This window comes from Acinetobacter rudis (assembly GCF_031157835.1).
Lineage (GTDB): Bacteria > Pseudomonadota > Gammaproteobacteria > Pseudomonadales > Moraxellaceae > Acinetobacter > Acinetobacter rudis_A.
This window is the reverse complement of record NZ_JAVIDR010000004.1, coordinates 173,014-230,684: the sequence shown is the minus strand read 5'-3', so window position 1 is coordinate 230,684 and position 57,671 is coordinate 173,014. Positions and strand designations below refer to the sequence as shown.

The window sequence follows — 57,671 nt, the reverse complement described above, 5'->3', positions numbered from 1 at the left end:
TAGACGCAAATAAAAGCATGTTGCACCCTAGAGTCTGCTGTTTTTTTTAGCTATGATCGATTGTTCAATTTTCAATATATGGAGTGTGACGTGAAACCAGTTCGCTTGGCGATCCTCGGTCTTGGCACCGTTGGTGGTGGGGCCCTTAAATTACTGCAAGAAAATGCAATTGAAATTCGTCGACGTACTGGCCGTGAAATTCAAATTACCTATGTAGGTACACGACGTCCACGTCCTGATCTTAATTTAGACCCAAGCATTAAACAAAGCTCAGACTTTTTAGACATTGTCCGTCAGGCTGATGTAGATGTTGTTGTTGAAGTCATGGGGGGTATTCACCCAGCTTACGAAATCATCATGGAGGCAATTAAACACGGTAAACAAGTTGTTACTGCCAATAAAGCCCTCCTTGCTGAACATGGTAATGAACTGTTTAAAGCAGCAGATGACCATCATGTACAAATTGCCTATGAAGCCGCTGTTGCAGGTGGTATTCCAATCATTAAAGTCATCCGTGAAGGCTTAGCTGCTAACAAAATCGAATGGTTGGCAGGCATTATCAATGGTACTGGTAACTTCATTCTGACTGAAATGCGCGAAAAAGGTCGTCCTTTTGCAGACGTATTAAAAGAAGCTCAAGAACTTGGCTATGCTGAAGCAGACCCAACTTTTGATGTTGAAGGTATTGATGCAGCACACAAACTGACTATATTAGCCTCTTGTGCATTTGGTATCCCATTACAGTTTGATAAAGTGTATACCGAAGGTATTAGCAAAATCACAGCACAAGACGTTTCTTATGCTGAAGACCTAGGTTATCGGATCAAGCATTTAGGTATTGCTCGTCGCAGTGCAAAAGGCATTGAATTACGTGTGCATCCGACATTAATTCCTGAAGAAGAACTCATTGCGAACGTTAATGGTGTTAAAAATGCAGTTTTGGTGCAATCCAATGCTGTTGGCCCAACATTGTATTATGGTGCAGGTGCAGGTGCAGGCCCTACAGCATCTGCAGTAGTTGCTGATGTTGTTGATATTGTTCGTGATATTATCTATACCGAAGATGGTTCAGGAACAATTCCACAGCTTGCATTCGAAGCTTTGGCAGATACACCTATCCTCACAAGTGAAGAAATGACCACTGGCTACTACATCCGCCTCAATGCAGATGACCAAACTGGTGTGCTCGCAGATGTCACTACGATTTTGAGCCGTGCAGGTATTGGTATTGATGCCATCATGCAACAACCGCGTTTAAAAGATCTTATCCCGATTGTGATCTTGACTGACCCTGTCGTTGAAGCAAAAATGAATGACGCGCTATCTCAAATTCAAGCATTACCTGCAATTCATGGCGAAATCGTCAGAATTCGTTTAGAATTGCTTGAGAACTAATCAGGTTGAGGGCATATGCCCTCACCAGCTTTACACTCCACTGGAATACCCATCATGTCGAATGCCAATCGTTATACTGGTCTTGTAGACCGCTATCGTGATCGCTTACCTGTTTCTGCAACTACACGTGCTATCTCTTTAAATGAAGGCAACACGCCACTCATCAAGCTGGATAATATCCCTGGCATTATCGGCAAAGATGTTGAAATTTATGTGAAGTATGAAGGTCTTAACCCTACAGGTTCATTTAAAGACCGTGGCATGACCATGGCTGTAACCAAAGCAGTTGAAGAAGGCTCTAAAGCAATCATCTGTGCATCTACAGGAAACACCTCAGCAGCAGCAGCGGCTTATGCAGCTCGTGCAGGAATTAAAGCATTTGTACTAATCCCTGAAGGCAAAATTGCGATGGGTAAAATGGCACAAGCCATGATGTATGGTGCAATCACAATGCAAATCCGCGGTAACTTTGATGACGGTATGCGCTTAGTTAAAGAAGTTGCTGATCAAGCACCTGTAACGATCGTAAACTCAATCAACCCTTACCGTTTGCAAGGTCAAAAAACCATTGCATACGAAATTGTTGAAGCACTTGGTCGTGCACCAGACTACCACTGCTTGCCTGTAGGAAATGCGGGTAACATCACTGCACACTGGATGGGTTATAGCGAAGCAACAGCAACTGACCCGACTGTACGCGTTGTTTACGATGCACAAACAGATGCTTTCACTGCTTCTGAAGCTGCTAGTCCACGTCCAATCATGGTTGGTTACCAAGCATCTGGAGCTGCACCTTTCTTACGTGGTGCGCCAGTTGAAAATCCTGAAACTGTTGCAACTGCAATTCGTATTGGTAACCCACAAAGCTGGAACCATGCTAAAGCTGTTGTACGTGATTCAAATGGTTGGTTTGATGAACTCACCGATGCTGAAATCTTAGAAGCTCAACGTATGCTCTCTATGTATGAAGGCGTATTCTGTGAACCGGCTTCAGCTGCAAGTCTTGGCGGTGCAATTCGTGATATCAAATCAGGGAAAATTCCTGAAGGTTCTATGATTGTATGTACATTGACTGGTAATGGCTTAAAAGACCCAGACACAGCAATCAAGCAATGTGAAGATGCAGTTATGCTCAGCATTGATGCAACAATGGAACAAGTTCGTAGCTCTATTCTTTCCAATATGGACAAGTAATCAGAGTCTGAAAACAAAAAACCTGCAATTTAAATTGCAGGTTTTTTTTGTCTTTTGCCCAGTATCTACCTGAGCAATCTAACGCTTAAAGACACCCATCTTAAATACGTTTTGGTAAACGACTTACCCAGTTTAAAAGATTAGTTGCATCATTGGTACGTGCTTGCGAAGTTGAAGCACCCATTAATACCACAACGGCTGGACGAGAATTCACTGTGGTATGCATAGCTACACAACGACCAGCTTCATTAATATAACCCGTTTTTGAAATATTAATATTCCAACCACCATTACGTACAAGCGCATTGGTATTATTAGATTTTAGTACACGGTAACCTAAGTCAAAGTCATATTGTGCTGTTGTTGAAAACTGACGAATAAGACCATATTGATAAGCCGAACTCACCAAAATACCTAAATCACGTGCAGAAGCAACATTACGAGGATCTAGACCTGTAGACTCAGTATAGTGGGTAGAGTTCATTCCGAGTTGACGTGCCTTCGCATTCATTGCCGAAACGAAAGCCGCACGACCACCTGGATAGGTTCGTGCTAAAGCTGCTGCTGCAGGGTTTTCCGATTTCATCAATGCTACGAGTAACATCTCAGCACGATTCATTGTATCGCCAACCTTTAAGGTTGAACTTGAGTTTTTACCACCAGCTCCTGCAAAATCAATTTGCTGTAGGGTAATGTTTTCAGACATATTTAAATGCGCATCAGCTGTCACAACAGCTGTCATCAATTTTGTAATTGATGCCATAGGCAATGCGGCATTAACGTTTTTACTATAAAGCACCTCACCTGTTTGAGCATCCATAACTAAAGCAGCACGTGCATCAACAGAAGGTTGGCTATTATAGTTACTTGTATCATAAACAGTGGTAGACGATGGCGCTACAGATGGACTTGGTGTTCCTGCTTGACGAAGAGTTGTGGTTACCGACGTAGAACCTTTTGGAGAAACGTCTCCATCTAAGAGGCGACTCGCATCTTCAGCAGACCAACTTTGGGCAGAGGATACGCTTTTCCCAGTAGAGTTCATCACAATATCAGCAAAACTTGCAGAACTCATACCGAGAAGCACGGAAATCCCCAGTGCATGTTTTAATAATTTTTTAGATTTTATCACGGCAACCTACTCATCTCATTGGGTTTTCATAAATCTTGCTTCTGAGCTCAAATATGACTTACATTAACACAACTAGGTGCAATAAGATGAACTCACGGGTTTAAGCATAATTGTTTCATATAGAAAGTGTAAGCATTGCTAATTTTGTTGTCTAATTGCAAGCCAATTTTTCGTTATGTAACAAAAATCATCAAATTATGGAAAAAAAGGAGGGGAAATGTGATTACAGTACTTGTTGTCGATGACCATGAGCTGGTACGTACTGGCATTTGCCGCATGTTAGAAGATCAAACTGATATTCAGGTGATCGGCCAGGCGGAATCTGGTGAAGATGCAATTGCAATGGTTAGAATACACCATCCTCATGTCGTGCTCCTTGATGTAAATATGCCAGGTATTGGTGGTGTAGAAACGACTCGCCGTTTATTACAAACAGCACCAGACACCAAAGTGCTTGCTGTCAGTGGTCTTGCGGAGGAACCCTACCCATCCTTACTTCTGAAAGCAGGTGCCAAAGGCTATATCACTAAAGGAGCACCAATCTCTGAAATGGTAAGAGCAATTAACAAAGTCATGCAAGGGGGTAAATACTTCAGTGCAGATATTGCTGAACAACTTGCTAGTTCATACTTATCAGACACACAGAACTCACCATTTGATGCTCTGTCAGAGCGTGAAATGCAAGTCGCAATGATGGTCGTCAACTGTATTAGTGCGCAAGAAATTTCAGATAAACTTTTTGTCAGTGTCAAAACAGTCAATACGTATCGCTACCGTATTTTTGAAAAATTAAATATTGATAGTGATGTAAAACTTACCCACTTAGCGATTCGTTTTGGTCTAATCAAACCCTAAGCGATCACTCATCGTGTTTTAAACTGTAAAATATAAAACATAAGTCCATAATTTCTAAAGAAATCATCATCATGGACTTATGTACATGGTGAAGCCATGCACCATCAACAAAATAAAAATTTTATGTATCGTAGCAAATACAGTTTTTTGCTAACGACGTTTGAGTAAAAGCTCTGCGACATTATTTAAATAAGTCTCTTCTTTCATCTCTACTGGCCAAACATACTCTTGATTAGGCTGAATACCTTTACCATCAATCATACTGCCATTTGGCGTAAAGTAATGTGAGACCGTCATTTGTAGAGCAGCACCATTGGCTAGAGGAAAAAGCTTTTGTACCACCCCTTTACCGTAGCTCTTCTCTCCCATTACCCATGCACGGTTGTGTTCTTTTAATGCAGCTGTAAAAACTTCCGCAGCGGAGGCAGAGCGACCATTAATTAAAATTCCCAGTTTAATCTTTGGAAAATCGCTCCCTGGCAGCGCCTGAAACTGTTGATTGCCTTCAGAACGACTTTTAGTCGAAACAATGACGCCCTGATCTAGAAATAAATCTGCTGTTTCAACAGCAGCAGAAAGAAGACCACCAGGGTTATTTCTTAAATCAATCAAAATAGCTTTTAAGCGAGAAGAAGGATATTCATCAATGAGGCGTTTGACTTCATTTGCAGTATCTTGTTGAAATACTTTTATTTTTAATACTAACACCTGATTATTCAACATCACAGGTTCAATATCTGCAACCTCAATTTTTTTAGTTCGTATGATATTGAGCACCGAACTTTTTGCACTCACCTGCAGCTGTAGTGAAGATCCCATCGCACCATGCAACAAGTCATCAACTTGCGCTGAATTTAAGTTTTTAAGCTCATGGTTGTCTATTTTATAAATGACCAATCCATTACTCAGTCCTAGCTTATCTGCATCGGAACCTGTTTTTAAATTCTTAATGCTCCATTGATGTGTATGCACATCCTGATTTAATTGAAAATCAACAGTGGCAATATCAGCCTCAGTATAATTCAATAAATCTTTGTATTCTTCTGCCATTAAATAGCGTGAATATCGATCGAGTCCGCCAACCAATCCCTTAATGGCTTGTAGAAATAGTGCATCATCTGATTTTTCAACCACATAATTTTCTTTCACCACACCAAAAATCTGTACAAACTGCTCAATAGATTCGATTGGAACCTCAGAGGTGATGGTCTCATCATGGCCCCAATCCGAAGCGTTTGCATCAGCACTCTGTGCCCAAACATGGCCACTACTTGCAAGCACACCTGCCAGTACAGCAATATATTTCCAAGTTTTAGCCATGTTTAGATCCATTGTTTTTAATATTAAATTATTGCTTCAATTGAATCAGATTGCGTCCTTTCATTTCAGCAGGTACATCAAGCTTCATCAAATTAAGTAATGTTGGTGCGACATCAGCCAAAACACCACCGTCAGCAATCGTTGCTTCCTTTGGCCCAACATAAATGAATGGTACAGCTTCGGTAGTATGTTGAGTATGTACCTGACCACTAATGTAGTCTTGCATTTGTTCAACATTACCATGATCGGCAGTAATCAGCATATGTCCTTGATTTGCTTGGATTGCCTCATATAAGCGTCCTAAGCAAGTATCTACAGCTTCAACTGCTTTAACAGCTGCATCAAAAACCCCAGTATGACCAACCATATCACCATTGGCATAGTTCACTACTAACAAATCATATTCACGTGAATTAATTGCATCAACCAAAGCATCTGTTACTTCATATGCACTCATTTCAGGTTTCATGTCATAAGTTGCAACATTTGGTGAAGGAATCAAAATACGCTTTTCACCAGGGTATTCATCTTCACGACCACCACTAAAGAAGAATGTGACATGTGCATATTTTTCTGTCTCAGCAATACGTAGCTGTGTTTTCCCAAGATCAGACAAATATTCACCTAAAGAATTTTTCAAAGGTTCAGGCATGTAAGCAACAGGTGCATCTAAACTTGCTTGATAACGCGTAAGCATAACAAACATAGATAATTTTGGTTGTTTCTTACGCTCGAAACCAGAAAAATCAGTTTCAATAAATGCACGACTTAATTCTCGTGCACGGTCAGCACGGAAATTCATAAACACAACGCTATCATTGTCTTCAATCGCTACAGCTTCACCAATTTGTGTTGCTTTTACAAATTCATCAGACTCATCTGCCGCATAAGCCATATTAAGGCCTTCAACAGCTGTTGCCGCTTGACGTACAGCAACACTCTCAGTAAGTAGGCGATAAGCTTGCTCTACGCGATCCCAACGATTATCTCGATCCATAGCAAAGTAGCGTCCAATCAGGCTCACAATACGACCTTGATTTGGATACTGCGCAAATAATGCATCTAATTTTTCTAAAGATGGTTCAGCGCTTTTCGGTGGTGTATCACGACCATCTAGAAAGGCATGCAAATAAACAGGTACGCCACGTTTTAATGCCAATTCACACATGGCAATAATATGATCTTGATGTGAATGCACACCACCTTCAGAAAGTAGTCCCATAACATGAACAGCTGCATTTTTTGCTTTTGCCTGTTCTACTGCGTTAATTAGAACTTGATGTTCAAAAAAAGCACCCGTGCGGATATCTTTGGTAATACGCGTGAAGTCTTGATACAACACACGGCCAGCACCAAGATTCATATGCCCCACTTCTGAGTTACCCATTTGCCCATCTGGCAAGCCCACATCTTCACCAGAACCAGAGATTAGACTATGCGGATGCTGATTTTTCATTGCTGTTAAGTTTGGTGTTTTTGCAGCAAGAAAAGCATTGTCCTCCGTTGCCTCACGATGGCCTACACCATCCATAATGACCAATAGATGAGGAGTTTTGCCTACAGATGCATCCGTCATAATTCATACTCTTTGTTTCAATATTTAAAGCTGTATCTTAGCGAATTTTCCACCAAGACTCTAATAGAGGATTACACATTGGGTAATCCGCTTTGCTACATCTATAAATGTCGCAAAGCAATATAGGATTTATCTAGCACGATAAAGTAAGTAACCACCAACGATATACATCACAACGATAGGTAGAAAAACAAACCAAGCTGGTGATGGGGAATAGACTAGACTTGCATAACTTGCGAAATCTTGTAAGTAATACACGCCTAGCCCCACAAATAAAGCAATCACCAAACGAAAGCCCATAGATTGTTGACGCAATGGTCCAAACACAAATGAACAGGCAATTAATGTAAGAGCAAGCAATGAAAATGGTGCACCCACTTTCTTCCAAAATGCCAACTGATATGTTTTAGGCACTTGACTGTACTCATGCATATAATTCATGAAACCAACCAACTCTGTTGGTGCTAAATCATCAGGATCTTGAGTGACCATATGAACAAATTTCGGCTGTAAAGCTAGATTAAACATATGCTGTGGAATTGCCTGTAATTGTGCTGCACCACTATCGAGGATAGAAAGCTGCTGATTACTATTGAGCTGCCATTGCCCCTCTTTTAGAAATTCGCCTTGTTGTGCTTTCATTAGGGATTTCAAACGATATTCATCATCAAAGTTAATGACTTTGACATGACTCAATTTTCCTGCTGAATTGGCATAATCAATATAGATAAATCGCTGTCCTTCACGAATCCAATAACCATGAACTTCACCTAATACGCTGGCTGCTTGGCGATCTTTCGTCAATCTGGCTTTTTCTTTAGTGTAAGGTAACACCCACTGTACAACCATAAGTGACAATAGTACTAAAACCAAAGCTGGACGCATGACCCAACCAACAATACGCCAGAGACTCACCCCAGCTGCACGCATAACCACTAACTCACTATTAGAGGCCATACTTCCTAAACCAAGTACAGCACCAATCAATGCTGAAATAGGTAAAATACGGTTAAAGTTATATGGTGCATCCCATAAAACAAATTTGAGTGCATCTAAAGCACCATAACCTTCTTTGAGATTGCTTAGCTCGCCTACATAGGAAAACAAAACAAATAAAAATGCCAATACTAAGGTTGTACCTAGCATGGTTAAAGATGTTGTCAGCGTCACATGGCGCGCTAAGATTTTAGTCGACTGCATTATGACCTCGCACGCTGTATACGTTTTTTAATCTTAGGAGCAAACTTTTGTTTTCGAGAGAATATTGCACCAAATATGGCATAGACGAATAATACTGCAGGATAAGCCCAAACACCGACCTGCCCCTTGCTCATTCGTGTTTTGATTGCAATCAAACAAACAACCATACTGGCAAAAATTAAAATAGCTGGGAATAATCGAATATAGCGACCTTGACGAGGCGTTACTTCTGAGAGCCCAACTGTAAGAATCAGGGCAACAAACATTGAAAATGGCATAAATATCCGCCAGCCCAATTCGCTCAGTACCACTGGGTTAGCTCGCCCTTCCCAAAGCGCACTCATTGTTAAACCTTCAACTTCATTACTGCTATAACTGGCTTCTTTATCACTTTGAATACGAATTCGATAAGTTTGAAATTCAGTTTTGGTATATTTTGCTGTATCAGGTTGAATCTCATAGCGACGGCCTTGAATCAGATCGACTACGCTAGCACCACTATCAGACGTTTCTATACGCGTAGCTTCTTTAGCCAAAATCATGGTATCTGGCCGATTCTCACGATCAGCGCGTTGATAAATAAATATATCTTTTAAATTCTTTCGATCTTGTGATAACGAACCCGCATAAATAGTGTAACTACCCGCTTGAATGAACTCTTGTGGCCGAACCAAATCAAATCCCGCACGTACTGACTGAGTCGAATACAACTGATGGAACTGACGCAGACCCCAAGGTGAAACCCACATGAGCAACAACATATGCGCAATTAAAAAGGCCGTTGCAGTGGGGATTAACAAGCGAGCTAAACCGTGTTTACTCACACCACTACCATTGAGTACAGCCATTTCATGGTCAACATATAAACGACCAAAAACCAGCATTAACGCAATAAAGAAACCTAGTGGAAGAATCAAGATCAGGAATTCAGGCAGACGGAATCCAATAATGCTAAACAAGATACTGACATCGAGGTTGCCTTGTGCCGCCAAACCAAAGTATTTGATTAAGCGAGCCCCCAATATGATTAAGGTTAACAAGCTCACCACCACTAATGTGGTTGCCATTACTTGTTTAAATAGGTAGCGCCTAATTATCAAATCAGATCTTCCAAAAAAATTAAAATGAAGTTTGTGATTGCTAGTTTACCCGAATGTTAAAATATAAAACCACATCGATATTCGATTAATGATAGTCTTTCAATGTTTAAATGATTCATAACGTTAATGCAGGTAACCATAGAGTTTATGAAAATCACCATAAATGCTGACCTTTCAGCACAGACCCAAAGCGAATATTTATCTATATTGGTTGATCAAAATGCCCTTGCAAAGATCCAAACCACTTATAAAATTAATGGATTAGACAACTTAATTCAGATTTCTCAGTATAAAGCGACTTTTGCTGAGCAACTTCCTCTACTCGATAAGATAGAACAACATTCCAATGCCGCACTGCTTGGACTTGATGATGCCAAACAAGTAAAACCTGCCAAACTCGCTAAACTTGCTCAAAGCATTTTAGACAACAGCCAAAAAAAGTTTAAGCAAATCAGCGTTGATATTTCAGCTTTACCCCAAGAACTTCATTATCTTTTTGCCCTAAGCTTAACTCAAACGGCTTATGGTTATGATGCTTATAAATCTAAAAAAAATGCTACAACACTCACTCAAATTAATTTGATTTCCAACACACCGAGTTTAGATCAAACTCAAATTAACCTGATTCAAGCAATTGCTCAAGGACAAAATTTTGCACGAGATCTAGGCAATTGCCCAGGTAATATTTGTTTCCCAGAATATCTAGCCGAACAGGCTTTAGCTTTAGCTCAGCAGTATCCTCAACTCCTTAAAGTCACTGTACTTGATGAAGCTGAGATCGCTAAGCTAGGTATGAATGCATTTTTGGCTGTAAGTAAAGGCTCTGACCGCCCTGGACGTATTATTAGCCTTGAATATCGCGCTGACTTAGATCAAGCACCGATTGTATTGGTAGGTAAAGGGATCACATTCGATACAGGTGGTATTTCATTAAAACCAGGCCCTGGTATGGATGAAATGAAATATGACATGTGTGGAGCTGCATCTGTATTGGGTACATTACGTGCACTTTGTGAAGCAGAGCTACCTGTTCATGTAGTTGGTACTATCGCTGCCGCTGAAAATATGCCATCGGGCCATGCAACACGCCCAGGTGATGTAGTCACCAGTATGAGTGGTCAAACGATTGAAATTTTAAATACTGATGCAGAAGGCCGCTTAGTACTTTGTGATGCACTCACTTATGTACAACGTTTCAATCCTGCGGTAGTAATTGATATTGCAACATTAACTGGTGCATGCGTTGTTGCACTAGGTAAAGTAGTCAGTGGTTTATTCTCACCAGATGATGCCTTAGCTGCAGAAATTAACCAAGCTGGCCTCGACAGTTTCGATCGTGTATGGCGTTTACCGATTTTAGATGACTACCAAGAGTTACTTAACTCAAGTATTGCAGATATCGGTAACATTGGTAATGCTGGTCCACAAGCTGGCTCAATTACAGCAGCATGCTTCTTAGAACGTTTTACTCGAGAATATCGCTGGGCACATCTTGATGTTGCAGGTACAGCTTGGGTTTCTGGCGCAAATAAAGGTGCAACTGGACGCCCGGTACCTCTTCTTGTTCAATTTATTGCGAACCGTATCCAGCATGACTAAGGTTAATTTCTACCTTTTTGAAAAAAGTAATGAACGGTTAGTGCATAGCACTAGCCGTTTGTGCAGAAAGATTTTAAGACAGCCAACTAAAATATGGTTATATTGTCCTGACTCAGAATTGCAGCAGCAATTAGATGATGAACTGTGGAATTTTGATGCTTGCAGCTTTTTGCCTCATGGTATAGATCAACAACAGGCACCAATTTGTATTTCGGCACAACTCCCAGAAGATAAGACTTGGATTGTATTCAATTTTGATCATGATGCGATTGATCCGACAATACAATTTGAACATATCATTGAAATCGTAGAAAATAATGAGCCTGCAAAAGTCGTTGGTAGAGAAAAATTTAAAACATATCGCCAACATGGAATTCAAGCAAAAACCTATAAGCTTTGATGTATGCATCAAAGCTTAAGTATGAGGAAAATATTGTGACTTTAAATGTCGGTCAAGACTTTAAAAAACGTTGGCTCAATGCACCTGAGATTGTACGTCAAACTTTACTTGAAGATTTAACACGTATAGGTGAGCTACTTAAAGTGGAGACCGATCTCACACATTGGCTCGATCATGATTTACGGTCTCAACAAATTTCTCAACTTAAAATTGAACAAGCTCATATTGCTCTAAAAGAGCAATTGATTGAAGCAGCAAGACAGCGCAAACAACATGCGCTTGAACAATCATTAATAAGCAAACGCACGGCGCAACAAGACTATATTCAACAACTACAACAAGATGAAATTGAACAATTCCAGCAACAACAACTCACTCTACAAACAATAAAAGAAAAAATTGATGCAGATATCATGCTTTACAGCAGTCGCTTTGATCAAATTCAGACACCAATGCTCGATCAAGGCAAGTCAAATGAACGTATTGCAACACGTCATAGTGAACAAGAAATTGCGAATGTTCGTCTACGTTTAGAACTTGAATCAGAGCAAATTATTCAACAAGCACTCAGTGCTTTAAAAATAAATTTACAACAAGCTGCTCAGGAAGAAATCAATTTTATATTGAAGCAACTAGGATAATCCCTAGTTAATAAGTTAAATAGATTATGAATTACCCTAGGTTGTCACAATATTGCAATAAAATTGTCACATTATAGACGCGTAGAAAATATGCTTTCTTCATTGTTAAAATGAGCTCACATGGATTATCGCGACTGTAAGGGGATGCAGAATGACTGAGTTAAATCAAATTTGGCGAAAAATTGCGCTACTCAGCTCTGGTGAAACTTGGACTGTATCTGCTCAAGACTTATTAATTAGTCGTGCGGACTTTTATTCAATTTCAACTTATTTATCACATGAGTCTGAAAAGGGAAAATTTACCATCGACATACCCAAACAAAGCAATGCTTGGTTTAACCAAACCACATTTACTATTACTAAGTCTTAGTTTACAAATTATTGCTTATTTTTGAATAAATCAGATCTAAATAATCATTAATATCATATTAGCTTCAAAGATATTCTGTTATTTAAATAGCAGAATATCATATTACTTTCTTTTATCTTATAACCAGCCTAAAACACTAGAGAATAAATTACCCAAACCATAACCCACGCCCAATAACAGACTAATCCAAATCCAGCCACCTAAAACGTTATACAACATAAAAGTGGTGTACTTCATATGACCAGAGCCTGCTGCAAATGGAGCAAAAGAACGTACAAATGGAATAAAACGTGCCATTAAGATGGTTTTACCACCATGCTTTTCAAAGTAATAATACGTCTTCTTGATATATTCAGGCTTAACCCAACGTGAATGTTGGCTAAAATATTTCACACCTAATATTCGGCCTGTATGATAATTTACAATATAACCCAAGGTCGAAGCGATAAATAATAAAATTCCCATATAATGCAGATGCACATTATCAGCCGTAGAACACATTGCCCCTATCGCGATCAATAAGCTATCGCCAGGTAGGAAGAACATAAAGACTGAGCCAGTTTCAGCAAAAATAATTAAGAATAAAATGGCATAAATCCATAAGCCATAATTTTCAAGCAAGATCGGGAGCATTTGTTCAACATGCAGCAATATATCCATCATTGCGATGACCCTGTTTCAAGTTGTTTCATGCATTTGATTCCCGCAGCAGAATAATTAAAAAGACAGCCCATTGTATATGAGACAGCCTATTTTACGTATATTTACTTTAAGAAGCCATTTTCCGCTAAAAACTGCATACTAATATTTGATTTTTCAGTTTGCACTGCGGCTCGGTCACCAAGCATTAAACGTTCAATATAACGGGCAAGGACATCGACCTCGATATTAACTTTTGTTCCCACTTTCCAAGTTGAAATATTGGTACGCTCAGCGGTGTGTGGTATGACGTTTAAGCTCAAAACACATCCACGCAAATAATTAATTGTTAAGCTAATACCATCAACTGTTACAGAGCCTTTCTCTGCCAAATATTTAGCTATTTCAGCTGGTGCAGTAACTTCAAAATAAATAGAACGAGCATCTTGTTGTAATAATGTTATTTCACCTACTGCATCTACATGGCCACTCACAATATGCCCACCAAAACGTGTTGTAGGCAACATCGCCTTTTCCACATTTACTCTAGTGCCTATTTGCCATAAACCAACTGTTGAACGGTGTATGCTTTCTTTTGATACATCAGCGGCATACCAGTTTTTACCCCAGTCCGTCACTGTCAAACAGATACCATTGCTTGCAATAGAATCGCCAAGATGTACATCTGAAAGATCAAGTTCAGTATAAATCTGTAAGCGTAGATCTCCTCCCATATTTTGGATTTGTTCCACACGTCCTAAACTTTCAACAATGCCTGTAAACATAAGTACAATCTCGTTTTAATTACCACAGCGCCAATTGAGTGCTAACACCTGAAGTATCAACCCCACCCAACTCTGCAAAATGATATAACTGCCCCAGTAACTGTCGTAATGGTGGCCCTGCCTTCGCATGTGTATCTGTAATCACAATAAATTCTAATACACGTGCACGATCAGACTGCCGTTGCTTACTTACTCGATAGCGAGGTACATCTTGTGTTAACAAAGTAACCTTTCCTCGCTGTAAGTTGGCTTTTAGCAAATCTTTAGCCTCAATATTACCGTCAGTAGAATAACTCGTTAGGATGTAACGTGCATTAATCGTTGACAATAATGTTTCATAAGCCTCTTGTGCATATTTTGAGGAGTTATAGGAACTCGGTCGCTCCTTACGCCATGCACGATCAATACCGCTCTTGAATCCCTTGGTATCTGGTGTAGGTAAATCAACCTGATCCCATAAGGTCAGTGAGTTTAACACATGATAATTGCTGCTATAAGCATGCTGGTTATAGGGCGGATCTAAATAGGCAACATCAACCTCAAAACCACTCATCTGATTAGCTAAATGCTGCGCATCAACACACCACATTTCGGCCATTGGACCTTGTGTTTTACTTGCACCAACATCACAAAACAAACTTGGTGTCAGCATTAACTGAGATTCAATGCGCTCCAGTGCTGTACGAGTACGCCCTCCCCAGCCTTGATGAAAGCTCTTGAATACTCCACTGGTGTTACTCACGAAACTGGCCGAATAAAGCAAAGGTGCTAATAATGCACTCATCTCTACATCATCAATAGCCCCTTGAGCCTGCCAAGTTGCAATTTGTTGACGAATTGCATCAATACGCATACCGTTACGACGTTTAAAGAATAAACGGTCACGACTTGGATCATAGATTTCATCATTCCGTGGACATAAATTATGAGTTACCCAACCCTTAACTTCTGGTAGACGATTTAAATAATCTATTGCTTTTTGATAGCCACCTAACTCTTTAAATGCAGGTGCCACAGGTGCCGACAAAATAGCATGGTTTAACGCATGACTATAAGGTTCCCAATCGTTGGCAATGACTCGATAACCATGTTGACGTGCCAAACGAGAAACAACACCGCTACCTGTAAAAAAGTCTGCAAAAATTGGTGCACGTTTTTTACCAGTATCTAATGTGCCCGTTAGTTCCAGTGCTTCTAAAATCAAATGTAATAAACGACGCTTATTGCCTAGATAAGGAACCAATTGATGAAATAGATATTCATCTGTCGTCCGTGCGGCATGACGGCGCTTGTGATATACCGAAGTCTCTTGGTTCATATTGTCTCTTGCGTAGGGATAAGTCTTAAACGTAAATCGTTGCCCACTTGGGCCACATCAATTAATTTAAAACGAAGTTGTTCTGACATAGAAGTAAATTGACCAGCAAACATGCTGCGTGCAGATTGTCCCAAAAAAGTTGGTGCTACGTAGCTAATCAGCTCATCAACTAAATTTTGCTGTAAAAAAGCAGTTGATAACGTTGCACCTGCTTCCACCATAAGGTCAAAAAATTGATAGTTTTGGCGTAAATACACTAATAAATCAGCTAATGTCATGATGGGTAATTGTAACACACCCAAATCCGCTAAATCTTGACGAAAAGGTCCCATAACCATCACAGTATCGGGCTGTAGCAACATTTTAGCAGTAAGTGGCATACGACCTTGTCGATCTAATACAATTCGTATTGGTTGTATTAACTCGGCCTGTGCCTGCACAACATAAGCTGGTATATCGCGTACATTCAGCTCACAATCATCAGCCAATACTGTATCTACACCTGTAATTACTGCTGCCGACATTGCACGCCAATGTTGTACATCTAAACGTGCTTCTGCGCCTGTGATCCACTTTGATTCACCAGAAGCCATCGCTGTACGGCCATCTAAGCTAGAAGCCATTTTTAAACGTACATAAGGCTTTGCACCAGCCATCGACTTTAAGAAGCCTCGATTTAATGCCGCAGCCTCTTCTTCACAAATACCATGTTCAACCTGAATACCAGCTTGAATTAAGATATCTATGCCTTTACCTGCAACCAATGGATTGGGATCTAGGCAGGCAATTACAACTCGGCTTACCCCAGATTGACTTAAAGCTAAAGCACAAGGAGGTGTTCGACCATAATGTGCACAAGGCTCCAATGTTACATAAGCCGTTGCTCCTTGTACGGCAGCTCCAGCTTGTCGTAGTGCAAAAACTTCAGCATGAGCTTGCCCAGCTTTAGGATGAAAACCCTCACCAATCAACACATTATCTTTGACAATTACACAGCCTACATTGGGATTAGGTCGTGTTGTGTAAAGACCACGCTGCGCCAGTGAAATTGCATATTTCATCCAATACTGATCTTGCTGTGTGGATGACATTTGTGCCACAGCAATAGCACTCTGCAAAGAAAACGAATCAGTCATTTATATCTCGGCGTAGCATAGACTCAATTTGTTGGCGGAATGCTTCTACATCCTGAAAATCTTGATAGACAGAAGCAAACCTTACATAGGCAACGTGATCTAGAGCGAATAAAGCTTTCATTACGATTTCACCAATTAATCTAGACCGCACATCACGCTCGCCTAATCGTCTGATTTGTAACTGAATATCGCTTAGAGCACTTTCAATTTGTTCTTGTGTAATTGGTCTTTTTTGTAGCGCATGCATGAGGGAACGACGTAATTTTTCTTCGTCAAAAGGCTCATTCTTACCATTAGATTTGATCACCCGAGGCATGACCATTTCATAACTCTCAAAAGTGGTAAACCGTTCACCACAACTAACACACTCACGGCGACGGCGAATTTGGCTACCTGAAGCGGCTAAACGCGAATCGATTACTTTACTATCCGCGACATTACAAAATGGACAATGCATGCTAATTGGACTAATTAAAATATAAACCGAGCTAGTTTAACAAAAAAAATATAAATTGGCTGCGTTTCAAATCAATATATAGAAAAAAAACAGCTCATTTGAGCTGTTTCCCACAAGATATAGTTATTTATCTACAAAGTTCTTTTACCATTACTCAATACGTTCACCATGCTGACTTAAATCAAGCCCCATTCGTTCTTCATCAGCTTCCACTCGAATACCAATGAACATATCTATGAGTTTGAGTAAAATAAAGGTCAATATTGCTGAATATGCAACTGTTGCCAGTACGCCTTCAAGTTGCACCCACAATTGATAGCCTATATTTGTTGGCGCCTTATCACCCATAACTAATTCACTTGCAAATACGGCAGTCAATAAAGCACCAGCAATACCACCCACTGCATGTAAACCAAAAGCATCAAGAGCATCATCGGCTTTCAGTAAGCGTTTTAGCGCAGTTGTAGCCCAGAAACACAGTACACCACCAATCAATCCCATCCATAATGCACCAGTTACATCAACAAATCCTGCTGCTGGAGTAATCACCACCAAACCCGCAATCGCACCTGAAGCACCACCCAATACCGATGCCTTACCACGGATCATGCGCTCAGCGAACAACCAGCTCATCATTGCCGCAGCTGCCGCAACTTGAGTAGTCACTAATGCAAAAGCTGCTGAACCATTTGCGCTCAGTGCAGAACCACCATTAAAGCCATACCAACCAACCCAAATTAAACTTGCACCGAGTACAGTTAAAGTCAAGTTATGTGGTGCCATAGACTCTTTACCCAAGCCCATTCGTTTACCCAGCATATAAGCTGTCACCAAGCCAGCTACACCTGAGTTAATATGAACTACTGTACCGCCAGCAAAATCAAGCGCACCATCATTCATTAACCAACCACCACCCCAGACCCAATGTGCTATTGGGGCATAGACAATAATTACCCAGAGTGTGATGAAAGTAACAAAGGCACTAAACTTCATACGTTCAGCAATAGAACCACTAATGATTGCCACAGTAATAATGGCAAAAGTCATTTGAAATATAATAAATAAAATTTCTGGAATGCTACCACTCAATGCTTCAGGCCCAATACCTGCCAGCATTACCTTGTCAAAACCACCGATAAAGGCATTACCTGTACCAAAAGCTAAAGAGTAACCGATAACAACCCAGACAATGCTCACAATGCCAGCGGCTACAAAACTATGAGCCATAGTGCTCAGTACATTTTTTTTACGGACCATGCCACCATAAAATAAAGCCAACCCAGGTATGGTCATTAGCAAAACTAAAGCGGTTGAGATGAGAACCCAAGCAGTATCACCACTATTCATTGTAGGTGCGTCTGTTGAAGTTACGATAACTGTTGAATCGCTTGATTTATCGGAAGGTGTTGCGACTGTGGCAACAGTTGTACTTGATGTATTTATTTGTTCTGTAGTTACTGATCCAGGCGTATTACTTTCAGCCCACACGCCCGAACCAGAAAAAAGTGCGCCAGACAAACTGAGCGCCAGCAATATTTTTTTCATTGTTCCCCAACCTGTTTTTTCAGTTTTGACTTAGTTTGCCATGAGCAAAATTTATGCCAAATCAGACCGCATCTGGCCCTGTTTCACCTGTACGAATACGGATGACTTGTTCCAAATTAGTGACAAAAATTTTACCATCGCCAATTTTTCCAGTACTTGCAACACGTGTAATCGATTCAATTACAGGATCAACAAGTTCATCACTAATAGCGATCTCAATTTTAACTTTAGGTAGAAAATCAACCACATACTCAGCACCACGATAGAGCTCAGTATGACCTTTTTGACGACCAAAACCTTTCACTTCGGTTACAGTGATCCCTTGGACACCAATTTCCGAAAGTGCTTCACGTACGTCGTCGAGTTTGAATGGTTTAACAATTGCAGTTACAAGTTTCATTTTGTTTTCCTTCGGCTTTTTTCACCAGTAAGGTTCTATGTTCAATAATCATGCCAAAAGTTTCATAGCGGTTGGGGGATGCTAATGACTCTTGTCATGCGTTGTCTTTTATAACCTATTTTATAGGCTCACTTATAGTATTCCTTGAAAAAAAACGTATGGAATTTCAATAAATTTTTGTTTTTATCGAGATTTAACAGCAAATGCTCCGGTGTTAATCAGTTATAACTAGGGACTCATGTCCTAGCAGTGTTACACTGCATCGTATCAAGCTAAAAGATGGATCACTCATGATTGACGTATTAGTACAAGCTATCCTCGAACAAATTGAACAACCTAAAAAAGATCTTGAACATAACTTACATGCTTTGCTCAGTGAAGCTGTAGCAAAAATGGATCTCGTATCTAAAGAAGAAATTCAACGCCAACAGACCATGCTCGATAATGCCAACAATCGTCTTGCTCAGTTACAAGCACAATTTGAAGAGCTTGAACAAGAATTGCAAACTCAGAAATTAAATTAACTGCACTCATTTAAAGCAAAAAACAGCAAAACGATTAAAAATAAAGCAAAAAATGGATAATAATAAATGTCTTTTGCCAAAATTTATACCCGTGCTTTACTTGGTCTACATGCAGCATCAATTGAAGTTGAGGTGCATGTAAGTCAGGGCTTACCATCTTTAACCATTGTTGGCCTAGCAGAAGCCGCAGTTCGAGAAAGTAAAGACCGCGTTCGTTCTGCCATCATCAACAGTGGATTTCAATTTCCGAATAAACGCCTCACAATCAACCTCGCACCAGCAGACTTGCCCAAAGATGGATCACGACTTGATCTCCCCATTGCCTTAGGTATTTTAATCGCATCAGGTCAACTCCCCGAAAACGTTACAGATGATTATGAGTTTGTAGGTGAATTAGCATTAGATGGCAATTTACGGCCAGTTTCTGGTGCATTGAGTATTGCGATGACCTGTCAAAAAGCACAACATTGTTTGATGCTACCAGAGCAAAACGCTGCTGAAGCTGCCCAACTACCACAAATTAAAGTTTATGCTGCAACACATTTAAAACAAGTCTGTGCACATTTTTTAAAACAACAACTCATTACACCTATGAGTACACAGTACATTCAAGCTAAGCATCATTACTCACTTGATCTAGCAGATGTTAAAGGTCAATTACGCCCAAGAAGAGCACTCGAAATCGCTGCTGCTGGTGGCCACTCAATTTTATTTCGTGGCCCACCAGGCACAGGAAAAACACTTTTGGCATCACGTTTGCCAAGCATTTTACCCCCACTTACAACAGAAGAAAGTTTGGAAGTTGCGAGCATCTACTCAATTGCAAATCAACAAGTGATTCTAGGACAACGTCCTTTTCGATCACCCCACCATACCGCTTCTGCTGTTGCCTTAGTCGGAGGAGGTTCACAACCCAAACCAGGAGAGATCACCTTATCGCATTTAGGTGTTTTGTTTTTGGATGAATTACCAGAATTTGATCGTAAAGTCCTAGAAGTGCTCAGGCAACCTCTCGAATCAAAAAATATTATTATCTCACGAGCGGCAAGACAAATTAGTTTTCCAGCAAATTTTCAGCTTATCGCCGCAATGAATCCTTGCCCCTGCGGCTATGCTTTTAATCAGGATAATCGCTGCCAATGCTCTAGCGATGCAATCAAACGTTACCAAAATCGTATCTCAGGTCCTTTATTGGATCGCATTGATTTACATATCGATGTCCCTCCGCTAAAAGCTCTGGAATTACAAAGCACTGCAAAGGTTGAAGATTCCACACAAGTCAGAGTGCGCGTAAATGAAGCATATCAACGCCAAATTCAACGTCAACAACAGCTCAACCATAACTTAACCCCACAACAATTAAGTCATTACGCCAACTTAGACACTGCCTCAAACCTTCTTTTAGAACAAGCACAACAGCGGCTCAACCTCTCTGCACGCGCCTATCATCGAATTATTAGGGTTGCACGTACCATTGCAGACTTAGCCCAAAGCCCAAATATTGAAAGTGTCCATATTACGGAGTCTTTATCTTATCGACGACCAGATCTAGGTTAAAAAACTTAACCTAACCAAAGTTTAATTCAACACCACCAGCTCTGAGGACGATTTCTTTAGGGCTTTCGATCTCAATCTGTTCTTGCGTTGAAATTATATTTAATTCAGTTTTTGCTAAAAGACTTAAAGCATCGCTTTGTGCCACAAGTTCAACCGCCCCCTGAGCAGCAACGAGTTTCATTCCCTCATGTGCTGCAAATAAACCTAAATGATTAGATGCTTGAACAATCAGATTATTTTGAGTACTTAAATTTATACTATCCCCTGCGCTCTGATTAATTTGTTGGTCTGCAGATAAATGAATACTATCATTTGTTGAAACAACAACTGATTCTGGCGCACTTAGAAGCAATAGCGCTTGATTAAACTTAGCAAAATCAGTTTCGATTTGAGTTAGCACTGTTTGAATATGTTGAATAGATTCAAGTTCGTGGGTTTGTTGATGTTGAGCAATATGATTTAAAGATTGCAGACGACTCTGACATAGATCTAACTGTTGTTTTGCAGCTTCGGCATTTAGGTGTTGACCTTTAGCTCCCTCCTGCTTATGAGTAGAAATTAATAACCCATCTCCAGCTCTGAGTGCCCCACTCTGGTCGGTTCTTAATTCAAATCCTTCACCTCGATCATCTGACTTTTCAGTTTCCTTGGGGTAACTCAACTGACCTAAATTTAATTGACTTAATCCATGACTACTCTGTAATTGGCTACTGATTTGGCCTGTTGTGTCATCAAAACGTAATTGTCCAAACCCCACACCAGCAACTTCTTTAGAACGTATACCACTAAGTTGCTTGGTATCTGGCAATTGCCCCTGCATATCAAACTGGGGAGGTATACGTGAGCCTTCATGAATACGGCCAAGTACAAATGGCCGATCGATATCACCATCAAAAAAATCGACCACAACGATTTCGCCAATACGGGGCAAAAAACTCGTACCGTATGCCTCTCCTGCCCAAGGGGTCAGTACATCTAACCATGCCGAATCACGATCATTGTCGTTTGCTCCAGCACCACCTGCATGTAAATGATCTTCATCACGTGTAAAAAGAAAACGTACCTTGATACGTCCCCACTGATCCACATAAATCTCCTCATGACTAGGCCCAACCACTTTTGCTCTCATCGGATGAACATTAGGGCGATGCTTTGACGGGTGATAATCTGGCACTATGGGAATTTCACGGCGTTGTAAAACCAAACGATTTGCTTGACGTTGTTGTATTGTTTGAATATCAGATTGCCAATTATTTTTCTCAGCTAAACGTTCAACTTGATCAAATAAATCTTTTGGGAAATTATTTTGTTGGTAAAACCATTTTTCAATAATGATGAATTCTTTATACATATCATCTTTTGAATCAATTTCAGGATGTCCACTCAACCTAAACCAATAACCCACTTGCGCATCACGTACAGTTGATTCTGCTCTAAACTGTTTAGCGGCCAATGTATGATAATTTAAAAAGTTTTCATTAATACGCTCAATTTGCGTATTGCTAGAGGCTGTCGCATGATCTTCGCCATTTAAATCCTGAACCCAAGCTGGGCTTAAATGCCAAGCTTGCTCTAAACTCATACAGCTATTATCTTGCATTTGACCAGGTTGATGCCGACTCAATACAGAGCCAGTACCTGTCTCTTGTACTAAAGCTGCGGCTTGCCAACGCTGTACATATACCGCAGTTGATTGCATGGAGCGCTGTGCGATCCATGTATAAATATGATCTTGTTGATCTGTTGCGTTATTACGGTGATAACGAATGTAGGCGCGTTCTAATCTTTTAAATCGGTTATTATCATCAATTAAACGAATTTTTTGCGCTGCAATTTGTGTGGAAGGGTGAGTAACAAGGAGTTGAGCCTCATCAACAAGATAATTAATACCTTCTTGCCGTAGAAGTCGTTTCAGAAATTGTGCATCTGTTTCATTGTATTGCATCACAAAAGGGCGTACATCATATTCGCGACTCAAATCACTCAGATCTAGAGTTAAACTCGCAGCAAAAATTGGACTTTTTTGCTGCCATTCTTTAAAAATAATTTCAACAATCTCAATAACAGACTTAGCCATAAAAACTCGACTATTACGGCGATACCGCCATAAAACAGTCGGATCACTTAGCTGCAATTTATAAATCGTTAGTGCACCATCAGATTGGCCTCGCTCTACTGTGCTAATGATGCCCGACATCCTAAAATACCGACCATGGTCGGTTAAGCTATCTACTGCAACCTGACAACCAATAAATTGCTTTAAAGCAATATTTGTATTTGTAGACAGACACAGCAACTCTGCATTTATACCTTGATTTAATCTATGCTCACCCTCTACTCGTTGCAAATAGAGTTGTTTATTTAATATGCGGTTCGAAAATTGTATGTGTAAGACACGTTTATCTGCATTCAGTCCCAGATCAAGCAATGTATTTTCGATATGATTAAACATTATTGTATTCACCATTATTTTTATTAAAATGGATCAAAAATAAAAGCATGAATGCCTAAAATTATAAAATTTCTTTTGTTCAATTACAGTTTTAAGAACACTCAAAAAACACAAAGAATTATTAATGCAACTTATTAATTTATATATATAAACATTCTTAAAACATCTCTAGATGTGTATGCTTATACTAAGCAAAAATACAATTTTTTAAATACTTCTCTAGATTGAGTGTAAATGCAACCATAAAACAAAAAGCAGCAACACAAAAATGATTGATTCACTTCTCAACACTACGGGTCATATCAAAATAAATAGGCGGTGATTAGACCGCCTTAATTTGCTTAAATCAATTTACATTTCTAGAAATTATAACTTAAACCAAAAACCACTTTGTTTTTTTGTTTCTCATCCATACGATCATAACCACCCACAATATAGTCCAGATTCATATTTGCCCCACTATTGCCGAGCTTACGCGTTAAACCCAGTGTGAGATGGCGAAAATTAAAATCGTCTTTGGTCTCTAAATTTTTAGAACTTTTCCCATATAAATAAGTCCCAAGAGCAGCTCGTCCTGTAAGTTCATAAGGTAACTCATGAGAATAGCTCACTAAAAAATAGGTATCACCTCGGTTCGCTGTATCAACATTAGAAGTGGTCGTTTGTGCGCTCAAAGCTAAATCTTTGTAATTTAAGCCCACTAAAGTTTCAAAAAAGTCAGACTTAGCATCAGATTGATAATAGTAATAATATGTTCCACCTATAGTATAACCAATATCATCGTTAACCTTTCCGCGATAGCCAATATTAAAGTCATTTTCAAAAGCATCCCGACCCTGATATTTTTCTGTATCACGATCATAGTCAGTTAAAGAATAGCCCAGTGTTGAGCCCCAATAACCAATATAAAATCCTGTTGGATGACTGTATTCTAGACCAGCTTGCAACGTAACTTTATCATTTTCTGGGGTATTGGTGATACCACGGAAATCATAGCTTGATAACACCGCAACATTTCCACTCACTTCTCCAATAAAAGCAGATTCTTTTTTATCTTCTGCAAAGCTTAAACCAGATACTGTAGATAACATTAGGCTTAGCGATAGGCTCTTATTCAAATTCATATGGATCACACTCCGTTTGAGTCATTATTAAATCGTGATGTGCCGCTCTCCTACTCAGCAAATGCTATGCCAATGCTTGGCGAGTCAGCCCAAGATTTAAATCAAACGCAGTATCAATGTGTAGTGCATAAATTTGCTATATACCTAAAAAGCAATACCATAAAATCCGCATAAAATGTCATGCACTAAAAAAGGCACATAAATTGATCATTTATGCACCCCAAACGGCCATTTTTTATTAAATAAATCCACACTCATCTAGTAAACCAGTTAGAACTGATAGTTTAGCCCCAAGACCGTGTGATCCTTATAATCTTCACCCATCCGATTTTTACCCCCATAAATATAATCAACGGAAGCAACCAAACCTGTATTTGCAAACTTTTTACTCAACCCCAAACGTGCTTCACTCAAGGTAAAATCTTTTGATGTGGTTACGATATCATCGTCATGGCTATGATTATACGCTGTCGCACCAATAGAGGTATTTAAACTCAGGTCATAAACCAAAGGATGACTATAAGCTGCACTAATATAGGTATCCCCAGCATTACTAGATGAGGCATCAGCAACAATTACTGCGGTTGCTAAACTTAAATTTTTATAATTCACCGCCGCTGAAACATCATAAGTCGTAACATTACGATGTCCACCCTGTTCGGCACTGACCTTATTTGCATTGTGATAGATATACGCTGTACTTTGTAAACGATAGCTCCAATCTGGATTTAGCTGCTTAGCGTAGGCAATATAAAGATCATGTTCGAATCCAGTTGCTTTATCTTCCTTGGCTGGATTGTAATCTAAAGTAGATCCCCAGTATCCTGCATGTATGCCACTTTTGTGAGCATATTCAAGACCACCCTGTGCAGCCAAGTCATTATTCTCTATACCACCACGGTAAATATACTTCGTCACTACACCAATATTGCCTGAAAGCCCAGTCTCAGCTGCCACGGCAGAATATGAAATGCTTGAAACAAACACTGCGGAAATTATTTTGAACAGTACAATAGGCTTCATATCATTAAATCAATCTAAGTTAGACGTTTTAAGGCGGCATTTTACTGTGAATCGAAGTGAATAGCTTTAATATTTAGCAACTTTTATCAGTGTTAACCTTTTCTTATCGAATATGATAATCATATCAACCAATCTATAACTCTTTTTTAGCATTTATGCTAGTGCAGTTTTAAAGTATATATCCTAAGATTTTCTAGAAAATCAATTTATTAGAAAATAATGTTTAACGTTCTTATACGAATAATTACTACTTTTAGTAGAAAAAAAATAATTAAAAACTACGAAAACGATTTCTTTTTTTAAAATTACTTATACAATCTAGTTTTTTCTGGGTGCAGTAAAAAAACTGTAATTAATTAAGAAGAGGCTTTCAATGCTAAAAGCACAACAACTTACACTAGCGGTTCTCATCCAAGCGACTATGATTAGCTCGGCAATTGCTAGTGAACAAAGTGAAGCAAAAGGATTTGTAGAAGATGCTGAAGCTTCAGTTTTATTCCGTACTGGTTATCTAACTCGCGATAAAAAAAATGGCGTACCAGATACCAGTTCAACAGCTCAAACTGCAATTGTTGATATTGATTCTGGTTTTACACAAGGGACTGTTGGTTTTGGTGTCGGCTTTGTTGGTGACGCTTCCTTTAAATTAGGTAGCAACAACCATGCTGGCAACAACATGATTCCTAAAAAAAGTACAACAGGAACAGCATACGACACTTGGGCACGCGGTGGTGCCAATGTTAAGGCTCGAATTTCAAACACTACCCTACGTTATGGTACTCAAGTTCTAGATATTCCGGTACTCGCCAGTAATACTGCGCGTTTAGTTCCAGAATATTTTACAGGGACTTTACTAACTAGCCATGAAATTGAAAATCTGGAAGTGATTGGCGGTAAATTTACTAAAAACTCACTGTCAGACCAAATCAATACAGATGGTCAAAAGCTTCGTAGTGCTTGGGTATGGGGTGCAAAATATCAATTCGATGACAATCTAAAAGCAGCTTATTATGGCTTAGATGTTAAAGATAAACTTGATCGTCATTATATTAATGCCAATTATAAGATTCCATTTGCTGATAAAGACTCACTCACTTTAGACTTTAGCGGCTATAGAACTACTTTTAAACCAGAGGCATCAATTTATTCAGCGACTGGTCCTCTAGGTGAAGACAAAACCAATAATATCTGGGCTGTTTCTGGTACCTATAACCAAGGCCCACATACTGTAATGTTAGCTTATCAACAGAACACGGGTAATGTTGGTTATGATTACGGTGGTAATGGCGATGGTATGCAAAGTATTTATCTACCAAACTCATACCTCTCTGACTTTATTGGTAACCGTGAAAAATCTGCACAACTTCAATACAATCTAGACCTTGGTGCATTTGGTGTCCCTGGCCTCAATTGGACTACAGCATATGTGTATGGTTGGAATATTCATGTGGCAGATAAAGACCCTAATCAGTTAATTTCAGATAATGCAACTGAACGTGAATTCTTTAATCAGGTCAAATATACTGTGCAAAGTGGTTTTGCTAAGGGTGTAAACTTACGTCTACGTAATTCTTACTACCGCGCAAGTGCTGCCTATCAACAAGCCTATATTGGTGATACCAATGAATGGCGTATTTTCCTTGATATCCCTGTAAAATTTTTATAATTAGGGACTTTCTATCCTAGGGCAAATTGCTCTAGAAGAGATCATAAAAAAACCTGCAATTTTAAATTGCAGGTTTTTTATATTGTGCACGAATCTAATTACAGATCAGTGCCTATATAAATGACTTATTTTTTTGCTGCTTCGATTGATTTCAATACTTCAGCTTTAGCAACTTCAGAACCTTCCCAACCTGTCAATTTAACCCATTTACCAGGCTCAAGATCTTTGTAGTGTTGGAAAAAATGTTCAACTTGTTGAATAAGAAGTGCAGGAAGATCAGTATATTCCTTCACATCTTTATACAATGGAGATAATTTTTCATGAGGAACAGCGATTAATTTCGCGTCAATCCCACCATCATCTTCCATATTCAATTTACCCACAGGACGGCAACGAATTACTGAACCAGGCACAACTGGGTATGGAGTAACAACAAGTACATCTAATGGATCACCATCTTCAGACAATGTATTTGGTACATAACCATAGTTTGCAGGGTAGAACATTGCTGTACCCATGAAACGATCTACAAATAATGCATCAGAATCTTTGTCTACTTCGTACTTGATTGGTGCTGCATTTGCAGGAATCTCAATAACGACATAGATATCATTTGGTGCATCTTTACCTGCAGGAATATTGCTGTAACTCATAACAATCTCTTTTTAAACACTTCAGTTGTATGTAAATTCTTGGCAATTATAGCGTGTTATTGATTCATCTGTTTTTATTTATAGCTTTTGAATCTATAAAAATAAGCTAAAGCCAAGAAAAATCTCATGAAGAAAGTCGAATCACACTAATCAATAACCAGATTGGACAAATCATAGAAAGTGCCCAAACGACTGATCTTAAGCTCGACCAATTCGCCAAATAGCAAATGCCATATAGAATACGTAATACGATATAAGCGATCCCCAACATCATAATCATAAACTGAGGAATAACCATATACTCAGCTAATAACACTGATGCAATAAATAAAGGTAAACTCTCGAAACTATTTTGTTGTACAGCGTTAGCTCTTGCGGCTAATCCTGTTGTATTTGCTAAAAAACCGCGTGGATTTTGATTATCTGTAAGTTTAAAACCGCCAAAAGCTTTTGCTAAATTTGCAAAGACATACGGCAGCAAACAAGCAGCCAAAATTAGATAAACGATACCTTGGATTCCAGACATTATTTTATTCTCAAGAAAAATCTGTGTTTAGTATCATAACATGGTGTTCAATCAATAATTTTTGTTAAATATTAAGTTTTGGTAATTTATTTATACTGGAGGAAAAATGACCAATTCAGAACAGCAACGTATGCTTGATCAACTTGCTGAACAGAAACTACGTCAGAAACAGGTTGATCGTATCCTTAAGATCGTTTTACCTATTGTTTCGTTCTTGATCACTGTAATTTGCGCCAACTTGAATTGGCAATCTACTCTGGGCACATTTATTGTATTTTGGTTGGGGCTATATGCTGTTGGTATTTGGCGTCTCAATATCTACTACAGTATGACAGCTGTCGCTGCATATTGCTTAATTGATATATATTTTAGTTTTAATGGCACTCTACCAATCCAAGCCGTTGGACGACAAATGGGTACTCTACTTACCTTCATGCTGATTCTTGGTTTAAGTAGACCTTATATTGACCGCTGGATGGTCAAAAAGTAATCTTACCTCCCCATAAAATGAAACCGAGCACAAATAACACTGTGCTCGGTAAATTTCACGCTTGGTATCGTTGGAATTACTTACGTAAGTCTTTACGTAAGATTTTACCTACATTTGATTTTGGTAATTCATCCATAAACTCAACATAACGTGGACGTTTATAACCTGTTAAGTTTTCTTTAGCGTATGCCAAGATTTCTTCGGTGGTAAGCGATGGGTCTTTTTTCACGACGAATAACTTTGGCACTTCGCCTGATTTTTCATCTTTAACCCCAATCACAGCAACCTCAAGTACTTTAGGATGCTTAGAAATAACTTCTTCAATTTCAGATGGATATACGTTAAAACCTGAAACCAGAATCATATCTTTCTTACGATCAACAATTTTGGTATAGCCACGCTCATCCATGATAGCGATGTCCCCTGTACGGAAGAATCCATCAGCAGTCATCACTTTTTCAGTTTCATCAGGACGATTCCAATATCCTTTCATAACCTGAGGACCGCGAATACACAATTCACCTTGTTCGCCTAGAACAACATGATTGCCATCATCATCTAAAATCGCGACATCAGTTGAAGGTAATGGAATCCCAATCGTGCCAGTAAATTCGGTACTTGCTGGAGGATTTACTGTTGCAACAGGTGATGTTTCTGACAAACCATAACCTTCAACAATAATCGAACCAGTAATTTTCTTCCACGCCGCAGCAGTTGACTCCATTACAGCCATACCACCACCCATCGAAATTTTTAAACGACTATGATCCAGTTGCTTAAATTCTTCGTTATGCACTAAAGCATTAAACAATGTATTCACTGCAGGGAAAAATGTTGGTTGATATTTACGTAGTTCTTTAATAACCGCAGGTAAGTCACGTGGGTTAGGAATCAAGATATTCGCTTGACCTTTGTACATCCCATACAGCGCACAAACCATAAATGCAAAAATATGATAAAGCGGTAATGCACAGAAAACGCGATCATCTTTTTCACTATCGCCTGGACCAAATTTACTTTGGAAAATACCGTCACACTGCAATAGGTTAGCGACTAAATTACGATGAGATAATTCCGCACCTTTAGAAACACCTGTCGTACCACCAGTGTATTGTAATAAAGCTGTATCACTTAAGCTTAACTGTGGACGTTTATAACTATTTGCATTGACCTTTTCCATAGCTGTATTGAATTTAACATAGCCTGGAATATTCCACGCAGGGATCTGTTTACGCACCTTACGTAGTACAAAGTTAACAAGCGTACCTTTTAATGTCCCTAACATATCGCCGACAGTGGCAACGACAACATGCTTAACCGCAGTTTTACCTATAATAGCTTGATAAATCGTGGCAAAGTTTTCAATGATGACCAATACTTCTGCACCAGAGTCATTCAACTGATGCTCAAGTTCACGAGAGGTATAAAGTGGGTTAACATTCACCAAGACTAAACCTGCTCGGAATACACCCAGTGCAACAACAGGATACTGCAAGACGTTAGGCATCATTACTGCTACACGAGTACCTTTGGCTAATCCTAAGCTCTGTAAATATGCAGCAAATTTACGACTCGCGATTTCTAATTCACTAAATGACATGGCCTTATCCATAAAGATAAAGGCATCACGAGAACCAAATTTTTGAAAATTGCGTTCAAGAATATCGACTAGCGAAGTATTTTCAGATGGCAATTCTATAGACTCTGGAATTCCAGTTTTTTGGTATTCAGCCAACCAAGTTTTTTCCATAACGCCACAGTCTCCAATTAATTATCCTAAGTTGTAAAGTATTTTTTCTCAATATCAAACCTAATTTTTGGGTTTCTTCACGTTTGATATGACAGACACAACTGTAAATACCTACTGCTTTATAACGTATCTCACAATGAGGATGCTAGCTCAAATCATGAATCAGCAGTTTATTTACTTTTTGGTAACCACGAGGCAGTAATTGCCCTTTTGTTGCACGTTTACCAACATACTTCTGTAAGTCCGCACCTTTCAATTTTAACGATCGTTGTCCGACAATTACACTGACTGAATCGCTAAGTTGCAAAGGTAACATGAACAATATTCGATCATCGGCCTCAAGTTGTATCAGTTTATTTCCTTTCCCCTTACTTAAGACTGGTAGCTCATCAAGGTCAATGACCAACATGCGTCCAGCAGCCGTCACCAATGCAAGATGGCTTGCATCAGCAATATTTGCAAGCGGTAAGGCCTCACCATTTTCTGCCACATTTAAGAAGGCTTTACCTGCTTTTGCGTGGGTATCAAGAGACTGTGCCTGTGCTTTAAAGCCATAGCCTAAATTGCTCACTGCAACCAATTCACTCTGATCATCAGCAATATAGACTTGAATAAAACCTGCACCCTTAGCTGGTGAGAGTTTTGAACTCAAAGGTTCACCTAAACCACGTGCTGAAGGTAAGCTATTAATTGCCAAAGCATAACTTCGCCCAGATTGATCGAGTACATATACTTTTTGATTTGATTTACCTTGAGCATGGCTCAAATACTGATCTCCTGCACGGAAGTTCAAACCACCTGCATCAACATCGTGCCCTTTAGCTGAACGAATCCAGCCAGCCTCAGATAGAACCACTGTTACAGCCTCTGCCGGCAACAGATCTTGCTCACTAATAGCGTTGGCCTCAGCACGTAAAACCAGTGGTGACCGACGGTCATCACCAAATTTTTTCGCATCTTCCTTAAGTTCATTAATAATCAAATTCTTCAGAGACTCAGGATTAGCCAATTGCTCACGAATAATAGCCGCACGTGCTTCTAATTCGGCTTGCTCACGGCGAATCTCAACTTCTTCAAGTTTAGCCAAGTGACGTAATTTCAAATCAAGAATAGCTTCCGCTTGAATTTCATCAATATTAAAATGGGACATCAATTCTTGTTTTGGTCGGTCCTCTTCACGAATAATTTTGATCACAGTATCGATGTCTAAATACGCAATCAATAAACCAGCTAAAATATGTAATCGTTTTTCAATTTTATTTAAATGATATTGCAAGCGACGCGTCACAGTTTGCTTACGAATGTCTATCCATTCCAATAAAATGCGTCGAATAGACTTGACCTGTGGTCGGCCATCTGCATCAATCATATTGAGGTTGACACGGTAACTTGATTCTAAATCAGTTGTCGCAAACAAATGACTCATCACAGTTTCAGCATCAATACGATTGGATCTTAATACCACCACCAAACGAGTTGGATTTTCATGATCTGATTCATCTCGTAGATCAGAAACCAACGGTAATTTTTTAGCCTGCATTTGGTCTGCAATTTGGCTAATCACCTTTGCACCAGAGACCTGATATGGTAATTCACTAATGACGATTTCATTTTTTTCGACGCGATAAATTGCACGCATACGATAACTACCACGCCCAGTAGTTTGGATTTTAAGTAATTCTTCAGGCGGTGTAATAATTTCAGCTTTGGTTGGTAAATCTGGACCAACAATATATTCTGCAACTTTTTCGTCGCTAAGATTTGGATTCCGAATCAGTGCAATTGTGCCTTTGACTACTTCACGCAAATTGTGTGGTGGAATATCCGTTGCCATACCAACAGCAATACCTGTAGTCCCGTTCAGTAAGATATTCGGTACTCGTGCAGGTAGCGTTATAGGCTCTTTCATACTGCCATCAAAGTTATCTTGCCATTCGCAAGTACCCTGTCCCAGTTCTGAAAGCAAAAGATCACTATAAGCAGATAACTTTGCTTCTGTATAACGCATAGCAGCAAAGGATTTCGGATCATCTGGTGACCCCCAGTTACCTTGTCCCTCAATAAATGGATAACGATAACTAAAAGGCTGAGCCATTAACACCATAGCCTCATAACATGCTGAATCACCATGAGGGTGGTACTTACCTAACACATCACCAACAGTACGCGCTGATTTTTTGGGTTTAGAACTTGGTTTTAGTCCTAATTCACTCATTGCGTAAATAATACGTCGTTGAACAGGTTTTAAACCGTCACTAATATGCGGTAATGCACGATCCATAATCACGTACATGGCATAATTGAGATAAGCTTGTTCAGTAAACTCGGCTACAGAACGGTTTTCTGTCGCATGATGCGCAAGGCTTGTCATAACAACCTTTAATCCTAATTAATTTGTTTCTTGTTAAGTTGATAATGCTAAGTCGCTAAAGTCTTTTCTACAAGGGTATTGTTTTAATCTAAACGACAGCTTATGTCTTTTGATCGTCGCTTATGCAGTTTTAGCCCATTTTCTCTCATATTGCCAAGTAAATAATACCGAATTTAAATACTTATAAGCCTATAGACTCTAAAGTTTTACCTTGAGTTTCTTCACCAAGTACAATCACCACCGCTGCAACAGCAAACAATACTGCTGTGAACATCATAAAAATATGACTAAAGCCATCATTTAAAACCAACAGTTGAGTTACAACCAAAGGTGCAACAATGCCACCTAAACGACCAATAGCAGAGGCCCAACCAGAGCCAAAAGCACGAATATTGGCAGGATATAACTCAGGGGTATAGGTATATAAAACGCCCCAAGCACCTAAATTAAAGAATGACATCAAACAGCCCCAAAACATAATACTATTGACTGTACTTGATTGACCAAAAAAATAGGCTGCAACGGCACACATTGCGATGAAACCGGCTAATGTTAATTTGCGTCCTAGCTTTTCAACCAACCATGCTGCTGCAATATATCCTGGTAACTGTGCCAAAATCATCAATAATACATATTCAAATGACTGGACTATGCTATAGCCTTGCTTGATCAGCAAACTAGGTAACCATGTAAAAATACCATAATACGAATACACGATCCCAAACCAAATCAGCCAAAGCATTAAACTACGACGTGCTAAACGTCCTGACCATAACTGGGCAAATGATACTGTATGTTTCTTGGCAACAGGTGTGACAACAATTTCATTGACTGGTTCAAGACCACATTGTCGCTCTATGTTTTGTAGTAAGCGGTGTGCTTCTTCAATTCGGCCCGCATTTATTAAAAAAGGAATAGATTCAGGTACCTTCTTCAAAATAATAAAAACATATAATAAAGGTAAGCCACCTATCAGGAATGCGATTTCCCAACCATATTGAGGGATTACAAAGTAAGCAACTAGAGCAGCAACCAACCAGCCTAAACCCCAGAAACTTTCTAATAAAACAATGAAACGACCACGAACATGAGCAGGAATATATTCACTCACCAAAGTAACAGCAACGGGCAGTTGTCCACCAAGTCCCAAACCCACAATGAATCTAAAAAAGAGTAAATAGCTTAAATTCGGTGCTACAGCACATAAGGCGGTTGCAATACTATAAATGGCCAAGGTCAATGCAAAGACTTTTTTACGACCTAATCGATCAGCCAGTGCACCAGAACATACAGCACCAATGGCCATACCAATAAAGCCTATAGAAACAATCCATCCCTTATCACTTGCTGTAATCTGCCAATCTTCAGCAATTCGAGTCAGAATAAAAGCGATTAGACCTGTATCCATAGCATCGAACATCCAACCTAAACCAATCACAACGAGTAAACGGTAGTGAAAAGGTCCAATAGGTAACCGTTGAACACGCGACAGGAGGTCCATAGATTTACTCTGCAGTTATTGGAGCCGATGACTCCTCATAATTAATTACTAAAGGTCTTTAGAAGAAGCGGATTGTTCATCGTCATCTTTATAAATAAATTTAGGCATTTCTAAACCATAATAAATGGCGATACAACGTAAAGAGAAGCCAAATACTAAAGTTGCTATGACAGTAACTTCTAAGGATACGCCAAAGTTTTGACAGGCCCAATAAAAAATTACGGAAACAAAAGAAATACTTGCATAGAGTTCACGTCTAAATACCAAAGGTACATCATTACAAAGAATATCACGTAGAATCCCACCAGATACGCCTGTAAGTACACCAGCTACAGCTGATATGACAAAACCATGTCCCATTTCTAACGCGATTTGACAACCAATAATGGTAAAACCAATTAAACCCAAGGCATCCAACAGCAAGAATATTGAATGTAAATGACGCATCCATTTAGCAATGATGATCGTGAAGAATGCAGCCCCACAAGTGAGGACCAAATATTCGGGATGTTTAACCCAGGTTAAAGGGTAATGCCCAATTAATACATCACGAACAGAACCGCCTCCAAGTGCCGTGACTGAGGCAATCAGCATCACCCCAAACCAGTCCATGCTTCGACGTCCAGCTGATAATGCACCTGTCATCGCCTCTGCGGTAATCGCAATAATATAAATCACCAGTAAAAGCATCGTTGTTTTTTTCCACGGCCGATGTATTAGGCGGCTATTCTAAGACAAAACTTAAAAAAAGTTACAAATATTGAGCGCAGCAGTGCTTAAATTTTTTCAAGGAACCACAAAGGCAAGCTTGCTTCATGCTTGGCAGTGCCGTTGTTGGATCAAGAAAATACCAGCGTTCGGCCATACGTACAAAATAGGAGCTTTCCTGATGTATTTGTGCTTGACCGTCATGGTAATGCGCTCTAAATTCAACCAAAGCATGATGTTTATCAAGCTGTTCATTGACCTGTAGTATTTCAAGAGCTAACCAACGATTTTCTTTGCTCCAATCTGCAATCGCAGCACGATCCAAACTAGACTGCTGCCCTATTGCTGTGGTCTGCACAATATAATCGATCTGTTGTAATGCAAATGCACTATAACGCGATCGCATTAATTGCGCTGCTGTTTGTGCATGTACTCGGCCCAAATGCAAAGGCTGACAACATGTTATATATGCTCCCTGCCCACAAGGACAATTTTGCACAGATATCACCATTTTTTCCTCAGTTAAATTTAGTTTCGCTATTGCTATTCATTTATACAAAAAAAGCAGTCCCGAACGAACTGCTTTTTCATTAATTAGAATCTTATTGATTTACAATATGATATGCGTAAATCATGATGCTTGATGCTGATCTTGTTCAAGTACAAAAATATGCACTTTATCAATTTTATGACCATCCATCGTCATCACCTCAAAACGGTGCTTGTATGCTGTCAAACTTTCACCATCTGTAGGCAAGCGTCCGAGGTGGAATAAAATAAATCCAGAAAGTGTCGAATACTGTTCCGACTCATCGACCAAGTCACAACCCAACAGCAAAGAAACATGACGAATATCGGTTGAACCTTCCAAAATGATAGAACCATCTTCCAAGCTTGCAGCCTGAGTTTCTATCTCATCTTCATCAGGAAATTCACCAGCAATTGCTTCTAACACATCAATTGGAGTGGCGATCCCTTCAATAGAACCATATTCATTCAACACAATCGCCAACTGTAATGGTGCTTGACGAAGTTGCTCCATCACCATAAGGACTTGTGCATTTTCATGCACAATCACAGGTTCACGGAGATGCTTTTCAAAATTAAGCACGCCTGTTTCAATATAATCATTCATAACCTTGTGTGTTAGCACAATACCGGCCATGTTATCTAACTCACCACGTGCCACAATTAAGCGCGAGTGTGTCATTGACATTAAACGGCTCTTAATTTCTTCTGCATCATCATCTAAGTCAATCCACTCCAGTTCTGGACGTGGTGTCATCACCGACTTCACTGGACGTTCAGATAAACTCAATACACCTTGAACCATTACACTGTGATAAATGCTGTTTTCAGGGTCAAAAAGCTCTTTTGCCAAAGCCTCTGTTTTGAGTACATCTTCAACTGGCGCATGATCTGCGTTGTGGTTTTTTCCCCCCAACATACGAAGTACTGCTGAAGCGGTTCGGTAGCGTAGATCATTTGTAGTAACTCGTTTTTCCTGATTTTTACGCGTTACTTGGTTAATCATTTCAATGAGTACAGAGAATCCAATAGCAGCGTACAAGTAGCCTTTTGGAATATGGAAGCCAAAGCCTTCAACGATCAGAGAGAAACCAATCATCATTAAGAAGCCTAAGCATAAAATAACCACTGTTGGATGTTTATTCACAAAATCCATCAATGGCTTAGATGCCCACAGCATGATACCAACAGCAATAACCACTGCCACCATCATGATGGAAAGCTCTTTAACCATACCAACCGCAGTAATCACACTATCAAGAGAGAAGACTGCATCCAGTACAACAATTTGAACGATCACCATCCAAAAAGCGGCATGTACAGGATTTTCTTCCTTAAAGTGTTGCTTACCTTCGATACGCTCATGCAATTCCATCGTACCCTTGAATAATAAGAACACCCCACCAAAGAGTAAAATCAAGTCACGTCCAGAAAAAGGATGATCAAAGATATGGAACAATGGTGCAGTCAGCGTTACTACCCAAGCAATAGATGCAAGTAAAATTAAACGCATTACTAAGGCAAGAGATAAACCTAATATGCGAGCAGCATTACGTTGTTCTGGTGGAAGCTTCTCCGCCAAAATTGCAATAAAGACTAAGTTATCAATTCCGAGAACAATTTCTAAGACAATGAGGGTAGCGAGTCCTACCCAAGCCGAAGGATCAGACATCCACTCAAAGATCATGATCCAACTCCATATTGGATGAAACTATTTTTTGATCAAAGTTCTGTTGTTGTACACAGAACACTGTCTGATTTTGAAAAATTATTATTTGAAAAAAAGGCACATTTTTCGAGCGACTACAACCACTACCCATGTTCATTCATTAGTTGCTAAACGAAGTAGCCAGTATAACAAGATCAAACAGAAATTCATCTTATTTCTGTATATTATCGTAATTCATACAGCGCTTTTTTCTAAAATTGCGCTCTTTTCACAGGCTTGTTATTGTTCACTTTCTACTGTCATATTTATCGCTTAAACTGTAAAAAACGAAATAGCAAAATATAGTGAGTTTATATCCTTGATGAATCCCGTTTCAGATCAAAACAATCTAAATAATATGCAAAGCTCAATGCCAACTACACAAACGTTAATTGCTCTTTATTGTGGTTCTAGACCTGGTCATTCACCAATTTACAAAGAAAGCGCTATTCAGCTTGCTCAAGCAATTGCCGAACAAGGTTTTGGTATTGTTTATGGTGGAGCAAGTATTGGACTTATGGGTCAAGTTGCCGATACGGTTGTTGAACATGGTGGTACAGCTGTAGGCGTCATTCCAGAATTTATGTTGGATTATGAAATTGCTCATAATAATTTAAGTGAGCTGCATATTGTCAAAAGCATGCATGAGCGTAAGTCAATGATGGCTGATCGTGCTGCAGCCTTTATTGCTCTTCCAGGTGGTTTAGGTACTTTTGAAGAAATTTTAGAAATCGCAACTTGGGGACAACTTAATCAGCATTGCAAACCCATGATGCTCTATAACGTGAATGGCTTTTACGACAACCTTATTGCCCAACTTGACCATGCAACTCAAGAGGGCTTCCTCCCTCCTCAACATCGCTCCAAACTCATGGTTTGCGATAACATTGGTCAAATTTTCGAAATCATCCAGCACGTTGAACGTCAACCCCCAGCGAAAGTACTATTTTAGTTTTTTGCCTATTCAGCACAACAATAAGCGTCTATATTGGTCCTGTTATAATTGAGTGCATTGAAAAATATTCACTCAATTAATCACCACCCTAAAGAACAGTACTATGCAAACCCAGCAACGCTTAGCACCTCAATATCGCTTATTGGTGTTTCTTGTATCAATCGGCTTCTTTATGCAAGGCCTTGATACCACAATTATCAATACAGCTTTGCCAGCCATGGCACAAAATCTTAATATTAACCCACTACAAATGCACAATGTAGTGATTAGTTATGTGCTTGCTGTGGCTGCTTTTATTCCATTAAGTGGTTGGTTGGCCGATCGTTTTGGTATTCGCCATGTTTATGTTGCTGCAATTGTTATCTTTAGTCTTTCATCACTAGGATGTGCCTTATCCCACAACCTAAACCAACTCATTGGGTTTAGAATTTTACAGGGTATTGGTGGTGCTTTACTCATGCCTGTGGGCCGTTTAGCTATGCTGAAATTGATTCCACGAGAACAATTTCTTGCTGCAATGAGTATGATGAGTTTAGCTGGTCTCATTGGCCCACTCATTGGTCCAAGTTTAGGGGGATGGTTAGTCCAATACACGTCTTGGCATTGGATTTTTCTCATTAATATTCCTATGGGTATTTTAGGGGTCTTTGTAAGCTTCAAGGCAATGCCAAACTTACGTGAACTCAAAGTGAAGGCTTTTGACCTCAGCGGATTTATTCTACTGATGTTGGCCATGGTTGGATTGGCCTTGGGGATTGAGCAAATTGCGGACCCTAATGGTCATATATCATTTAGTTTATTACTTTTTGTAGTGGGTGCTTTGGCTAGCCTCTACTATGTCTATCATGCCCATAGCCATAAAAATGCGTTATTTAGAGCTCAACTTTTCCAACATCAAATTTATCGTTTGGGTGTACTAGGTAATTTCTTCATTCGTCTTGGTGCTAATGCAATCCCATTTCTAGTTCCGCTCATGCTACAAGTTGCGTTTCACATGGAACCGCTTATGGCGGGAATTATGATGACTCCTATGGTTGTGGGATCTCTGTTTTCAAAACCCATGATCCGCCCAATAATTCAAAAAACGGGATATCGGACATTTTTAATTGCCAATAGCATTCTATTAGGACTGTGTATTGCAAGCTTTGCTCTTACCACAGTCGACACACCACTATGGCTAAGAACAGTGCACTTTTTTATCTTCGGTATTCTCAATTCTTTACAGTTTGTCAGTATGAATACTTTGACACTCAAAGACCTCCCACAACAAGATGCCAGCAGTGGTAACAGTTTCCTCTCAATGATTATGATGCTTTCGATGAGTATTGGTGTTGCTCTAGCGAGCACGCTGTTAAATTTATTCAGCGGCATTTTCAATGGACATGAAACGACACTCGCCTTCCAGTTAGCCTTTATTAGTTTAGGAACGCTCAACATACTATCAACTTGGATTTTTTGGAAATTGCCAAAAAATAAAATGATTTAGCAGTGTTTCAACTTTTGGGTGTTATGCTAAAGCAAATTTCCAGATGATGAATGCAATACTGATGATGAAGTACAAAGCTGCTGTACCAAAATCACAATCAGATCAGAACCTCATTCATAAGACGTTTAGTGCTTTATACAGCCTCCCACTTATGATGGTCTTTGGATTGGGTATGCTCATGCTATTAAACATGGCGCATTTTGCTCATGCACAATCTTCATTTACTGTTCGTGGTTTTGACGTATCGCATCATCAAGGCAAGATTGACTGGACTCAAATTTCTCGACAGCATTACCAATTTGTCTATCTCAAAGCAACAGAGGGTGGAGATTATCTAGATCCCAAGTTCCAAGATTATTGGTTAGAAGCACGTGAACGCGGTTTATCTGTTGGGGCTTATCACTTTTACAATTTATGCCGCGATGCTGAAATACAAAGTCAAAATTTTATCCATACTGTACCCAAAAAGGAAAATGCCTTACCACCAGTAATTGATTTAGAGTATGACAGCCGTTGTATTCAGCAAACTACCAAAGAACAACTGCTAAAACAAATTCAGATCATGCATGATCGCTTATACCAACACTATGGCAAAGCTCCAATTTTCTACACTACTCCTAATTTCTATGCTGTAATTTTGGCTGGACACTTCCAGCAAACACCGCTTTGGATTCGAGACTATCAAGCCCAACCACAGTTGAAAGGTCGGCAATGGACTTTATGGCAATATAGTAAACAAGGTAAAATTAATGGCATTCAAGGTGATGTTGATCTCAACGTGTTTTATGCAGATCAAGCGACTTGGCAGAAATTTATTCGACCTTAAATTGAGTGATTGCCTATGAGCATACGCAAAATCATACATGTAGATATGGATGCCTTTTATGCTTCAGTGGCTTTGCGTCATCATCCAGAGCTTAAACATTTACCTGTAGTTATCTCTTCACAACACCCTCGCGCTGTTATTGCTGCAGCTTCTTATCCTGCGCGTAAATATGGTTTACGCTCAGCAATGCCAATGTCTCAAGCACGCAAACTCTGTCCCGAAGTTATTGTTATTGAACCAGACTTTGCATTATACAAAACGATTTCCGCCGAAATTCATCAAACTTTTAAACGTCATACACATCTTATTGAGCCACTATCCTTAGATGAAGCTTATTTAGACGTCACTGAAAATTTACAACAATTGCCCAGCGCAACGGAAGTTGCCGAATCTATTCGCGCTGAAATTTTTCAAAAAACAGGACTTACAGCATCAGCAGGAGTCGCACCAAATAAATTTTTGGCGAAAATCGCTTCAGATTGGAACAAACCTGATGGCCTTTGTGTTATTAAACCACATCAAGTACAACATTTTATTCAAGATTTAGATCTTAAAAAAATACCCGGTGTTGGCAAAGTCACTTATGAAAAACTCAAGCTATTACAGCTCACTACACTAGGTGATTTACAAGGATTACAAGAGCATATTTTAATCCAACATTTTGGTAAATACGGGCAGCAACTCTTCCTCTATGCGCAAGGTATTGACGAACGTCCAGTACAAAGTGAACGGCAACGCCAACAAATCTCAAAAGAAACGACCTTTGATCAAGATTTGACGCTCATACAATGTCGACCGTATTGGGCCCCTCTCTGTCAAAATATCTGGCATAGTCTAGAACAAAAACAATTACAGGCACGTGGTGTCAGCCTAAAATTAAAATTAAAGAACTTTCAAACCATCCAACACAGTAAAAGTTTTAAACACGTATTAAATAGTGTGGATGCTTTATATTTGGCATTAGAACAACTGTTAAATGAATTACACGTCGACGAATATGCACAATTTAGATTAGTTGGTGTCGGGGTTTACCAACTTGAAGTGAAACAGCAGCAAGCCCAATTAGATTTATGGGCTTAGTTTGATTAAATTTTAATCAACTGAATAAATTATATGCACAGAGACTCCCATATTAATAAAAAATAGCGTAGTCTAGTGGCTGCTCTACATTTATCCAATGTTGAAGCTGAGTTGCTAAAACTGACCTATATTTTTAGCATACTGTCCTGTGATTACCGTGACGATCAAATCCGAAAATGACAGGACGCTCAGAACAATTATTAAAACTCTTCTTCATCGCTCTTCATCATTAATTCTTTTATTTAAACTCAAGCCCTTTCTTCTTTTACAACCTCATTTTGTAGTTTGTAAAATGTTCACGTAAAATAACAGCACATATTAACAAGAGTACTCACATGACTGTGCAACGTTTACGTGTTGAAAAGCGTTTTTCTGAGGTTGCTATTTCAGGAAATTTAGTTCACCTTGCTGGCCAACTTGCTGAAGATACCTCAGTGGGTATCTGTGAGCAAACCCAACAGACTCTAGCACTGATTGATCAATTATTAGCAGAAGCTGGTACAGATAAACGCCACATTATGTCCGTTATGATTTTTATTAAAAATATTGAAACTGACTATACCGCTATGAACGAAGTGTGGGATGCATGGTGTGCAGATATGCAAGCACCACCAAGAACTTGTGTTGAAGCAAAACTCTATGCTCCTGATGTTCTAGTTGAAATGACTGTGGTTGCCGTTAAGCCATAAATACAGCAAATCAAATAAGCAAAAAGCCTAGGCTTTTTGCTTTAGCCAAAAAGACGATTTTTTTCAAGGCGATGCTGATAATTACTCGTGGTCAATAAACGCTCCATAATGGCTTCATCGCGCTGCTCATGTAAAATATCCGTTAAAAAGTCAGCTTGTAACTGATCAATGTCTGGCACACCAACATAACGTAATACACGGTAGCCCGCAGTTTTTAAGACCGCATCTTGATAGGCAGCAGCACGCGAACGCTTTAATATATTCGCATCATCAATCGCAACTACAGCAATCACACGGTAGTCTTTGTCTAAAAGCACAAAATCAGCAATCATTTTTTGGTATTTACGCCGAGTATGCAAATACTTGGTTGTTAAAATTGCATCAAATGAAACATGTGCTAGTACTTGTGCATGGGGTAAAGTTTCTTTTAAACGATTATATAAAATTTGCTCAGCAGCACTCAGTAGCGCCTTCTGTCTAAGTGGACTATCTTGTCGTTTTATACTTTTCATATGATGGTAGGCCAAAGCTATAACAAGCCCTAGCATGACCACACTGGCAATTAGCAGTATTTCCATCCTTTTTCCTTTTATAGTCTAGTTATTCATACTTGAGTAAAAATACCCAATCTCAATTAGTTTAATGTTGTTCTCTCCCATCCCTTCCGTCACTGTCTGCTTTGCGATAAACCTCTTTGAGGTCTTACTGTTTTTACACCATTATTGATGTAAATTTACGATCTTTCAGACGGACGACTTTTCAATTTTTTTGATATTTAATGCAACTTGCTCAAATTTTATTTGTGCAATATTAAAGATAAATGAATATTGCCAATTAGTTTGTTATACCGAGATATATTTAAAAATACAATCAGAAAAATTTAAATATTATTGAGCATTTCACTGTTAATATGAATTACAGTATAAAATCCATGCAAATTCACATAAAAAAACCAGATCAACGAAATGATCTGGTTTGTATACTGCAATATAAATTTTGATTTAAATGCAATATTAGCCTTTGCTAAAACGGCCTTTGGACTTGGTTTTAGCTTTGGCCTTATTTTGACCTGTCTCTCGTGGAGGCAATCCTGTGTGTTGTGTCAAGATTTGCCCTGCCTCTGGACGAGCTGGACGTTTAGCCATATTACCTTGACGCTTTTGTGAATCACCAGAAACACTTGAATTTTTCTTACGTGCTGACTTGTAATCCCCTTCACTTCCTTGCGGTTGATAAGTTGGAATCAAATGTTGCTTGGAATTACCAATTAAATCTGCACGTCCCATATCTTTAAGTGCTTGACGTAGTAATGGCCAATTATTCGGATCATGATAACGTAGAAATGCTTTATGTAAACGACGGCGTTTTTCACCTTTTACAATGTCTACATCTTCGGTATAACGAGCCACCTTGGCTAATGGGTTTTTCTGACTGTAGTACATTGTCGTTGCTGTCGCCATTGGCGATGGATAGAACGTCTGTACCTGATCAGCACGGAAACCATTTTTCTTTAGCCAAATCGCTAAATTCATCATGTCATAATCCGTTGTACCCGGATGCGCCGCAATGAAGTAAGGAATTAGATACTGCTCTTTACCTGCTTCTTTGCTAAAACGGTCAAACATCTGTTTAAAACGATCATATGTTCCTATACCAGGCTTCATCATTTTAGATAAAGGCCCTTTCTCAGTATGTTCAGGTGCAATTTTTAAATAACCGCCAACATGATGTTGTACCAGCTCTTTAACATACTCAGGATTCAGAACTGCCAAATCATAACGCAAACCAGAACCAATCAAGATTTTCTTAATGCCAGGCAAGGCACGTGCTTTACGATACAGTTGGGTCAAAGGTGCATGATCTGTATGTAAGTTTTGACAAACACCCGGGAAGACACAAGAAGGCTTACGACAGTTTTTCTCGATCTCAGCATCTTTACAATGCAACCGATACATATTGGCTGTTGGTCCACCTAAATCAGAAATAATTCCTGTAAAACCAGGTGCGCTGTCTCGAATCTTTTCGACTTCACGTAAAATTGAATCTTCTGAACGATTCTGAATAATACGTCCTTCATGTTCTGTGATTGAACAGAAAGTACAACCACCAAAACACCCCCGCATAATATTGACGGAGAATTTAATCATATCAAATGCTGGAAAACGAGCATTGCCATAAGCTGGATGTGGCAGACGCGCATAAGGTAAATCAAACACGTAATCCATTTCTTCAGTCGTCAATGGAATCGGTGGTGGATTTAACCATACATCTCGTTCACCATGACGTTGTACTAAAGCACGTGCATTACCCGGATTGGTTTCCAAATGTAAGATTCGGTTAGCATGCGCATATAGGACAGGGTCTTCAGAAACCTGTTCAAATGCTGGTAGACGAATCACAGCTAATTCACGGGGCGGTAATTTATGTTTAATTGCTTTACTTTTGTTCGATTGCAACTGCACGATTTGTGTATCTTCATCCAATTCATCGCCTGCACGTACAATTGGATTAGCAACTAATTCTTTTTGAAAATTTTGGTACTGTGTCAGGCTATTACCCTTATCTTTTTCAATTTCACAGCCATCTAAATCTTCTGTCATAACATATGGATTAATAATCGGATCAACACGTCCAACTGTATCCACATCATTTGATGCAATTTCTACAAACTGAGCTTTGCTAGCACGATTGTTTTTATTCACAATAAATGCCGTACCACGGACATCTGTAATTTCGTGAATTTTTTCCCCTTTAGCCAAACGATGCATCACCTCAATGATTGAACGTTCGCCATTGCCATACATCAATAGATCTGCTTTTGAATCCATCAAAATCGAACGACGCACCTTATCTGACCAATAGTCATAATGGGCGATTCGACGTAATGAGCCCTCAATTCCCCCCAACAAAACAGGTGTATCTGGATACGCTTCACGACAACGCTGACAATATACTGTTGCTGCGCGGTCTGGACGTTTATTCGGTTGATTATCAGGAGAATAAGCATCGTCCGAACGGATTTTACGATCTGCCGTATAGCGGTTGATCATTGAATCCATATTACCTGCGGTAACTCCCCAAGCAATTGTTGGCTGACCTAGAGCACGAAAAGCCTCAACATTGGTCCAATCTGGCTGGGCAATAATTCCTACACGAAAACCTTGTGCTTCTAAAACACGACCAATCACACCAGAAACAAAGGAAGGGTGATCAATATAAGCATCGCCACAGACCAAGATAAAATCACAGGCATCCCAACCAAGTTGATCCATCTCGGCTCGAGACATAGGCAAAAAAGGCGCTGGTTCAAAGCAAGACGCCCAATATTTGTCATAGTCAAACAACGCCTTCGGCGCAGTCTGAGCAGTATAAGCTGTCGACATGTACATCATCTCGGTGAGTTTAAGGGAAATAAAAGATCTAGACAGAGCTGTCTAAATGAAAGGTGCTCATTCTAACATGAATTGTACTCATGATGTGCGCTCAAAAAAACAACAATACACTTTTTTGTTAAACACGCTCATATCAACGTTTATATTTATTCAACCCAAACAAAAAGACCAAAGCCGCATTAATTTCGACTTCGGTCTTTTTGTTTGACTCACCATAAACCAAGCATCAAATTGGATTATTTTTCCTCAAGAGAACAGCGACAATCTGTACATCTATATTATTTATGACCTAACAATCTAAGCCCATTTGCAACCACCAATAAACTCACACCAACGTCTGCAAATACAGCCATCCACATGCTGCCTAAACCCATCATGGTAATAACGAGGAAAAACAACTTGGTAATTAATGCCAAACTAATATTCTGAATCAGAATACGGTGTGTCTGCTGAGATAAACGAATAAAACTTGGTATCTTACGTAAATCGTCATCCATCAAAGCGACATCAGCGGTTTCAATTGCCACATCTGTACCCATAGCTCCCATCGCAAACCCAATGTTGGCGCGAGCAAGTGCTGGTGCGTCATTAATGCCATCCCCAACCATACCAATATGACTGGTATCAGCATAACTTGCCACAAGGTTCAATTTATCAGCGGGAAGTAAGTTACCTCGAGCATCGGTCATTCCTACCTGCTCTGCAATGACTTTTGCTGTGTGGCTGTTATCACCACTGAGCATAAGGGTTTTCACACCCATTTGCTGTAATTGTGTCATAGCCTCGGCACTGTTCGGTTTAACCGTGTCTGCTACTGCAATTAAAGCAAGTACTTGTTGTGGTTTAGCTAATAACACCACTGTTTTACCTTGCTTTTCTAATGCCTCAATTTGAGCCTCTAGCGCTGGTGAACAGTATTCAAGTTCATGAATCAAACGATGATTACCCAACCAATAGCTTTCACCAGCTATCACACCACGGGTGCCAAGCCCTGCTAAAGCAGTAAAATCATCTACCTCTAAATGTACAGTTGCAGTTGTATCCGCTTGCACCATGGCTTGTGAAACAGGATGATCCGAACGTCCTGCAAGACTAACAACCAGTTGTTTGACCTGAATAGGATCACCCGATAGCACAACAAAGTCTGTTTGCTTTGGCTTACCAAATGTGATTGTGCCTGTTTTGTCAAATGCCATATAGTTCAGCAAACGACCTTGTTCGAGGTAAACTCCACCTTTAATCAAAATACCGAGACGTGCAGCTGCTGCTAAACCACTGACCACAGTCACAGGTGTTGAAATGACCAAGGCGCAAGGACAAGCAATCACCAAGATTACCAATGCCTTATATATCCAGTCGAACCATAGTTCCCCCATAAATAATGGTGGAATGACAGCAACCAATATTGCAAAAACAAAAACCAAAGGTGTGTAAACTTTAGCAAAACGATCTACAAACCGTTGTGTTGGTGCTTTCTCTCCTTGCGCCTCTTCTACTGCATGAATAATACGTGCCAATGCAGTATCATTCGCCTTAGCAATCACGCGATATTCAAAAGAACCAGCAACGTTAATCGTTCCTGCAAAAATCTCATCACCCTCAACTTTATCAACAGGTAAGCTCTCTCCAGTAATAGGTGACTGGTCAATACTTGATTGACCTTTAACAATCACACCATCTAGACCGATCTTTTCACCAGGTTTAACGCGAACGATGCTATCTATATCGACATCAGCTGCATCTATTTCCATCCACTGACCATCTGCTTGTAACACTGTGACACGCTCTGGTGCTAACTGCATCAATTGTCCAATTGCATTACGTGCACGCTCTAAAGAACGAGCCTCGATGAGCTCAGCCAAAGTAAATAACACCATGACCATTGCGGCTTCTGGCCACTGACCAATCAATACTGCACCTGTAACAGCAATACTCATGAGAGCATTAATGTTCAAGTTCATGTTTTTAAGGGCTAATAAACCTTTTTTATAGGTTCCTACACCTGATAAAGCAATTGCAATCAAACTGCTAACAATCGCTACCCACATGGGTAAATCGATCCAACCTGATATTTCAGCAGCTAAGGCAAAAATACCAGCGATAACCAAAATCCAAATTGATTGTTTTTTTTCCACTGCTGCAGCAGCAAACTTACCTTGCTCATTTGCTAATTCAGGTTCGAAATCAAGCTCTTGCAATGCTTTTACAACTTTGGGTAACGCATCTTCGGTATAAACGACTGTAAGCACACGTTGCATTAAATTAAACTCAAGACGAATAACCTCTGGCATTTGTCCTAATTTTTTTTGGATTAGCCCTTCCTCAGTAGGACAATCCATTTGCATAATGCGCATGTTGCTACGGTAATATTCACCTTCTCTAGTGGTTGCTCCAAGTTGCGGTAATGTTTGTTCTGTCTGTGTACTCGCACACGTTGAACCACTTGAACAACATGAGTTCACCTCATTTAAAATAGGGGTTGCATGGCCACAACTAGCGTTTTTATCTTGATTTAATGTCGAATCACAACAGCTTGATGTTTTGGTTGGTTTAGCCGCTGAATTACAACAACTTTCAACTTTGTTTTGGGCTAAATCTTCCCCACAGCAAGCAGAGTCTTTTGCTTCCTGAGTCTTTGAATGACTACAGTGGCTGTGCGTAGATGATTGAGTTGACGAAGCACAACAGTTACTCTCTTTCACTTTTACATCTGCTTGCACATCTTCTTTGTCTAATTGGCTCATAATTGATCCTTTTTGATGCTATATTATGATTAAACACCCTGAAGCTGCTTCAGACTCAAGTGGAAGATGAAAATGAAAATTGGTGAGCTTGCCCAACATGTGGGTTGTACAGTTGAGACCATTCGTTTTTATGAAAAAGAAGGTCTACTGCAAAAACCCTTACGCAATACAGAAAACAACTATCGTGAATATCAATCATTGCATCTAGAGCGACTAAGATTTATTCGACGTTGTCGCTCTTTAAGTATGACTCATGATGAGATTCGCACCTTATTGACAGCACGCACTCAACAAGATGATTGTATAGGTATCAATCAATTAGTTGATCAACATTTAGAACACGTTCAACATCGTATTCAAGAGCTACTGAGCTTAGAACAAGAATTACAAGAACTTCGTCTACAATGTCAGGGTGATAATTCTGTGCATTCTTGTGGAATTTTACGTGAATTAGAACGTGATACACCAGTAAGTGAGAGCCTTGAAAACGTACATAGCACTCAAATTCATAGCAACAAACATTAAAATAATTGAGTTTGAACACCCTAAAGTATCCTCCCTTGTCTTTACTATGCCTTAGGGCATAGTAAAGACAAGGTGAATCTACGTAATCAAAAAAGCCCTGCTGGTAGAGCAGGGCTTTAACATTAAAAAATTATCGGATAAGAGAGGTGCACTTGCGTATCCTATTAGTCATAGTTCAGTACAAAATTCGCTGTTGAGTTAGCCGTACCTGCAGTGACATTTTGACGTGTTGCAAAATAATTTGCGAAAAAATTGAGCTGTATGTTTTTGTTGGTACTATCAACAACTGCAGGTTGAGTAAACGTATCTATAGCTAATAATTGGCGATCTTTATCTAAAATTTGGATTGCTACATTTGTTGCTGTTGAATCCTTAGATAAAGCCAGCAATTGAGTATTATTAGAATCTTGAGGCCCTTTAAATGACAATGAAACAGTCTTAGCAGAACAATCCGACAAGCGTATTGTAAAGGGAATAGGACGTGTTTGATCACCAACATTCATCATATTTTTAGTTCCCCAAGTACCAAGTGCTACATTTATGTTTTGACTCTCAGGAGAAACTGTACAAGTACGATCAACAATCATTGCCTTAAAACGTAAATTTACTTTTACCAATGGATCAGCATGCAAAAGAGGTGCAAATAAAACACAACTTGTAATAAGTAACTTGATCATATTCATAATATTAACCTTTTTATGTCATACATTTACTGGAAATCAATCCGTATATGACCCTGTGCTGCTACAGGTCCAGGTTGAGGAGTTTGGCCTGTTACGCTCACAGGCCAAGATTTAAGTATAAATTGGCTACGGGCATTTTCATCGAGACGAAAAGGAATAAAGCTATTTATATTATTTGGCGTCAATACACGCTCATTACTATCTGCCAGCTGAAAACCTACATTTGGATTATCCGAGATAATAATATTGTCTTTATAGTTTGCAACTTCTAAACGTGCTGACAACATTTGTTGCGCATCAATATTTTTACACTCAATACCAATATTTTTCGTTATTGTATTTACCCCTTGGGCTCTGTTACCAGCAGCAACTGAGAAGGCGCTAGATGGTATGGAACCAAAGTCAAACTCAATAACATCACCAACATCGAAACTACAAGACTGAGGTACTGTCATCACCGCATTTAATCGAATAATGACAATTGGTTGACTCGGAATATCTGAGGCAGAAGATGCAGCATATACATATCCGATATCACGATTCACCAAGAAAGATTGTCCAACAAATTTCTTTTTAATTTTCAATCTCAGTTTAACTTGACCACCAGTCCCATAATTATTAGAACAACCACCATTACATTGATTACTAATTGCATTTTGTGGAATATCAAAAAAATCACGTCTATTCCCCGCAATATAGACTTTCATTGCAACTTGCAAATAATCATTATTGGGCACATCAAACCATTGAGCACCATTATCATTACCAGCAGGTGTTAAACCCGGCGCAGCCTTAAATGTAAAATATGTATTCTGTATGCGATTTGCACAAGCACCACCAACAGAATATGTTCCACCTCTAGATAAATCTTTCCAAGGTGGTGAGTAACTTGGATAATTCTGTGCGGAATTAAATGTATATTCATGGTTATAAATAAACGGAGAACCCAATGGATAACAATCTGCAGCATATGCAGTATCCATACCCAGCATTGTCATTAAAAATAATGCTGAGTATCTGAGACTTTTTAACGAAGGTTTTATTTTCAGGCTCATCATCTTTTCCTACTGACAATTTAATTCAAGTGTTGTAATACCCTCATCTGTGGTCTGCGAATCAAATGCATAGGCTGCATAACAGATTTCACTTTCAGAGGTGCCCCAAGAAATTTTAAGTGTGCCCTTGTCTTTCAAGCCACTTAAATAAGTTTGTCCATCTTTCCCGACAATACTGGTTATATTTTGTTCTTCTTCACTAATCGTTGAACCATACGGGATATATTCACCATCATGCTTAAGTGTGATCAGAGCTCTTCGGCCAATACGAGTATCAAACTTGGCTCGTACAATCGCACCCCTCATCGGTACAAGATTTTGTACATTATTTAATATCTCAGTTTCATCATTTAAACTGTCAGCCTCTAAAGCAATACGATTTAAACGATAGTTTTCGGCAAAAGGTAAAATTGCATAACCTCTTGAATCTGTGTAGATATTTGTCGAGTTTTCTAGTTTGACATCTTTGGCTCCTTGCGCATCTACCAAAATATTGGTGTCACCCAAAGTTTGGCCAAAAGTCAAACCACCAGAATGAATAATCAAACCACCAGCAAGATCATAGTTGAAGCTTTTTTGCTTACCACCATCTGCATAATTAAAACTTGCTCCAGCACTACCATATCTAGTTTCTAAACGTGCAGTTGCACTACCAAAACCACCTGTTTCATTATTATGGCCTTGTTGAAGGCTATAACTAAACTGACGATCTTCGCCTAATGAGCCATTAATACCTGTCTGTATTGAATCACTTCCTGAAGAATTTCGGATAAAACTCGAATTACTATAAATATCATTACGTACACGATCACGACTGCCAAAAAAAGCATTTAGAGGTATAGAAATACTGGCAGCAATGGAATTGTTTTTTTCATTATAAATATTCGGTGAATCTTGCATTGACCAAGATAATGAATAAGTAAAATATTTAAGTGCATTCGAGTAACCAACTTGGTAATTCTTTGCTGCTTTAGGTGCATTCCAATAAGATTGATAATTTGCAGAGGCATACAAAGAACCATACTGGCCTAAGTTCTGATTAATACTTAATTGGAAGCGACCTTTTTTTGTATAGTTTAAATTGTAATATGAACTTGGGTCATAATAACTATTACCAAAATCATCAAACTTTTCATCTGGCTCAAATTGCTCCATAGACTTAAATGCTACGTCATTCAAGGTATAAAAACCTTTAGTTGAATAGCGGTAACCTAAAAGTTGCAACGTTGTTCCAATCTGGTTTAATGATTTGGAATAAAGTAAGCGATAAGATTGCCCTTTATAGTCTTGTCCATTGGCTAAAGTACTATTGGCATGGGTCATATCAAAAGAGAAAGCCCCCCATTCACCCATATTTTTACCAATACCAAGTAATGCAGCTTGATATTTAGATGCTAACTGCGTACCACCAAAAAGAGTAACACCAGCACCTAGTCCGCGACTTAATGTTCCTTGAAAAAACAAAGGCGTATCTTGTTCTTTGTTCCCACTTCTAAATTCACCAGCCGTAACATCAAAAACAGTCCGTCCTTCACGCAACAACATTGGAATACCAGAATACGGCACAACAAAATGTTGTATTGCACCGACACTTTCTTCAACAGTTACATCCAAATCACCACTTAAAGCCATTGCGGTTAAATCATTAATCTCAAATGGGCCTGGATTAACGTTTGTTTGATATACAATATAGCCATTTTGACGAATGGTAATAATACTTTTACTGTTTGCAATACCACGTACTACTGGTGCATAACCTTGCATACTACTTGGTAGCATTGATTCTGAACTATATAAACGTGCACCACGAAAACCTATACTATCAAAAATCATGTTTTGTACATTACTGTCCCCAAGAACGAGTTCACTCTTCAGGGGAATAATTGATTTTTCTACATAATTTTGTACATTGTTCCATTTTGAAGTGTGTGAAGCTTCATCACGGTGATTAAAATAATTATAAGTCGAAAGGTTTTTAAATCTAAAACCGGCAATATTAAACCCAGAATTTAAAGATAAAAAAATGTTGTCACTCTTATCTGTTACATTTCCGTTTAAATTATAATTTAGATAGGCAGCAGTGATTCCTGAATCCCATTCAGAAGGAGGAATATACCCCTGCGCATTATTTTTCATCCAAATTTGTGGAATGCTAATATCGAGTCTTTGTAAATTAAAATTATAGACGACTGCTGCTTCAGGAATATATTGCTTTATATCCAAACAGCTTTTATCTTTTATTGTTTCAGCATTGGGAAGATCATAGATCTTAACACCCAATGACAATAGCCATTTGCTATCTATACATGGCACGAGTCCACCTGAAACTGAATCACTTTTTTCTGCTTGATTAAAATTTAATTCTTTACTAACAGCGAAATTATCATTCACATAAACGTTAACTCGATAATTACCTGGTAACTGAAAACCTTGTTCAAAATTGGATAGGTCAGCAACTTGTGAACCCTCTGTATTTAATAATAAAGCTGGGTTGAAATACTCTCGTGCATACACTGAGTTTCCAGATAAAAAAAGAGAGCAAAGAATCGTATTTAAATAAAGTGGATTTCTGGAAAAACTGGGCTTTACCATACTGGTTACTCTTCATTTCTATTGGACGGTTATTTTTCTTTCTTCCGTAAATGCGCCAAAATCATTAATTGTTTGGAATTTAACTTCACGGCCAGAGTGATCCAAAGATTTCTCAGAGAAAGGGTCTATCATAATTGTCGTTTGTTTTTGATTATCAACATATAAATTCGCAAGCGTCATATAATATGGCGTTGGATTTTTAAGGATCGTTTTATTATTACTATTAGAAGCTGTTAATAAATTAGGTGCATCTTCAACACGAATAGTTAAATTAGAGGGACGTACCATCATTTTAACTCGTGAAAGTATTGCTAACTGAAGGACATTAGTTTGTTCTAATTCCTCTTTACTTACAGAAGGAATTGCTTGCACATTTAAATAATACAGAGTTTCTCGATCACGCGCTAAATTTTGATTCGTATTGATAATACGCAACGAGCTTTCTGACTTAGCCTCACTGACAAACATAGGCGGTGTAACGATTACTGTATTTATTTTTTTTGATGATGCATCTTCGACCCACGAATTAATTAAGAATCTCTTATCTGTTGTACTGTTCACAACAGCCATAGATGCTTGCTTCTTGTCTTGGTCATAAATCAACCGAGTTGCACCTAAAGCAATACCACCTGCAGCATGCGAGATATTAACCAAAAAAGCAGACGCTACTATAGTTTTCATAATAAACTTCGAAAATACATTCAACATCATTTCGCAATCCAATTTATAGTTGATTAAAATTAATTCTTTAAAAAAAATGGCACTCCTATTAAAAATAGGAGTGCCAAAATACTTATTAGTTATAAGTAATTACAAAGTTTGCATCAGCATATGCTTGACCTGCAGTTGCTGCAGCAGCCGTTGCTTTATAACGTGCAATAAAGTTAAAAGTATTATTACCATCAATTAATGTTTGAGCTGCAGAAAGCACAGAACCATCTGGAGTTAAAACTTTACCTTTACTATCAGAAATTTCAACACCTACACCAGTTGCAGTCACTGCGTTTGCAGAAGGACCTGAATGAATTTTTAATAATGTTGTATCAGTTGCATCTTGTGGACCAGAAAAAGCAAATTGAGCAGTTTTCGATACTTCTGTATCACAGTCAACAAGCTTAATTTGGAAAGGTACGTTTGGAGTATAATCACCCGCTTTTGTAATTTTAGCTGTACGGTGTTGGCCAAGATCTACAGTTTGGTTTGCAGTATCAGAACTTACAGCACAAGCAGCATTAACAAATTCACCTTTAAAATGAACTTGACCACCATTTACTGTTGGAGCTGCTTGAACTAAACCAGCTGTAAGTAGAGTTGATGCTGCGACTAAAAAAGAGATTTTCATTTGTATATATTCCCATACTTTAATTTGAAATTTTTTTGCTAAAAACAAATAAAACGTGAACTAGTTCGCTTTATTTGTGTGTATTAAATAAAATTTAATTTCGAAAGTAAAGAAAAAATAAGCATCTTATTTTTTATCAATACACCTAATACTCATTACAATAATTTAATTATTTTAAAATATCTTGTTAGTCATTCTTCCCAAACCCATGCTAAGCAAGGGCTTAAAGCATGTCATAAAAATGTAAAGATTTGGCATTAAAGTTAAGTAAAGTTAAACAAATCATAAAAGGAAATAAAAATGACCACTTAAACCCTAAAATTTAAGCAAAACCATGACGAGCTCAAAAAACAAGCTAAAACTTGCTTGATAATTATGATTCTGTACTGCAAATTACGGAACGATTTGTCACGTCTAATCATTGATCTCCACATCAACTGATTTGACTAGATTTCAAATGATTTGAATAATAGTTTTTATATAAGAAGTTGGATGTTATGAAACTTGATTTGTAGATTGCAAGTGTTTTAAGCAATAGGCACCATACATGCCAATAAGTAAAAAGAAACTGATTTCCAATTGAATTCCCATCCACCCCCATTGTTCCCAAACTAAACCACTTGCACTTCCAAGTAAGCTTGACCCTAAGTAATAACAAAATAAATAGAGCGATGCTGCTACTGCTCGAAATTGCAGTGCCTGTACTGAAACCCAACTACTTGCGGTTGAATGGGCTGCAAAAAATGAAAAAGTAAAGACAATTAAACCAAGTAAAATAAGTATGAGCGCTTGAAAATGCATGATCCATAAACCCAGTAGCATCATCAATAACATATAGAAAATCACCTGATCACGACCATATTTTCGACTCCAAGCGGCAGCACGAGGAGAACTATAAATACCAGAGAGATAAGCAATAGAAATCAATCCAATCCATGTTTGTGACAAAGCGATAGGTTCTTCAAGTAGATGGTAGCTCATATAGTTAAAAACACTAACAAAACAACCCATCAAGATAAAACCTTGTAAAAACAATAAACGTAACCGACGATCAGCCAGTGTATTTTTAAATGATTTTTTTAGTAAATTGCCACTCAAACGAGTTGTGACAAAATGGCGTGATGCAGGGAGAGCAATATAAAATATTACTGCAATGATGATATTAATGACCCCAATGAATAAAGTTGCGATCTGCCAAGTCGTAAAATCTAACAGTACTCCTGCAATTAAACGTCCCCCCATTCCTCCAATCGCTGTACCCGAAATATAAAGCCCCATCGCAAAACCGACATCTTGCTGAGCTATTTCTTCTCCAATGTACGTCATTGCAACAGATGCAACACCACTTACTGCCATACCTAATACAAGCCGTGTCGCTAAAAAAACTTCCCACCGAGGAAAAACAACGCTCAATAACAATAGTAATGCCGTCGAAAATAATGCAATCACCATTATATTTTTACGACCATATCTGTCAGAAATAATGCCTGCAAATAAGACACCTAAAGCAAGTGCACTCGTTGAGATTGAAAGCGGAAAACTACTTTGTGTAGCACTAACATGAAAAAACCGCGCCAAAAAGGGCATCATCGGTTGTACACAATATAAGGAGGAGAAAATCGAAAAGCCGGCTAAAAACAAAGACAATAAAATTGCTCGAAAAGGGCCAGTGCCATAGGCAACGTAGTCTTTAGATGAATCAATAGCAGACATAATTTCTCCTCCAATACATACGAGTATACGCTGCCTCTACATCATTGCGTGATTATTCAACTCCCTCGATTAAACTTATTATTGCTCCTCTCCATCAAGCTTGTCTCTACTAAAATAGCTAAATGGTATTTAAAACCGAGTTAAGTAATTAACTCGGTTCCTGTTTTCTACAGCACATGCGGTATTGTCATCTGTTTATTTTAAGAAAGTGATCAGTCAAAGCACATTAAGCTAATGTTTATGTGACTCCTCAATATACCGCCTATATAATTTAATTAGCCAGCAATCTATTAAACTGAGGGCTGCCCTGCCCGTACTTCAGCAATCAATTGATCAACCACTTGTGGCTCTGCAAGTGTCGAAATATCTCCTAGACTATCGAGCTCATTAGCAACAATTTTTCTCAAGATACGGCGCATAATTTTACCAGATCGGGTTTTTGGTAAAGCTGGTGCCCAATAAATTGCATCAGGTGTTGCAACAGGTCCGAGAACTTTGCGCACCCAGACATAAAGATCATGACGTAGCTCTTCTGTAGCAACCACCTCTGCCTGTAAAGTGACATAGGCACATATGCCCTGCCCCTTGATTTCATGTGGCATACCCACCACAGCTGCCTCAGCAACAGCAGTATGGGCAACCAAGGCACTTTCAACTTCTGCTGTACCTAAGCGGTGACCTGAAACATTGAGGACATCATCAACACGACCCGTAATCCAATAATATCCATCACTGTCGCGACGTGCTCCATCTCCTGCAAAGTAGTAGCCAGGATACATACTAAAATACGTTTCAATAAAGCGCTGCGGATCGCCCCAAATACTACGCATTTGCCCTGGCCAAGAATCTTTAATTACAAGGTTTCCTTCAGCTTCCCCTTCTAATTCATGACCTTGTTCATCTAGCAACGCAGGCTGAATCCCAAAGAAAGGGCGAGTGGCTGAAC

At 39.0% G+C, this 57,671-nt stretch carries 50 protein-coding genes (1 of these 50 running past the window's edge); 17 read left to right on the top strand and 33 right to left on the bottom strand.

Translation table 11 applies throughout. The features are described from left to right. Window positions 1-90: 90 nt before the first annotated feature. Both RFH42_RS06780 and thrC read left to right on the top strand, forming a co-directional pair. Entirely contained in the window at window positions 91-1,395 is a 1,305-nt protein-coding gene (locus RFH42_RS06780; protein ID WP_308974832.1) for a homoserine dehydrogenase, read from the top strand. 54 nt (window positions 1,396-1,449) lie between these two features. Beyond that, the gene (gene thrC, locus RFH42_RS06775) at window positions 1,450-2,589 is read left to right on the top strand and encodes a threonine synthase (protein ID WP_308974831.1); all 1,140 of its coding nucleotides are present in this window, start codon (window positions 1,450-1,452) and stop codon (window positions 2,587-2,589) included. Window positions 2,590-2,689: 100 nt separating this feature from the next. On the opposite strand, the gene pbpG is transcribed toward thrC, so the two are convergent. After that, entirely contained in the window at window positions 2,690-3,721 is a 1,032-nt protein-coding gene (gene pbpG, locus RFH42_RS06770) for a D-alanyl-D-alanine endopeptidase PBP7/8 (protein ID WP_308974830.1), read from the bottom strand. Window positions 3,722-3,940: 219 nt separating this feature from the next. Here pbpG and gacA point away from each other — a divergent pair, with 219 nt between their 5' ends. Then, window positions 3,941-4,576 (top strand): response regulator transcription factor GacA, encoded by a 636-nt coding sequence (gene gacA, locus RFH42_RS06765; RefSeq protein ID WP_308974829.1) that lies wholly within the window; start codon window positions 3,941-3,943, stop codon window positions 4,574-4,576. Window positions 4,577-4,726: 150 nt separating this feature from the next. On the opposite strand, the gene RFH42_RS06760 is transcribed toward gacA, so the two are convergent. The 4 genes from RFH42_RS06760 to lptF form a co-directional block, all read right to left on the bottom strand. Then, on the bottom strand, window positions 4,727-5,896 hold the full coding sequence (locus RFH42_RS06760; protein WP_308974828.1) for a S41 family peptidase: 1,170 nt from the start codon (window positions 5,894-5,896) through the stop codon (window positions 4,727-4,729). 28 nt (window positions 5,897-5,924) lie between these two features. Beyond that, window positions 5,925-7,472, bottom strand: a complete 1,548-nt coding sequence (gene gpmI, locus RFH42_RS06755; protein WP_308974827.1) for a 2,3-bisphosphoglycerate-independent phosphoglycerate mutase — start codon at window positions 7,470-7,472, stop codon at window positions 5,925-5,927. A 129-nt stretch (window positions 7,473-7,601) separates the two neighbouring features. After that, complete coding sequence (gene lptG, locus RFH42_RS06750; RefSeq protein ID WP_308974826.1) at window positions 7,602-8,672, bottom strand: LPS export ABC transporter permease LptG; 1,071 nt, start codon at window positions 8,670-8,672, stop codon at window positions 7,602-7,604. Then, window positions 8,672-9,772 (bottom strand): LPS export ABC transporter permease LptF, encoded by a 1,101-nt coding sequence (gene lptF, locus RFH42_RS06745; protein ID WP_308974825.1) that lies wholly within the window; start codon window positions 9,770-9,772, stop codon window positions 8,672-8,674. Before lptF ends, lptG begins: the two co-directional genes overlap by 1 nt. Before the next feature lie 147 nt (window positions 9,773-9,919). Between lptF and RFH42_RS06740 the strand changes: the two genes are divergently transcribed. From RFH42_RS06740 to RFH42_RS06725, 4 genes are all read left to right on the top strand, one after another. Beyond that, complete coding sequence (locus RFH42_RS06740) at window positions 9,920-11,371, top strand: leucyl aminopeptidase (RefSeq protein ID WP_308974824.1); 1,452 nt, start codon at window positions 9,920-9,922, stop codon at window positions 11,369-11,371. Further along, the gene (locus RFH42_RS06735) at window positions 11,364-11,771 is read left to right on the top strand and encodes a DNA polymerase III subunit chi (protein WP_308974823.1); all 408 of its coding nucleotides are present in this window, start codon (window positions 11,364-11,366) and stop codon (window positions 11,769-11,771) included. The genes RFH42_RS06740 and RFH42_RS06735 overlap by 8 nt, the downstream gene beginning before the upstream one ends. A gap of 35 nt (window positions 11,772-11,806) precedes the next feature. Further along, on the top strand, window positions 11,807-12,412 hold the full coding sequence (locus RFH42_RS06730) for a hypothetical protein (RefSeq protein ID WP_308974822.1): 606 nt from the start codon (window positions 11,807-11,809) through the stop codon (window positions 12,410-12,412). A 151-nt stretch (window positions 12,413-12,563) separates the two neighbouring features. After that, the gene (locus tag RFH42_RS06725) at window positions 12,564-12,782 is read left to right on the top strand and encodes a hypothetical protein (RefSeq protein ID WP_308974821.1); all 219 of its coding nucleotides are present in this window, start codon (window positions 12,564-12,566) and stop codon (window positions 12,780-12,782) included. Between the two features lie 117 nt (window positions 12,783-12,899). Here the strand turns inward: RFH42_RS06725 and RFH42_RS06720 are convergent, their stop codons facing one another. The 7 genes from RFH42_RS06720 to glnK all read right to left on the bottom strand — a co-directional run bounded on the left by RFH42_RS06720 (window position 12,900) and on the right by glnK (window position 19,062). After that, complete coding sequence (locus tag RFH42_RS06720; RefSeq protein ID WP_308974820.1) at window positions 12,900-13,445, bottom strand: VTT domain-containing protein; 546 nt, start codon at window positions 13,443-13,445, stop codon at window positions 12,900-12,902. 101 nt (window positions 13,446-13,546) lie between these two features. Further along, the gene (locus RFH42_RS06715) at window positions 13,547-14,206 is read right to left on the bottom strand and encodes a riboflavin synthase (protein ID WP_308974819.1); all 660 of its coding nucleotides are present in this window, start codon (window positions 14,204-14,206) and stop codon (window positions 13,547-13,549) included. A 19-nt stretch (window positions 14,207-14,225) separates the two neighbouring features. Continuing rightward, window positions 14,226-15,524: a DNA adenine methylase gene (locus RFH42_RS06710; protein WP_308974818.1), complete on the bottom strand. Its 1,299-nt coding sequence runs from the start codon at window positions 15,522-15,524 to the stop codon at window positions 14,226-14,228. After that, entirely contained in the window at window positions 15,521-16,615 is a 1,095-nt protein-coding gene (ribD, locus tag RFH42_RS06705; protein ID WP_308974851.1) for a bifunctional diaminohydroxyphosphoribosylaminopyrimidine deaminase/5-amino-6-(5-phosphoribosylamino)uracil reductase RibD, read from the bottom strand. The genes RFH42_RS06710 and ribD overlap by 4 nt, the downstream gene beginning before the upstream one ends. Window positions 16,616-16,652: 37 nt before the next feature. Then, on the bottom strand, window positions 16,653-17,117 hold the full coding sequence (gene nrdR / locus RFH42_RS06700) for a transcriptional regulator NrdR (RefSeq protein ID WP_308974817.1): 465 nt from the start codon (window positions 17,115-17,117) through the stop codon (window positions 16,653-16,655). Between the two features lie 150 nt (window positions 17,118-17,267). Next, window positions 17,268-18,662, bottom strand: a complete 1,395-nt coding sequence (gene amt, locus RFH42_RS06695) for an ammonium transporter (RefSeq protein WP_308974816.1) — start codon at window positions 18,660-18,662, stop codon at window positions 17,268-17,270. Window positions 18,663-18,723: 61 nt separating this feature from the next. Further along, window positions 18,724-19,062 carry a P-II family nitrogen regulator gene (gene glnK / locus RFH42_RS06690; RefSeq protein ID WP_016654695.1) on the bottom strand — a complete coding sequence of 113 codons (339 nt, stop codon included), beginning with the start codon at window positions 19,060-19,062 and terminating at the stop codon, window positions 18,724-18,726. Between the two features lie 290 nt (window positions 19,063-19,352). Between glnK and RFH42_RS06685 the strand changes: the two genes are divergently transcribed. After that, entirely contained in the window at window positions 19,353-19,586 is a 234-nt protein-coding gene (locus RFH42_RS06685) for an accessory factor UbiK family protein (protein ID WP_308974815.1), read from the top strand. Between the two features lie 66 nt (window positions 19,587-19,652). Then, the gene (locus tag RFH42_RS06680) at window positions 19,653-21,143 is read left to right on the top strand and encodes a YifB family Mg chelatase-like AAA ATPase (protein WP_308974814.1); all 1,491 of its coding nucleotides are present in this window, start codon (window positions 19,653-19,655) and stop codon (window positions 21,141-21,143) included. 10 nt (window positions 21,144-21,153) lie between these two features. On the opposite strand, the gene RFH42_RS06675 is transcribed toward RFH42_RS06680, so the two are convergent. The 3 genes from RFH42_RS06675 to RFH42_RS06665 form a co-directional block, all read right to left on the bottom strand. Then, window positions 21,154-23,595 (bottom strand): type VI secretion system Vgr family protein, encoded by a 2,442-nt coding sequence (locus RFH42_RS06675; RefSeq protein ID WP_308974813.1) that lies wholly within the window; start codon window positions 23,593-23,595, stop codon window positions 21,154-21,156. A gap of 359 nt (window positions 23,596-23,954) precedes the next feature. Then, window positions 23,955-24,719, bottom strand: coding sequence for a TorF family putative porin (locus RFH42_RS06670; RefSeq protein WP_308974812.1), 765 nt, complete (start codon window positions 24,717-24,719; stop codon window positions 23,955-23,957). 270 nt (window positions 24,720-24,989) lie between these two features. Next, window positions 24,990-25,742: a TorF family putative porin gene (locus RFH42_RS06665; RefSeq protein WP_308974811.1), complete on the bottom strand. Its 753-nt coding sequence runs from the start codon at window positions 25,740-25,742 to the stop codon at window positions 24,990-24,992. Between the two features lie 373 nt (window positions 25,743-26,115). Here RFH42_RS06665 and RFH42_RS06660 point away from each other — a divergent pair, with 373 nt between their 5' ends. Next, window positions 26,116-27,408 (top strand): OprD family outer membrane porin, encoded by a 1,293-nt coding sequence (locus RFH42_RS06660; protein WP_308974810.1) that lies wholly within the window; start codon window positions 26,116-26,118, stop codon window positions 27,406-27,408. Window positions 27,409-27,533: 125 nt separating this feature from the next. Here RFH42_RS06660 and ppa read toward each other — a convergent pair whose 3' ends face one another. Together ppa and RFH42_RS06650 are read right to left on the bottom strand one after the other, a co-directional pair. Then, window positions 27,534-28,061, bottom strand: a complete 528-nt coding sequence (gene ppa, locus RFH42_RS06655) for an inorganic diphosphatase (RefSeq protein WP_016654688.1) — start codon at window positions 28,059-28,061, stop codon at window positions 27,534-27,536. Window positions 28,062-28,185: 124 nt separating this feature from the next. Then, window positions 28,186-28,587 (bottom strand): MAPEG family protein, encoded by a 402-nt coding sequence (locus RFH42_RS06650; RefSeq protein WP_308974809.1) that lies wholly within the window; start codon window positions 28,585-28,587, stop codon window positions 28,186-28,188. A gap of 106 nt (window positions 28,588-28,693) precedes the next feature. Between RFH42_RS06650 and RFH42_RS06645 the strand changes: the two genes are divergently transcribed. Continuing rightward, window positions 28,694-29,077 carry a hypothetical protein gene (locus RFH42_RS06645; RefSeq protein ID WP_308974808.1) on the top strand — a complete coding sequence of 128 codons (384 nt, stop codon included), beginning with the start codon at window positions 28,694-28,696 and terminating at the stop codon, window positions 29,075-29,077. A gap of 76 nt (window positions 29,078-29,153) precedes the next feature. Here the strand turns inward: RFH42_RS06645 and RFH42_RS06640 are convergent, their stop codons facing one another. The 6 genes from RFH42_RS06640 to RFH42_RS06615 form a co-directional block, all read right to left on the bottom strand. Further along, window positions 29,154-30,827, bottom strand: coding sequence for a long-chain-fatty-acid--CoA ligase (locus tag RFH42_RS06640; RefSeq protein WP_308974807.1), 1,674 nt, complete (start codon window positions 30,825-30,827; stop codon window positions 29,154-29,156). A gap of 145 nt (window positions 30,828-30,972) precedes the next feature. Further along, complete coding sequence (gene parC / locus RFH42_RS06635) at window positions 30,973-33,198, bottom strand: DNA topoisomerase IV subunit A (protein ID WP_308974806.1); 2,226 nt, start codon at window positions 33,196-33,198, stop codon at window positions 30,973-30,975. Between the two features lie 181 nt (window positions 33,199-33,379). Next, window positions 33,380-34,699: a niacin transporter NiaP gene (gene niaP, locus RFH42_RS06630; RefSeq protein ID WP_308974805.1), complete on the bottom strand. Its 1,320-nt coding sequence runs from the start codon at window positions 34,697-34,699 to the stop codon at window positions 33,380-33,382. Between the two features lie 48 nt (window positions 34,700-34,747). After that, the gene (locus RFH42_RS06625; protein ID WP_308974804.1) at window positions 34,748-35,389 is read right to left on the bottom strand and encodes a trimeric intracellular cation channel family protein; all 642 of its coding nucleotides are present in this window, start codon (window positions 35,387-35,389) and stop codon (window positions 34,748-34,750) included. Window positions 35,390-35,450: 61 nt separating this feature from the next. Beyond that, window positions 35,451-35,915, bottom strand: coding sequence for a YchJ family protein (locus RFH42_RS06620; RefSeq protein WP_308974803.1), 465 nt, complete (start codon window positions 35,913-35,915; stop codon window positions 35,451-35,453). Window positions 35,916-36,038: 123 nt separating this feature from the next. Then, window positions 36,039-37,622, bottom strand: a complete 1,584-nt coding sequence (locus RFH42_RS06615; RefSeq protein ID WP_308974802.1) for a TerC family protein — start codon at window positions 37,620-37,622, stop codon at window positions 36,039-36,041. A 343-nt stretch (window positions 37,623-37,965) separates the two neighbouring features. Here RFH42_RS06615 and RFH42_RS06610 point away from each other — a divergent pair, with 343 nt between their 5' ends. The 5 genes from RFH42_RS06610 to RFH42_RS06590 all read left to right on the top strand — a co-directional run bounded on the left by RFH42_RS06610 (window position 37,966) and on the right by RFH42_RS06590 (window position 42,679). Beyond that, window positions 37,966-38,595, top strand: a complete 630-nt coding sequence (locus tag RFH42_RS06610; protein WP_308974850.1) for an LOG family protein — start codon at window positions 37,966-37,968, stop codon at window positions 38,593-38,595. Between the two features lie 106 nt (window positions 38,596-38,701). Then, window positions 38,702-40,084: a multidrug transporter subunit MdtD gene (gene mdtD / locus RFH42_RS06605; protein ID WP_308974801.1), complete on the top strand. Its 1,383-nt coding sequence runs from the start codon at window positions 38,702-38,704 to the stop codon at window positions 40,082-40,084. Between the two features lie 61 nt (window positions 40,085-40,145). Next, a complete protein-coding gene (locus RFH42_RS06600; RefSeq protein WP_374990818.1) occupies window positions 40,146-40,910 on the top strand; it encodes a glycoside hydrolase family 25 protein in 765 nt (254 codons plus the stop codon). A 21-nt stretch (window positions 40,911-40,931) separates the two neighbouring features. Beyond that, entirely contained in the window at window positions 40,932-41,990 is a 1,059-nt protein-coding gene (gene dinB / locus RFH42_RS06595) for a DNA polymerase IV (RefSeq protein WP_308974848.1), read from the top strand. Between the two features lie 335 nt (window positions 41,991-42,325). Continuing rightward, window positions 42,326-42,679, top strand: coding sequence for a RidA family protein (locus RFH42_RS06590; protein WP_308974800.1), 354 nt, complete (start codon window positions 42,326-42,328; stop codon window positions 42,677-42,679). 41 nt (window positions 42,680-42,720) lie between these two features. On the opposite strand, the gene RFH42_RS06585 is transcribed toward RFH42_RS06590, so the two are convergent. The 3 genes from RFH42_RS06585 to RFH42_RS06575 all read right to left on the bottom strand — a co-directional run bounded on the left by RFH42_RS06585 (window position 42,721) and on the right by RFH42_RS06575 (window position 48,815). Then, window positions 42,721-43,257: a DUF2726 domain-containing protein gene (locus RFH42_RS06585; protein ID WP_308974799.1), complete on the bottom strand. Its 537-nt coding sequence runs from the start codon at window positions 43,255-43,257 to the stop codon at window positions 42,721-42,723. Window positions 43,258-43,692: 435 nt separating this feature from the next. Then, window positions 43,693-46,062: a YgiQ family radical SAM protein gene (locus RFH42_RS06580; RefSeq protein WP_308974798.1), complete on the bottom strand. Its 2,370-nt coding sequence runs from the start codon at window positions 46,060-46,062 to the stop codon at window positions 43,693-43,695. A gap of 287 nt (window positions 46,063-46,349) precedes the next feature. Continuing rightward, complete coding sequence (locus tag RFH42_RS06575) at window positions 46,350-48,815, bottom strand: heavy metal translocating P-type ATPase (RefSeq protein ID WP_308974797.1); 2,466 nt, start codon at window positions 48,813-48,815, stop codon at window positions 46,350-46,352. 72 nt (window positions 48,816-48,887) lie between these two features. Here RFH42_RS06575 and cadR point away from each other — a divergent pair, with 72 nt between their 5' ends. Further along, window positions 48,888-49,340, top strand: coding sequence for a Cd(II)/Pb(II)-responsive transcriptional regulator (gene cadR / locus RFH42_RS06570; protein WP_308974796.1), 453 nt, complete (start codon window positions 48,888-48,890; stop codon window positions 49,338-49,340). A 164-nt stretch (window positions 49,341-49,504) separates the two neighbouring features. Here the strand turns inward: cadR and RFH42_RS06565 are convergent, their stop codons facing one another. The 7 genes from RFH42_RS06565 to acs form a co-directional block, all read right to left on the bottom strand. Next, entirely contained in the window at window positions 49,505-50,023 is a 519-nt protein-coding gene (locus RFH42_RS06565) for a fimbrial protein (protein ID WP_308974795.1), read from the bottom strand. A gap of 26 nt (window positions 50,024-50,049) precedes the next feature. Further along, complete coding sequence (locus tag RFH42_RS06560; protein WP_308974794.1) at window positions 50,050-51,078, bottom strand: fimbrial protein; 1,029 nt, start codon at window positions 51,076-51,078, stop codon at window positions 50,050-50,052. Between the two features lie 9 nt (window positions 51,079-51,087). After that, window positions 51,088-53,592, bottom strand: coding sequence for a fimbria/pilus outer membrane usher protein (locus tag RFH42_RS06555; protein WP_308974793.1), 2,505 nt, complete (start codon window positions 53,590-53,592; stop codon window positions 51,088-51,090). Between the two features lie 96 nt (window positions 53,593-53,688). Continuing rightward, entirely contained in the window at window positions 53,689-54,381 is a 693-nt protein-coding gene (locus tag RFH42_RS06550; RefSeq protein ID WP_308974792.1) for a fimbria/pilus periplasmic chaperone, read from the bottom strand. A gap of 85 nt (window positions 54,382-54,466) precedes the next feature. Further along, a complete protein-coding gene (gene fimA / locus RFH42_RS06545; RefSeq protein ID WP_308974791.1) occupies window positions 54,467-55,012 on the bottom strand; it encodes a type 1 fimbrial major subunit FimA in 546 nt (181 codons plus the stop codon). A 495-nt stretch (window positions 55,013-55,507) separates the two neighbouring features. Next, entirely contained in the window at window positions 55,508-56,725 is a 1,218-nt protein-coding gene (locus RFH42_RS06540; RefSeq protein ID WP_308974790.1) for an MFS transporter, read from the bottom strand. Window positions 56,726-57,015: 290 nt separating this feature from the next. Further along, on the bottom strand, window positions 57,016-57,671 hold the 3' end of the coding sequence (gene acs, locus RFH42_RS06535; protein ID WP_308974789.1) for an acetate--CoA ligase. It continues 1,297 nt past the right edge of the window; 656 of the gene's 1,953 nt are visible here — the last part of the coding sequence; the start codon falls outside the window, past its right edge — the gene reads right to left on this strand; the stop codon is at window positions 57,016-57,018.

What these genes read in the sequence shown, in the direction of transcription:
- thrC (WP_308974831.1), top strand. Translation starts at nt 1,450, where the DNA reads ATGTCGAATGCCAATCGTTATACTGGTCTTGTAGACCGCTATCGTGAT.
- RFH42_RS06760 (WP_308974828.1), bottom strand. Translation starts at nt 5,896, where the DNA reads ATGGCTAAAACTTGGAAATATATTGCTGTACTGGCAGGTGTGCTTGCA.
- gpmI (WP_308974827.1), bottom strand. Translation starts at nt 7,472, where the DNA reads ATGACGGATGCATCTGTAGGCAAAACTCCTCATCTATTGGTCATTATG.
- lptG (WP_308974826.1), bottom strand. Translation starts at nt 8,672, where the DNA reads ATGCAGTCGACTAAAATCTTAGCGCGCCATGTGACGCTGACAACATCT.
- RFH42_RS06740 (WP_308974824.1), top strand. Translation starts at nt 9,920, where the DNA reads ATGAAAATCACCATAAATGCTGACCTTTCAGCACAGACCCAAAGCGAA.
- RFH42_RS06735 (WP_308974823.1), top strand. Translation starts at nt 11,364, where the DNA reads ATGACTAAGGTTAATTTCTACCTTTTTGAAAAAAGTAATGAACGGTTA.
- RFH42_RS06725 (WP_308974821.1), top strand. Translation starts at nt 12,564, where the DNA reads ATGACTGAGTTAAATCAAATTTGGCGAAAAATTGCGCTACTCAGCTCT.
- RFH42_RS06720 (WP_308974820.1), bottom strand. Translation starts at nt 13,445, where the DNA reads ATGATGGATATATTGCTGCATGTTGAACAAATGCTCCCGATCTTGCTT.
- RFH42_RS06715 (WP_308974819.1), bottom strand. Translation starts at nt 14,206, where the DNA reads ATGTTTACAGGCATTGTTGAAAGTTTAGGACGTGTGGAACAAATCCAA.
- RFH42_RS06710 (WP_308974818.1), bottom strand. Translation starts at nt 15,524, where the DNA reads ATGAACCAAGAGACTTCGGTATATCACAAGCGCCGTCATGCCGCACGG.
- ribD (WP_308974851.1), bottom strand. Translation starts at nt 16,615, where the DNA reads ATGTCATCCACACAGCAAGATCAGTATTGGATGAAATATGCAATTTCA.
- nrdR (WP_308974817.1), bottom strand. Translation starts at nt 17,117, where the DNA reads ATGCATTGTCCATTTTGTAATGTCGCGGATAGTAAAGTAATCGATTCG.
- amt (WP_308974816.1), bottom strand. Translation starts at nt 18,662, where the DNA reads ATGAAAAAAATATTGCTGGCGCTCAGTTTGTCTGGCGCACTTTTTTCT.
- glnK (WP_016654695.1), bottom strand. Translation starts at nt 19,062, where the DNA reads ATGAAACTTGTAACTGCAATTGTTAAACCATTCAAACTCGACGACGTA.
- RFH42_RS06685 (WP_308974815.1), top strand. Translation starts at nt 19,353, where the DNA reads ATGATTGACGTATTAGTACAAGCTATCCTCGAACAAATTGAACAACCT.
- RFH42_RS06680 (WP_308974814.1), top strand. Translation starts at nt 19,653, where the DNA reads ATGTCTTTTGCCAAAATTTATACCCGTGCTTTACTTGGTCTACATGCA.
- RFH42_RS06675 (WP_308974813.1), bottom strand. Translation starts at nt 23,595, where the DNA reads ATGTTTAATCATATCGAAAATACATTGCTTGATCTGGGACTGAATGCA.
- RFH42_RS06670 (WP_308974812.1), bottom strand. Translation starts at nt 24,719, where the DNA reads ATGAATTTGAATAAGAGCCTATCGCTAAGCCTAATGTTATCTACAGTA.
- RFH42_RS06665 (WP_308974811.1), bottom strand. Translation starts at nt 25,742, where the DNA reads ATGAAGCCTATTGTACTGTTCAAAATAATTTCCGCAGTGTTTGTTTCA.
- RFH42_RS06660 (WP_308974810.1), top strand. Translation starts at nt 26,116, where the DNA reads ATGCTAAAAGCACAACAACTTACACTAGCGGTTCTCATCCAAGCGACT.
- ppa (WP_016654688.1), bottom strand. Translation starts at nt 28,061, where the DNA reads ATGAGTTACAGCAATATTCCTGCAGGTAAAGATGCACCAAATGATATC.
- RFH42_RS06650 (WP_308974809.1), bottom strand. Translation starts at nt 28,587, where the DNA reads ATGTCTGGAATCCAAGGTATCGTTTATCTAATTTTGGCTGCTTGTTTG.
- RFH42_RS06645 (WP_308974808.1), top strand. Translation starts at nt 28,694, where the DNA reads ATGACCAATTCAGAACAGCAACGTATGCTTGATCAACTTGCTGAACAG.
- RFH42_RS06640 (WP_308974807.1), bottom strand. Translation starts at nt 30,827, where the DNA reads ATGGAAAAAACTTGGTTGGCTGAATACCAAAAAACTGGAATTCCAGAG.
- parC (WP_308974806.1), bottom strand. Translation starts at nt 33,198, where the DNA reads ATGACAAGCCTTGCGCATCATGCGACAGAAAACCGTTCTGTAGCCGAG.
- niaP (WP_308974805.1), bottom strand. Translation starts at nt 34,699, where the DNA reads ATGGACCTCCTGTCGCGTGTTCAACGGTTACCTATTGGACCTTTTCAC.
- RFH42_RS06625 (WP_308974804.1), bottom strand. Translation starts at nt 35,389, where the DNA reads ATGCTTTTACTGGTGATTTATATTATTGCGATTACCGCAGAGGCGATG.
- RFH42_RS06615 (WP_308974802.1), bottom strand. Translation starts at nt 37,622, where the DNA reads ATGATCTTTGAGTGGATGTCTGATCCTTCGGCTTGGGTAGGACTCGCT.
- RFH42_RS06610 (WP_308974850.1), top strand. Translation starts at nt 37,966, where the DNA reads ATGAATCCCGTTTCAGATCAAAACAATCTAAATAATATGCAAAGCTCA.
- mdtD (WP_308974801.1), top strand. Translation starts at nt 38,702, where the DNA reads ATGCAAACCCAGCAACGCTTAGCACCTCAATATCGCTTATTGGTGTTT.
- RFH42_RS06600 (WP_374990818.1), top strand. Translation starts at nt 40,146, where the DNA reads ATGATGAAGTACAAAGCTGCTGTACCAAAATCACAATCAGATCAGAAC.
- RFH42_RS06590 (WP_308974800.1), top strand. Translation starts at nt 42,326, where the DNA reads ATGACTGTGCAACGTTTACGTGTTGAAAAGCGTTTTTCTGAGGTTGCT.
- RFH42_RS06585 (WP_308974799.1), bottom strand. Translation starts at nt 43,257, where the DNA reads ATGGAAATACTGCTAATTGCCAGTGTGGTCATGCTAGGGCTTGTTATA.
- RFH42_RS06580 (WP_308974798.1), bottom strand. Translation starts at nt 46,062, where the DNA reads ATGTCGACAGCTTATACTGCTCAGACTGCGCCGAAGGCGTTGTTTGAC.
- RFH42_RS06575 (WP_308974797.1), bottom strand. Translation starts at nt 48,815, where the DNA reads ATGAGCCAATTAGACAAAGAAGATGTGCAAGCAGATGTAAAAGTGAAA.
- cadR (WP_308974796.1), top strand. Translation starts at nt 48,888, where the DNA reads ATGAAAATTGGTGAGCTTGCCCAACATGTGGGTTGTACAGTTGAGACC.
- RFH42_RS06565 (WP_308974795.1), bottom strand. Translation starts at nt 50,023, where the DNA reads ATGAATATGATCAAGTTACTTATTACAAGTTGTGTTTTATTTGCACCT.
- RFH42_RS06560 (WP_308974794.1), bottom strand. Translation starts at nt 51,078, where the DNA reads ATGAGCCTGAAAATAAAACCTTCGTTAAAAAGTCTCAGATACTCAGCA.
- RFH42_RS06550 (WP_308974792.1), bottom strand. Translation starts at nt 54,381, where the DNA reads ATGATGTTGAATGTATTTTCGAAGTTTATTATGAAAACTATAGTAGCG.
- fimA (WP_308974791.1), bottom strand. Translation starts at nt 55,012, where the DNA reads ATGAAAATCTCTTTTTTAGTCGCAGCATCAACTCTACTTACAGCTGGT.
- RFH42_RS06540 (WP_308974790.1), bottom strand. Translation starts at nt 56,725, where the DNA reads ATGTCTGCTATTGATTCATCTAAAGACTACGTTGCCTATGGCACTGGC.